This is a genomic window from Mycobacterium seoulense (genome assembly GCF_010731595.1).
GTDB lineage: Bacteria > Actinomycetota > Actinomycetes > Mycobacteriales > Mycobacteriaceae > Mycobacterium > Mycobacterium seoulense.
The window spans coordinates 1,088,896-1,145,558 of the sequence record NZ_AP022582.1; the positions used below are offsets into that span (position 1 = coordinate 1,088,896).

The window sequence follows — 56,663 nt, forward strand, 5'->3', positions numbered from 1 at the left end:
CCAACAACGGGGCAAAGAACGCCCCGGGCGGCTTCGCGCCGACCACCGAGAACCTGCTCAACCAACAAGGTTATTTCCCAACCTCAATAGGCGAAATGGACAACTGGGACAACGTCGACCCACGCAATATCCAGTCTGTGGCACCGTACAACGGGCGCCCGCCCGCGGGCAGCATCAAAGATCAGGTTGCGATGGAGTTCTGGCAAAGCCATGAGACAAAAGCCCTTTTCCCGAACTGCGGTATGCAGCAGATGGAAGTTGCCGTGTGGGAGAACGGCAACAAATGGGCCGCAGTGGCCTTGATGGCGACACCGGGTCCGACGCCGGGTCCGCTCCCACCGCAGAATCAGCCGCATTAGTCCGGACGGCGGGCGGCTGACGCCCGACGAGCCGCGCAAAAAACAGAACCTGCCTCCTGAAACGACCGCATCCTCAGGTCTTGCGAATATCCCGCCACTCACTGGTCGCAAACGAACTTGCCGACCGCGTCCCAGTTGCCGCTGTGGACATTTGAGTTGTTGGGGGGCCCGAAATCCTCGTAGCCGCCGCGCGCGCTGCCGTCGGGGTATATATGACCCGCATAGGTGCTGTTCCAGCCGTTGCTCCAGTTAACGCTGAAACCGATGTCGCTGCCGTTGATACCGCGGGACCGGCCGATCGTTCCCTTGACTTCGGGTCCACCGTGACCCTCGAAACTGGCCTGGCCGGTTAAGGACGTGTACGCGAACACCTTGTAACCGTTGTCCTCCGCGAGGATGAGTTCGTCGGTGACTCCGCGCCATTTCTGGCACGCGCCGCCGGTCACCGTGCGGGAGGCGGCGGCTTGGTTGTCGGCAGCCGCCTGATCGCGTACGTCGGGTGTCACGCAAACCGCGTCGCCAGGATAGGCGTTGCGCCAAACGAAGCCTGCTTTGCAGACGTTGCCATTGCCGGCCTGGACGTTTTGCGCCGCGGCGGCGTTTTGCTGTTCGGTCTTGTCCCTGATCTCTGGGGTGACGCAGACCGCGTCTCCCGGACGAGCGGCCCTCCAGACGTATCCAGGTTTGCACGCCGGAGCCGGCGGCTCGGCGGTTGCGGCCGGTACTGCAGCGAGCCCTGTCACGCCTGCAAGGGTGATCGTGCACAACGCCGCGCGCAGCATGGGTTTGGTTGACATGGCGGCCCTTTCGACTACGCACGGGTTCGACAGCGTTCGGTCCCACGCTAGGCGTAACCAGACAGAGGGTGATATCGGTAATTTCCCTATGCTGTGTTGTCGCGCGCGTGCGGGGCCTGGCCGCCGGGGGAGCCACTCCGGATAGCTGCGCCGCCGTAGTCTGCCAGAGGTAGCTGAGCCCTAAATGGTTGCGCGCATTGTGTACTCGCCTGCCTGCCGTGGCCAGTGCGGGGCATTAGTTCAACGGCGCTCAGAGACGCAGACTTCCGAATTTGTAGGGAAATCACTTATTTCGCTCCGACTCGGCCGGCCGTAGCGTCGATTCGTAGGAAGACGGAGAGGAGCCCCTTCTCGTGGCCAATCATACCTTCGCGCCCGTGGCGCGGTTTAGCGAGCGCCCTCGCTTACCCGTATTGCCTTTGTGCGCAGTCGCGCTCATCGTCCTGGGCGGGCTGAGCCTTCCACCGGTGGCCTCGGCAGATCAGGGCTGCATTCCCAATAACCAGGCCGGCATGGTGCCGCGCAACGCCCGACAGGGCGACAACGTCTGTGTGCCACCGAACATCGCCAAGACAGTCCAAGACGAAAACGCTGCCGCGGCCAAGGGTGTGGGCTACGTGCCCGGTGGCGGCGCCTATGGGCCTAAAACGTGTACCTCGGGTTTGGTGTGGCGCGAGGCATTCGATGGCGACGGGGTGTGCGTCAGTCCGCCACGGCGACAAGAAACCTGGCAGGAAAACGCCAACGCCGGTGTCGGCAACACCGGCGGGCTCAAGCCACAGCCCGGCTTCAACCCCGGCGGCGCCCCGGCAGCCCAGGGTAGCGGCGGGCCCGATGCGGCATTGCTTGCGGCGGTCAACGACGCCCGGGTGAACCCCGCCAAGTACCCGCCTGACCCCACGGATCCCAACACCGGCAAGCCATGGGACACCTCGGGCGCCTCAACGAAGGCTTGCCCGAAGCCTTTTGCCGACTCGGGGGCCTTGGATAACACGGCCGCGACGCACAACGGCTTCATCGCCACCATGGATGGGAGCTTGGTCAACCAAGACCACAACATGCACAAGACCGCGAGCGGTGGCCTGGCATACGATCAGGGCGGGCCCATCACGCAGGCCGGGTACGCGAACACCGGGGAGATTGTTGCCATCGGGCAATCGTCCGAAGCCGCCGCCTTGAAGTTCTGGATGCAAGACGACGGCGGCGCCAACAACTGGGGTCACCGCAACCTGATCTTGAACTGTGGTCTCACCGACGCCGGCGCGGCGCACTTCGTGGGCGGTCCCGACAGACACTACTGGACCGTCGACATGGGCTCCCACTAACCACACCAGCTTGGGGTGCGGCCGGCGACCCACGCGACACCGACGATGTGGGGCAACAAGGAGGATCCTGTGCAACAGCAAGACATCTCGGCAACCGCGACATCGAGGCCGCGTCCGATCGCGAACTTAGTCCGTGGTCCGGTCGCCTTCCTCGCCGTCGCGGCGGTATGGTCCGTCACCTCTGCGTGCGGATCCAACGCCACCACCGCGACCTCGAGTGGTCCAGGCGGATCGCAGTCGGCGGTCGCTGCCTCACCACACAATGGGAAGCGCATCGATGCCTGCTCGATGATTTCGCCGCAGGACGTCTCGTCGCTGCTCGGAGTCTCGGTGGCTGGAGTGTCGACGGGCAAGGAGCCCGACATGGGCGACTGTACGTGGACGAATACGTCGACCGAGGAATCGGTTTCACTGACCATCAGCAATCCCGGCACCGCCCTCAACAACAGGCTTCCGCCGCCCGCGCCCGGTTTCCCCGATCCGACGGTCCCCGGGCCGGACGGCATGCGCTACCTGGGCGGCGGCGGCGTGGAGTTTGCGGCCGGTGACCGCACGAACACCGTCCAAGTCGCCGTGCTAAGGCTATCCGCAGGCGAAGCCAATGCGGCGGCCGTGAACCTGGCGCGCAAAATCACTCCGCTGGTCCCACGGTAATCGCCGGCTACCGATCATCGACCGGATGCGATGCCGGCGATTGGTGGTTGTGAACGGCATTGCACAGCAACGGGTCAGGGTGATACCCACCCGACTGCGGCGCTGATCCGTTCCGGGGGAGCGCCGGCGTCGTGGCAGACCTGTGCAACAAGCTCGGCCGACTCGGCGGCAAAGACCCCGAACGCGTAATCGTCTGTTGGCACGGCCATCGCCGTCAGCAGCCGAACCTGTTTCCCATTACTGGCCAAGTCTGTGGCACGGCTGTTCAGACGATCGGCGGTCTCGCCGATCGAGGTAGCGCACGACTGCGAGCCGTACCACTCGACAAGAAACCGCTTTGCGTCTGCCTCGACGGCCACCATCGTGACCACGGTACAGCTGCGCGCGTTTGGCGACATCAGGGTTTTCCCTACTACATATCGGATTCAAATCTCCAGGCGTGGACTGTTCCTGATAGCTGCGTGCGGGAGCGGATGTTGAGTTTGCGGTAGACGCGGCTGAGGTTGACTTCGACTGTTTTGGGGCTGATGAACAGTGCTGCGGCGATGTCGCGGTTGGTCATGCCGGCAAGGGCCAGCTCGGCGACGCGTTGCTCGGAGGGGGTTAGTCCCTGGGCTCGGCGTCGGCCCGAGGTGCCTCGCGCCAGCTCGGCCTTGGCCCGATCGGCCCATAATGTGGTGCCGAGCCGTTCGAAGGTGGCCAGCGCTTCGCGAAATGTCGCCTGTGCGGCGTCGCGCCGGCGTTGACGACGTTGTAGCTGACCGAGCAGCAATAGGGTTCGGGCGCGTTCGAAGGGCATGGGCAGGCGCTCGTGTTCGGTCATGGCGCGCTCGGCGGCGTCGGTGGCCGCGGTCAGGTCACCGCGCGCGGCGAGCAGCATCGCGCGACAGCGCGCGCCCACGGCGAGCATCCAGGCGCGGTCGAGCCGACGGCCGTTGCGCTCCAGGGCATCGATCAACGGCTCGGCGTCATCGCAACGGTCAAGACCGATCAGCGCCTCGGCGGCATCGGGAATGAAAGAGGCGGCAACGATCTCGGACGAACCTGGGACCGCCTCAAAAGCCTCGAGCAACGGCTGCAGCGTGTCAAGCGCCGCTTTGGAATTGCCGAGCGACAGCTCCAGGAAGCCCAACGCGGTGATGGCCCACTGGGCCAGCCGGAACGTACCGCTGCGGCGGCTGGCTGCCAGCGCATCCGTGACGTCGCGTCGGGCCTCGGCCTCACGACCGGCATAAGCGCCGAGCCACCCCCGTGCGATCAGGGCGGATATGACCGCTAGATCGCGACCGACTTGCAGCCCAATCTCCATGGTGTCCTCGGCCGCTAGATTGGCCTCGGCGAAGTTGCCGCGCCAGCATTCGACGAGGACACGGTGAAAGGTAAGAATGCTCAATTCACCTTCATCGCCGTTTTCCATGGCATCCCGCCGGATTGACCGCATCTCCGCGCTAGCGCGTTCGAGCTGGCCGGTGAACGCCAACAGCAACGCGTTTTGAACTTTCGGCCGAAAAGGCATCGGCACGTAGAATTCGTTGTCGGCCAACTCAAGTGCGGTTTGCATGCTTTCTTCGTCGAAACCATCGCCGGCGAGGAAGTCCATCAACACACGCATGCTCAGCGCCTGGCTCAAGGGATGCGGCTCCCCAAGCTGGCGGGCGCACCCGACGGCGTCGTGGGCGGTAGCCACAGCTTCGTCGAGGCGACCCGCGTTGAACAGCGCCCACGACAACATGACTAACACGGGGACCCGCAAATTGAGTTCGTCGCCCACTTCGCTGAGCGCGCGTTGTAACAGATCAGCTGCCTCGAGGTAGCCTTCGTCGTACAGGCGGACGACCGCGAGCAAACTGACGGCTTCGGCCCGCAGACGTCCGGGCGCCAATTGTTGGATGCACTTTTCGAGCAGCTGGCGCGCGCGTTGATGATCGCCGGCGAAGAAATAGCTTTGGGCACAACTGATCCGGCGTTCAGGAGTATCTCCGCCCAGAGCGATTGCAAGTTCAAGCAGCTCGGCGGCAGCCGCGGGGGCGCCCCTACTACGGGCGGTTTCGGCGGCAGTGTCGAGGGCCTCCATGGTCTGCGGCTCGCCGCTGGTATCGGACAGGGCGAGGTGCCGCGCCCGTAGTTCCGGTTCGGTGACAACCTCGGCAAGGCGCCGGTGCATCGCTCTGCGGCGTCGCGGCGGTGCGCCGCTGTACACGCCGTGGGCGAGTACCGGGTGAGTGAACCGGAGGCGGTTGCCGTCGATAACTACGACCGACTGAGTTTCGGCCTCGCCGAGCAATTCGACGACGCGGTCCGGCGCGGTGTCAATCGCTTGGGCGACCATCTGCACCGTCGGATCGGGGAGGCTGGCCATCGCAAGCAGCGCGTCCCCGGCGGCTCCGCTCACCCGACCGATCCTCGAGCTCACCAGTTCGCCGAGGCTGCCGGGCAAGCTCAAGGCGGTGGTGCGACGATCGTTTTCGAGTTCGCGGGCCAGTTCTAATCCGAAAAACGGGTTCCCGCCGGAGATTTCGTGAATCCGTAACAACATCGGACGCGCTTGCGAGCTACCCAGCCGAAGCGTGAGGAGCTGGTGTAGTTCGCCGACTGTCAATGGCTGCAGCCGGATTCGGCGGGTCGCGTCCGGACCTTGGAGCTGTACCCGCGGCGCGGCCTCATCGGTTCGTAGCGTGCACAACAACGCCGCTCCCGGCGGAAGTCTGCGCGCTGCGAACGATATGACGTTGGCGCTGGAGGTATCCAGCCACTGCAGGTCGTCGATCGCGACAATGACCGGGCCCTGGGTGGCGAGCTGGTCGAGGACGGCCACGAAAGCCGCTGCCACCGCGCGCGCATCGGTGTCCTGAGTGTCGCGGCGACGCAAAAGGGCGGCGTCCAAGCCGTGTCGCTGTGGCTCTGGTCGCTCTGCCCATATGGCCGGATCGACATCGCTGAGCAGGTCGGCCAGCGTGGTGTAGGCCAGGACCGATTCGGCGGCGGCGGCGCGGCCCGTGAGGACACGGAAGGCGCGCTCGCGGGCCCGGTCTACAGCATCGAGCCAGAGGGTCGTCTTACCAATGCCGGGCTCGCCCTCGATGATCAAAGCGGACGGTGCGCGCAGCGCCGAGTCAAGGAAGTCGACGAGGGCCCGCTCCTCGGCCTGTCGGCCTACGATTCGTTCCACCGGTTCCTACTTTGTGGGTGATTCGTATTGGTTGGCGGGCGCCAGTGCGCGGTAGAGCTCCATGCGGGAGCGGATGTTGAGTTTGCGGTAGATGCGGCTGAGGTTGACTTCGACTGTTTTGGGGCTGATGAACAGTGCTGCGGCGATGTCGCGGTTGGTCATGCCGGCAAGGGCCAGCTCGGCGACGCGTTGCTCGGAGGGGGTTAGTCCCTGGGCTCGGCGTCGGCCCGAGGTGCCTCGCGCCAGCTCGGCCTTGGCCCGATCGGCCCATAATGTGGTGCCGAGCCGTTCGAAGGTGGCCAGCGCTTCGCGAAATGTCGCCTGTGCGGCGTCGCGCCGGCGTTGACGACGTTGTAGCTGACCGAGCAGCAATAGGGTTCGGGCGCGTTCGAAGGGCATGGGCAGGCGCTCGTGTTCGGTCATGGCGCGCTCGGCGGCGTCGGTGGCCGCGGTCAGGTCACCGCGCGCGGCGAGCAGCATCGCGCGACAGCGCGCGCCCACGGCGAGCATCCAGGCGCGGTCGAGCCGACGGCCGTTGCGCTCCAGGGCATCGATCAACGGCTCGGCGTCATCGCAACGGTCAAGACCGATCAGCGCCTCGGCGGCATCGGGAATGAAAGAGGCCGAAATGATCTCCGTGGCATCTGGGAAGATCTGCAACAGCCGCAACAGCGGTTCGAGAGTGTTGACCGCCGCTTGGTAGTCACCACATGACAGCTCTACGAAACCGCCCAGGGTGGCGGGCCATTCGGCCAACCGCATGGAGCCACACCGTTGCGCGGCCGCGATCGCGTCGCGGAGATCACGGCGGGCGTCGTCGACGCGGCCGCCGTAGGCGGCGGCGGCGGCCCGAATCGTCAGCGCGATGAACAGTGGGAAGTCACCGCCGAGTTGCGCCGCGCGCTCCGTCGTTTCGTCGGCTATCAGCGCCGCGCTTTTCAGGTCACCGCGCCAGATATCGATCAGCGCGAGCTGGAACGCGGTGAAGATCAGCTCGCCTTCCTCGCCTAGGGTGATACAGCGTTGGCTCACAGCCGCCATCTCTTCGCGGGCGGCTTCGAGCCCACCCGTCCACGCGCGCAGCAGCGTCATCTGCACGCTGGGGCGAAAGGCTAAGGGGACGTACCGGTCTCGCTCCTCCAAGTCGACGGCGCGTTGTAAGGCCCGCTCGTCGAAGCCGCGTCCTCCCATGAAATCCATCATCGCGCGCATTCCCAAGGCGGGGCTGAGTAGCGCGGCGATATTCAGGCGTTCGGCTTCGGCGACGGCCTGCTCGACGCGCTGGTACGCCTCATCGGGTCTTCCGGCGTTGAGCAACGCGAATGACAAGGTGATCAGGATGCGTACCCGCACCCCTGGATCGCCGGCGCTATCGAGCAACCCGGCTTCGAGTAGCTCTGCCGCATCCAGGAAGCTGTCGTCGTATAGGCGCACCAGCCCGAGCTGAAGCAAAGCCTCCGCGCGCATCGACCCGGCCGGCAGCTCTGCGACGACTTCGTCAAGGACCTGCCTGGCGTGCGCGGGATCACTTGCATCGAAATAGTATGTAGCACAACGAATTCGCCGATCTGGTTCGTCGGCACCGAGGCCTATGGCCAGCTCCAGCAGTTCGGCGGCGGCGGCGGGCGCTCCTCTGCCGCGCGCTATCTCCGCGGCGGCGTCCAGTGCTGCTATGGTCTGCTGCTCGCCGGTGGTATCCGATAACGCGAGGTGGCGTGCGCGCAGCTCGGGTTCGCTGACGAGTTCGGCCAGGCGCCGGTGCATGGCATGGCGGCGGCGCGGCGGGGCCCCGTTGTACACACCGTGCGCCAAGACTGGGTGGGTGAAACGGAGTCGGTTTCCGTCGATGGTCACCACCCCCTGCGTTTCGGCCTCGCCGAGCGCCTCTACCAGACGATCCGGCTTGGTCTTGGTCGCCTCGGCTACCAGCTGCACCGTCGGGTTGGGAAGGCTGGCCATCGCAAGCATCGCGTCTTTGGCTCCTGGGGCGAGTCGGCTGATCCGCGAACTCACCAGGTCGTCGAGGCTGCTCGGCAAGGTCAACTCGGTGGTGCGGGCATGGGCGCCGACTTCGCGCGCCAACTCCAACGCGAAAAATGGGTTGCCGCCTGATATTTCGTGAATGCGTAGCAGCGTAGGACGACCCAGCGAAAGCCCCAGACGCAGCAGGAGGACCTCGCGCAATTCACCGACTGTCAACGGCTGTACCCGGATTCGGCTGACGGCGTCGGGACTGGGCAAGTGCAATCGCGTTGCGGCGTCTTCGGTCCGTGTTGTGCACAACAACGCGGCACCAACCGGAAGCCTTCGCGCGGCGAACGCTATGCCGTTGGCACTGGAGGTGTCCAGCCACTGCAGATCGTCGATGGCGATCAGCACCGGACCGCCCGCAGCGAGCCGGTCGATGACGGCGAGAAAACCCGCCGCTACCGCCCTCGGGTCGGTGTCGTGCGGGCGGGCGTGGCGGCGCAACAGTGCGGCGTCCAAGCCCTGCCGCTGCGGGGTGGGCAGGTCCGCCCATACCGAGTCATCGACGTCGCTGAGCAGATCGGCCAACGCCGTGTAGGCCAGCACCGACTCGGCGGCGGTACTGCGGGTGGTGAGCACGCGGAAGCCGCGGTCGCGGGCCCGCATGACCACATCCAGCCACAGTGTCGTCTTGCCGATGCCCGGGTCGCCCTCCACGACCAGAGCACATGGCTGGCGGGGCGCGGAGTCGAGGAAGTCGACGAGGGCGTGCTGTTCCGCCTTTCGGCTAACGATTCGCTCTGACATCGTCGGTCCGCGTCCTTAGGCAGCAATGGGTCTCACGCGGAAGGCCGTGGCGCGGGGCGCCCGGCTTGCGTAGTAGCGCTTGAGGATTGTTGCCCACGTGCACGCGCGGGCGTCGCCGGTCAGCCGGTCGGCTGCGCGCTGCGTCCATGGATGCATGAACGCGACCGCTGGGCGGTGCGTACGCGGCTCGCCGGATTGGTAGCCGGCCGGACCGGCAAGGACGTGCTGCCGTCGCGGCTTATCGAGCCACAAGCGCCACCTGACCTGGCTTCCGCGCAGAGTGGGCACGGGTAAACGGTACACATACTGCCCGCGCCCGGCATGCTTCCGTAAGCGGACGGGCCAAACTCCTGCTGGCGCAACCTGGATGTCGGGCGGCGCCGCGATTTCGCCGACGAGATCGCGACGGCCGTCCGCCGGGTCAACACCATCGCGGCGCTGGCCGGGGCGCGGTAGGCGGCTTCCTGCCGGCGTAGCGTCCTATGGGTGGGCCTGGTAATAGAGGCGATGCCCGAGCTTGGCGTCACCCGGATTTCGCGGTGGGTCTTCAACTGCTACGTGATCCACAACAATGGCGACGCTATCGTCGTCGACGCCGGATTGCCCACTGCCGCAGCCGATGTGGCACCGGTGCTGGACCGGCTCGGCGGGCGTGTCCGCGCGATCGTGGCCACCCACGGCCACAGTGATCACGTGGCCGGAGCCGCCGGTGTTGCGGCTCAGTATGAGGCGCCGATTCACCTGCCGGCGGTGACGATGAAGTATCTCGAGGGGCAGCGGCCGCGCACGCCCAGCGCGGCCCGTGTCGCCCGCATCTGGCCCACACTGATCGACCAGCCGCCGGACCGGATCGGCGTGGCGGGGCTGCTTTCGGGTGCCCGCTCTGCCGGATACGGCACCGCCGCCGGGATGCGATGGTCCGGTCCAGCACCGGCCGGCGCGCTCGCCGATGCGAAACCATTGCCCGGCGCCCCCGAGTGGCTGATCCTGGCCACCCCCGGCCACACCGACGACAGCGTCGCGTTCTGGAACCCGCTGAGCCGCACCCTGATAGCGGGTGACGCCGTCCTGAGCGCCCGGGGGCGGGTGTGGCACACGCCCGAGACGGTGGACGACGCCGCCGCCCGGCGCACCCGTGAGCGGTTGGAGAAACTCCCCGTCGCGCACCTGCTGCCCGGCCACGGCCGGACGGTGCACGCAGGCACGACGGTGTGGGACGGGCAACGCCGGTAACCGTCGACAATCCCATTCCGCCGCAGGACTTGTGGGCGATCACCCCGCGCGCGTCTGTGAGCGGTGCTCGCGCGCTGCCTGACGGGCCCCGCGCCCCGAGGCCGGCGGCATAGAGTTGGTGGCATGCCACTTTCAGGGGAATACGCGCCGAGTCCATGGGATTGGGCCCGCGAGCAGGCGGAGAAGTACGAGCAGTCCGGCGGGACCGAAGCCACGGACATGAAGGGCAAGCCCATCATCGTGCTGACGACGGTGGGGGCCAAGACCGGCAAGCTCCGCAAGACCCCGCTGATGCGGGTCGAGCAGGACGGCGAGTACGCGATCGTCGCCTCCCTCGGCGGGGCCCCGAAGCATCCCGTCTGGTACCACAACGTCGTCAAGAACCCCCGGGTCGAGCTGCAGGACGGCGCCACCACCCGCGAATACGACGCCCGCGAGGTGTTCGGCGACGAGAAGGCGGTGTGGTGGGAGCGCGCGGTCGAAGCCTGGCCCGACTACGCCGAATACCAGAAGAAGACGGACCGGCAGATCCCGGTGTTCGTGCTGACCCCGGTCGGCTGAATTCCGGAGTTGGCGGCCGGGCATGGCACCATTGACCAGTGTCCGCCGAACTGAGCCAGAGCCCGAGCGTCTCGCCCCTTTCCGGGGCTGACATCGACGGCGCGGCCGAGCGGATCGCCGCGGTGGTCACGCCGACCCCGCTGCAATGGTGTGACCGGCTGTCGGCGATCACCGGCGCGAACGTCTACCTCAAGCGCGAAGACCTGCAGGTGGTGCGCTCCTACAAGCTGCGCGGGGCCTACAACCTGCTGGTGCAGTTGTCCGATGAGGAGCTGGCCGCGGGCGTGGTGTGCTCGTCGGCGGGCAACCACGCGCAGGGTTTCGCCTACGCGTGCCGGACGCTCGGGGTGCACGGCCGCGTGTATGTGCCCGCCAAGACGCCGCAGCAAAAGCGGGACCGCATCCGCTACCACGGCGGGGAGTTCATCGAACTGATCGTGGGCGGAACGACCTATGACCTGGCCGCCGAGGCCGCGCTGGCCGATGTCGAGCGCACCGGCGCCACGCTCGTGCCGCCGTATGACGATCTGCGCACCATCGCCGGTCAGGGCACCATCGCCGTCGAGGTGCTCGACCAACTGGATAACGAGCCGGACCTGGTGGTGGTCCCCGTGGGCGGGGGTGGGTGCATCGCCGGCATCACCACCTACCTGGCCGAGCGGACGACGAACACGTCGGTGCTGGGCGTCGAACCGGCCGGGGCCGCGGCGATGATGGCCGCGCTGGCCGCCGGCAAGCCGGTGACGCTGGACCACGTCGACCAGTTCGTCGACGGCGCCGCCGTGCGGCGCGCGGGCACGCTGACCTACGCCGCGCTGGCGGCCGCCGGTGACATGGTCTCGATCACCGCGACCGACGAGGGTGCGGTGTGCACCGCGATGCTGGACCTCTATCAGAACGAGGGCATCATCGCCGAGCCCGCGGGCGCGCTATCGGTCGCGGGGCTCCTGGAGGCCGACGTCGAGCCCGGCTCCACCGTGGTGTGCCTCATCTCCGGCGGCAACAACGACGTGTCGCGCTACGGCGAGGTGCTGGAGCGCTCGCTGGTCCACCTCGGTCTCAAGCACTACTTCTTGGTGGACTTCCCGCAGGAACCCGGTGCGCTGCGCCGGTTCCTCGACGAGGTGCTGGGTCCCGACGACGACATCACCTTGTTCGAGTACATCAAGCGCAACAACCGCGAGACCGGCGAGGCGCTGGTGGGCATCCAGTTGGCGTCGTCGGCCGATCTGGACGGCCTGCTGGCGCGGATGCGGGCGACCGAGCTGCACGTCGAACGCCTCGAGCCTGGCTCGCCGGCGTACCGCTACCTGCTGTTCTAGCCCGGGCCGCGAGGCATGGACCAGCAGTATGGGCCCGGTTCTGGCGGGTTCGGCCTGGTCGGCGCCGGCATCGTGGGTTCGCTCGCGCTGCTTGTATGCGCGGCGATTTGGGTTGCTCGGCGCCGAGCCGCGTTCGGGATGCTCCGAGAGAGGCTGTTCACCTCGGCTCTGATCGGCAAAACGCTGACCTGGCTGCGTGACCGGATCAGCGACAGGGGAGGGCCGCTGGCCCGCCGGTGGCCCGACAGCGAGGTCGCGGGTGTCGCATTGCTGCTCGGGCTGGTCGTGGTGGCGGCGCTGGCGGTCGGCTTCACCGAAGTGCTCGACGACGTGCTCGAGGGCGACGGCATCGCAGGCATCGACCACCCGGTGACTCAGTGGCTTGCGGCCCACCGTGAGCTGTGGCTGACCGCGGCTCTGCGGGCGGTCACTCTCGCGGGCGGACCCGTTTTTCTGGCTGCACTGGCCTTCCCGGTTTCCGTTGCTGCCGGTTACCGGTGCAGGTCATGGCGGCCCGTGGTGCTTGCTCTGGTTGGTGGCGGTGCGGTTCCGCTCGTGCTCTTCATCGCCAAAGCCTTGGTAGGTCGAAAACGACCGCCCCTGCCGTTCGCGCTCGTCGACGCCGACGGGTACTCGTTCCCCTCCGGACACGCAACCGGCACCGCCGCGATCATGGTCATCTCTGCGTGGATGCTGACCCGCTGGCTGATCCCCTGGTGGGCCGGGCGGGTGATGGTCTGGACCATCGCGATCGGCTCGGCGTTCCTGATCGGCTTCTCCCGCGTGTACTTGGGAGTCCATTACGTCAGCGATGTGCTCTCCGGCTGGATGCTGGGCATGGCCTGGGCGGGCACCGTCATGCTCGTCGGAACCTGGTGGGACAACACCGGGCGCGCACGCGGCCGGTCGCTTGCTCGACGGCCGGAGGCATGAGCGCCCCGCGGCTCAGCGGCGAGGCTCGCGCAGATAGGTCGGCAAAGGAGTGCCGGAAGCCAGATCTGCGGCCGGCACCGGCGCCCCGGCCGCGACGCTCACCGGCACCACGCCCGCCCAGTGTGGCAGCGCGCAATCCTCCGGATCGTCCGCCGGCCCGCCGGTGCGCACCTTCGCCGACACCTCCACCAGGTCGAGCGCGAGGACGCCGGTGGCGGCCAGCTCGCGCGGGTTGGGGGGCCGGCAGTCGGCGGCCCGGCCGGGCGCCAGGTGATCGAGCAGGCCGGCGAGCGCCCGCAGTTTCTCCGCCACGTCGTCGACCACGCGCGCGTCCCCCAGCACGACCACCGAGCGAAAGTTCACCGAATGGTGCATCGCGGCGCGCGCCAGCACCAGCCCGTCGACCAGGGTGACGGTGACACATACCGGCAGGCCCGACGGCGCCGCCCCGGCCGCGAGCAGGGGACCGCTGCCGGTGGAACCGTGCAGATAGAGCGTTTCGCCGAGGCGGGCGTGCGTGGTGGGCAGCACCACCGGACGGCCGGCGCTGACGTAGCCCAGGTGGCAGATCAGCGACGCGTCCAGGATCTGATGGACGGTCTCGCGGTCGTAGCGTGCGCGCTCCCGGTAGCGCGTCGGCGTCGTGCGCGCAGTCGGCGGGTATCCGGTTTCCATGGCATGATCTTTCGTTCTAGTACATAATCAGTGACGTGCCAGTACAAAGCAGCATAACCGGGACGGGCGCGGAGTCCATAGCCGCCAGCATCGAAGAGGCCATCTCGGCCGGCTCCCTGGCGCCCGGGGACGCGCTGCCGCCCGTCCGGGAGCTGGCCGCACGGCTCGGCGTGAACGCCAACACCGCCGCCGCGGCCTACCGCCTGCTGCGCCACCGCGGCGCCGTGGAAACCGCGGGCCGCCGAGGCACCCGCGTGCGGCACCGCCCCGCGACCACGCCCCGGTCCCTCCTCGCGCTCGACATCCCCGCCGGGGTGCGCGACCTGTCGACCGGCAATCCGGACCCGGCCCTGCTGCCCCTCGCGGGTGCCACGCTGCCCGGTCCGGTGACGGGCCGCCCGGTGCTGTACGGGGAACCGGCCATGTCGTCGGCCTTGGCCGAGTTCGCCCGGGCGGCGCTGTCCGTTGACGGGATCCCGGCCGATCACCTCGCGGTCACGAGCGGAGCGCTCGATGGCATCGAGCGCGTCCTGAACGCGCATCTTCGTCCCGGTGACCGCGTCGCCGTGGAGGACCCGGGTTGGGCCAACCTGCTCGATTTGCTTGCCGCCCTTGGCCTTTCGGTTGAGCCGGTCCGGGTCGACGACGACGGGCCGGTGCCTGCCGACCTGGCGCGGGCGCTGGGCCGCGGGGTGCGCGGGCTCATCGTCACCAATCGTGCTCAAAACCCGACGGGCGCCGCACTATCGGCTGAACGCGCCGAGGCGCTGCGGCGGCTGCTGGCGCCCCGCGCCGACGACCTGCTCCTCGTCGAAGACGATCACTGCGCGGGCATTTCCGGCGCATCCCTGCATACCCTGGCCGGTGCGACCCGGCATTGGGCGTTCGTGCGGTCGGCGTCGAAGGCCTACGGCCCCGACCTGCGCGTGGCCGTGCTCGCCGGCGACCAACGCACCGTCGAGCGCGTGCACGGCCGCCTGCGACTCGGCCCGGGCTGGGTGAGCCACCTGCTGCAGGACCTGGCCGTCAGCCTGTGGTCGGACCAGGCGGCCGCGCGGCTGGTCGGGACGGCCGAGCGGCAGTACGGCGAAACCCGCCGCCGGCTGTCCGCCGCCCTGGCCGATCGCGCCGTCGCCGCGCACGCGCGCTCCGGGCTCAACGTGTGGATTCCGGTGCCGGACGAGACGGTCGCGATCACCCGGTTACTGCGCGCGGGCTGGGCCGTGGCGCCCGGCACGCGGTACCGGATCGGCACCCCGCCGGGCATCCGCGTCACCGTCGCCGACGTGACGGCCGACGAAATCGACCCCCTGGCCGACGCGATCGCCGCGGCGGTGCACGGCCCGGGCCGCCTCAGCGTCTAAACGCCGTCGGTGCGATCGTTTCCCAGGCCGGGGCCCGTCCACAACAGCACCACGCTGCGGTCCGGCGGCGCCTCCTCGGGCTCGGCGGGCGGAGCCACCAGCGGCTCCCTTCTCCTCAGCAAGCCGATACACCGGCCGAATGCGGATCGATTCATGGGCGAATCATCGGCGGTTGCCCGCGCGGCCGCTCACCGTTATCCACAGCCCCGGATGTGGCGCGAGGTTACGGCTGCCCGCGCACCGACAGGATGGCGAACGACTGGCCCTCCAGCACCGTGTGGCCGGCGTCGACCGCGGGCTCACCCCAGGCCAGGACCACGTCACCGGCGACCGGCACCTTCACCGGCTCGGCGCCGAGGTTGCACACGATGCGCAACCGGCCGCGCGACACGCTGATCCAGCGTTGCTCCTCGTCGTAGTCGACGGCGAGGTGCTCCAGCCACGGGTCCGCCAGGTCGGGGTCGCCGTGCCGCAACGCGATCAGGTCGCGGTAGAGCCGGTGCACTCGGCCGTGTTCGCCGGAGTCGACCTCGTCCCACTTGAGTTTCGAGCGCTGGAAGGTCTGCGGGTCCTGCGGGTCGGGGATCTCGTCGGCATCCCACCCGTGTTCGGCGAACTCGGCCTTGCGCCCCTCCGCGGTGGCCTTGGCCAGCTCCGGCTCGGGATGCGAGCTGAAGAACTGGAACGGAGTCGACGCCGCATACTCCTCACCCATGAAAAGCATTGCGGTGAAGGGTGTCCCGAGCGCGAGCGCGGCCTTGATCGCCAGTTGGCCGCCGGTCAGGTTCTGCGAGGGGCGGTCCCCGAGGGCGCGGTTGCCGACCTGGTCGTGAGTGCAGGTGTACGCGACCAGGCGGGTGCCGGGGATCCCCAAGCCCGCTCTGGTGTCCAGCGGCCGCCCGTGGCGGCGGCGCCGGAACGACGAATACGTGGCCGCGTGAAAGTAACCGTGGCGCAGCGTCTGCGCCAGCGCTGCCAGCGAACCGAAGTCCGCGTAGTAACCCTGGCGCTCGCCGGACACCGCCGTGTGGATGGCGTGGTGGATGTCGTCGGCCCATTGCGCCGTGAGCCCGTAGCCGCCGCGCTCGCGCGGGGTGATGAGCCGCGGGTCGTTCAGATCGCTCTCGGCGATCAGCGACAGCGGGCGGCCCAGCCGCTCCGACAGCCAATCCGTTTCGGTCGCGAGCTCCTCGAGGATGTGGATGGCGGTCGTGTCCACCAGGGCGTGGACGGCGTCCAGGCGCAGCCCGTCGGCGTGGAAGTCGCGCATCCAGCGCAGCGCGCACCCGATGATGTAGCGGCGCACCTCGTCGGAGTCGGCGTCGGCGATGTTGATGCCTTCCCCCCAAGGATTGCTCGCCGACGACAGGTAGGGACCGAACTTGGGCAGGTAATTGCCCGACGGGCCGAGGTGGTTGAACACCGCGTCGATCAGCACACCCAGCCCCCGCGCGTGGCAGGCGTCGACGAACCGGACCAAGCCGTCGGGGCCGCCGTAGGGTTCGTGGACGCTGTACCAGAGCACGCCGTCGTATCCCCAACCATGTGTTCCCGCAAAGGAATTCACGGGCATCAGTTCGACGAAGTCGACCCCGAGGTCCACCAGGTAGTCCAGCTTGTCGATCGCGGAGTCGAAGGTGCCGGCGTCGGTGAAGGTGCCCAGGTGCATCTCGTAGATCACCGCGCCCTCCACCGGCCGGCCCCGCCAGTCGCCGTCGGTCCACGTCGCGCGGGCCGGGTCCCACAGCTGCGAGCGGGCGTGCACGCCGTCGGGCTGCCGGGGTGAGCGCGGGTCGGGCAGCACGGTGGGATCGTCGTCGAGCAAGAACCCGTACCGGGCGTCCGGCGCCGCGTCGGCGGTCGCGTGCCACCAGCCGTCATCGGACCGCGTCATCGCGTGCACGCGGCCCTCGACGTCGAGCCGGACCGACTCCGGTTCGGGTGCCCAGACCCGGAATTCAGTCATGGTGGCGCTCCAGCAGCACGACGGGCAGGTCGGAGAACAACTGGGCGGTCGAGGTCGGCCCGTCGGCGATGGCCCCGGTGAGGGCGTCCTTCCAGGTGCCCTCCGGCAGCGCCAGCACCGTGTTGCCCCAGCCGGTTTGGGCCAGCCGCACGGTCCAGCGGGTCACCGCGACCACGACGTCGTCGCCCCGGCGGAAGGCCAGCACGTGGTCGCTGGCGTCGCCGCTGGCCAGTACGGGAAAATAGTCCCCGCGCAGGAAGCTGTCCGGGCGCGAGCGACGCACCCGAAGCGCCGTCGTGACGACCCGAATCTTGGGGTGCTGCAAGGCCTTCAGCGCCTCACGCCGGGCCGCGTAATCGACGGGCCTGCGGTTGTCCGGATCGACGAGACTGTCGTCCCACAGTTCCGTGCCCTGGTAGACGTCCGGTATCCCGGGCACCGTCAGGGCCAGCAGCTTCTGGCCCAGTGCGTCGCTGGACGCGTGCGGGTTGAGCTGGGCGACCAGTTCCGTCAGCTGGCCCGCCACCGGGCCGTCGAACACCTTGTCCAGCCACCGGTGTACCGCATCCTCGAATTCGGCGTCCGGATCGTTCCACGAGGTGCGCCAGGCCGCTTCCCGGATGGCTTTCTCGGCGTAATTGTGCAGCCGTTCGCGCAGCTCGGCGCCGACCTCACCGCTGACCGGCCACACGCCGAAGATGTTCTGCCAGAGGAACTGTCCGGTCGCCGGGTCGGGCGAGGGTGCGTCGGCCTCCCAGCGGCCGACGAACTCGGCCCACAGCGACGGGACCTGCGAGAGCACCCCGATCCGGGCCCGCACGTCCTCGCCGCGCTTGGTGTCGTGCGTGGTCAGCGTCGTCATGGTCTGCGGCCACAGCCGGGCGCGCGCGGCGGCACTGTGATGGAACTCCGCCGCGCCGACACCGAAACGGTGCGGTTCGCCGCCCACCTCGTTGAGCGACACCAGCCGGGCATCACGGTAGAAGTAGCAGTCCTCGACGGATTTGGCGGTGACGGCGCCGCAGAGCTGCTGCAGCCGGGTTGCCGGCTCGCCGCCCCGGGCCAGCGCCGCGGCGATCACCTGCAGGGCGGGCCCCAATTCCGGTGACTGTGACTGGGTTTCGGCCAGCGCCGTCGGCATGATCGACGACAGGCCCGGATAGTCGCAGCGGTAGACGCCGATATGGGTGAGCAGCGCGGCCACCGCGTCGGGCAACTGTGGGTGATCGGCACCGGCCGCCGCCACGATGCTGCGGCGCAGCCGGCGCAGTTCGCTTGCCAACGTGTCGGTGGCCGCGCGGACCTTGAGTTCCGCCAACATCTCCGGTGTCGCGCCGTGGTCCAGCCCCGCCGACCGCACGAGCTCGGTGAGCGCGGGTGCGCCGCTCGGGTCGACGAAGACCCCGCCGATCTCGCGCAGTACGTCGTAGCCGGTCGTGCCGCCGATGGGCAGGGTGGGTTCGAGCGCCTCGTCGACCGCGAGGATCTTCTCGATCACGATCCAGGTTTGCGGCCCAACCGATTCGCGCAGCCACGCCAGGTAGCCGCACGGGTCGGACAACCCGTCGGGGTGGTCGATGCGTACGCCGTCGACGAGTCCCTCGGCGGCCCAGCGGGCGACCTCGGCGTGGGTGGCGTCGAACACCGCGCGGTCCTCCTGGCGCAGCCCGGCCAGGGAGGTGATGGAGAAGAACCGGCGGTAGCCGCACACGCCGTTGCGCCAGCCCACCAGCCGGTAGTGCTGGCGGTCGTGCACCTCGGGTCCGGAGCCCCCGGCGGTACCGGGCGCGATGGGCAGGGCCAGGTCGCCCAACCGCAGCAGCTGCCCGTCCACCTTGAGGTCGGCGGCGTCGTCGTCGGAGCCCAGGATGGGCAGCACGATGCGGCCGTCGTCGTCGAGCTCCCAGTCGATATCGAAATACGTTGCGTAGTCCGAGGATCGGCCGTGCGCCAGCACGTCCCACCACCACGCATTCTGCTGGGGCTGGTCGATCCCCACGTGATTGGGCACGATGTCGACGATCAGGCCGATGCCGCGTTCCCGCGCCGCCGCCGACAGCCGCGCCAGCCCCTCGCGGCCGCCGAGCTCGGGGGAGACCGTCGTCGGGTCGGTGACGTCGTAGCCGTGGTTGGACCCGGTGGCCGCGGTCATGATCGGGGACAGGTACAGGTGCGACACCCCGAGTTCGTCCAGGTAGTCCAGCAGGTTTTCCGCGTCGGCGAAGGTGAACGCGAACCCGCTGGCCTCACCACGCAGCTGCAGCCGGTAGGTCGACAGTATGGGAAAAGCCATGCGTCACATGGTCTTACGTAAGACCAGGAGCGAGCGTGACGGCACCACGATCTGCTCTTCGGCGTTCATCACCTGGTCGGCATCGTCCTTGGCGCCCACCGGATCGTTGGTGTCGAGTTCCACGGTCCACTCCTGCGCATATTCGCTGTTCGGCAGCACGAACTCCACCGGTTCTTCGCCGGCGTTGAAGCACAACAGGAATGAGTCATCGACCACCCGTTCACCGCGTGCATTGGGTGCGGTGATGGCTTCGCCGTTGAGGAACACCGCCACACACTTGTGAATGCTTTCGCCCCAGTCCTCGTGCGTCATCTCGCGGCTGCTTGGATTCAGCCAGGCGATGTCGCGCGCTTCGTCGCCGCTGCGGATCGGCTCACCCTCGAAGAACCGGCGCCGGCGGAACACCGGATGGTTCTTGCGCAGCGCGGTCACCTTGCGCGCGAACGCCAGCAGGTCCGAATTCTTGTCGACCAATGACCAATCCATCCAGGACAATTCGGAGTCCTGGCAGTACACGTTGTTGTTGCCGTTCTGGGTGCGGCCCAGCTCGTCGCCGTGCGCGATCATCGGTGTGCCCTGACTGAGCATCAGGGTCGCCCAGAAGTTGCGCATCTGGCGACGGCGCAGCGCCATGATCTCCGGGTCGTCGGTCGGGCCCTCGACGCCGCAGTTCCACGAGCGGTTGTGGCTTTCGCCGTCCCGGTTGTCTTCGCCGTTGGCCAGGTTGTGCTTGTCGTTGTAGGAGACCAAGTCGTTGAGCGTGAACCCGTCGTGCGCGGTGACGAAGTTGATGCTGGCGCTGGGGCGTCGCCCGGTCGCCTCATAGAGGTCCGACGACCCGGTCAGCCGGGACGCGAACTCGCCGAGGGTTGCGGGCTCGCCCCGCCAGTAGTCACGCACAGTATCGCGATACTTCCCGTTCCACTCCGTCCACAAACCCGGGAAATTTCCGACCTGGTAGCCGCCCTCGCCGACATCCCATGGTTCGGCGATCAATTTGACCTGGCTGACGATCGGATCTTGCTGCACCAGATCGAAGAATGCGCTCAATCGATCGACGTCGTGCAGCTCGCGGGCGAGCGTGGCGGCCAGGTCGAAGCGGAACCCGTCGACGTGCATCTCGGTCACCCAGTAGCGCAGCGAGTCCATGATCAGCTGCAGCACGTGCGGGTGACGGGCGTTGAGGCTGTTGCCCGTGCCGGTGTAGTCCTTGTACAGGCGCAGATCCTCGTCGGCGAGGCGGTAGTAGGCGGCGTTGTCGATGCCGCGGAAGTTGATCGTCGGGCCGAGGTGGTTGCCCTCGGCGGTGTGGTTGTACACCACGTCGAGGATGACCTCGATGCCCGCTTCGTGGAGGGCGCGCACCATGGACTTGAACTCGGCGACGCTGGCGTTGCGGTTGGCCGCGTATTGGTTGTGCGGCGCGAAGAACCCGAACGTGTTGTAGCCCCAGTAGTTTCGCAAGCCCAGATCCAGCAGCCGCGAGTCGTGCATGAACTGGTGCACCGGCATCAGCTCCAGCGCGGTGACATTCAGCGACTTGAGGTAGTCGATGACCACCGGGTGGGCCAGGCCGGCGTAGGTGCCGCGAAGCTCGGCGGGGATGCCCGGGTGGGTCTGGGTCATGCCCTTCACGTGGGCCTCGTAGATCACCGTTTCGTGGTACGGGGTGAGCGGGGAACGGTCCGATCCCCAGTCGAAGAAGGGATTGCTCACCACACTGGTCATGGTGTGGCCCAGCGAGTCGACCATCGGGGGGGTCCCGGGGTCGGCGTCGTCGCCCTCGGGGTGGACGGCCTTCATGTCGTAGGAGAACAGCGCCTGGCCGAAGGTGAAGTCGCCGTGGAAGGCCTTCCCGTACGGGTCGAGCAGGAGCTTGCTCGGGTCGCACCGGTGACCGGCCGCCGGATCGAACGACCCGTACACCCGGAAGCCGTAGCGCTGGCCCGGGGTGATGTTCGGCAGATAGGCATGCCAGACAAAGCCGTCGACCTCGTCGAGCGGGATACGCGTCTCCGCTCCGGCGTCGTCGATCAGGCACAACTCGACGCTCTCGGCGATCTCGGAGAACACCGAGAAGTTGGTTCCCGCGCCGTCATAGGACGCACCGAGTGGATACGGGTTCCCGGGCCACACGGTGGCCAGCTTCGGCTGTTGATTACTTGTAACGCCTGCGGCTGAAGCGTGATTGTCGGTCGGCACCTCTCGACTTTAGTCGCGGCCGGTGGCGTGGGGCGCGTTCACCACCAACCGGTGTTGGCGGCGATCTGGCGGCCCAATTCGCCCGCCATGGTCCGAACATATGTGGGGGTGAGGTGATGGGCGCCGTGGTAGATCAGCACGTTCCCCTCGACCGGCCGGCACACGTCGGCGCGGCAGATCGCGTCGGACATGTCGAGCACCTTGAGCAGCGGGAACTGGCCGACGAAGTCGAGGGTTTGGTTGCGGTCGGACAACACGTCGGAACGCTTGATGGCGCACGACTGCGGGCTGCCGCCCTTCTTGGCCAGGCAGTCCGCCGGGTCGAACGGCTGGCCGTTCTTCACCAGCCACGGGGTGTCGCGCATGCCCAGGATCGGAATGTTGTTGTCGGAGAACCTCTGCCAGATTCCGATATACGTGGCCGGCATCACGTCGCCGGGCTTGATGTTCCACGGCCGGGTCGTCGTGGTGAACACGTAGTCGGGACGGTCGGCGATGACTCTGGACATGGTCTGCTCCACCCAGTCCCGGCACTGCGGGTAGGCGGCGTTGTTGCCCATGATCAACGGAACTTCCTCGGTGGACAGCGGGCAGCCCATCTTGAGGTAGGTCACGACCTTGAAGTGGTGCATCGTGCCGAGCAGGCTCAGCGCGGGCAGCCAGTGCTCGGCGTGGGAGCCGCCGGCCAGCGCGATCGTGCGCTCGGCGGCCACGTCGCCGTAGGTGCAGACCACCACCGCCGGGTTGACGAAGTCACTGATGCAACCGTCGCGGGTGGAGGCCGGCAGGTCCTCCTTGACCTCCAGCACACTGGGCCGCATCGGCAGTGCGGGCACCCGCACGCGTTCGGTCAGGGCCCGCGCGCCGGGGTAGTCCTGCGGGTTGAGCACGCTGAGCTCCTTGCCCGCGGCCCGCAGGACGGTGACGTGCTGGCGCCACGTGAACGACGTCGCGGTCAGCGTCACGCCGAGCAGCACGATCGCCGCCCCCACCGCCATCGTGGGCCGGGGCAGGCGCGCCAGCCAGGCCGGTGTGGGCGCCGGCGACCGCCCGGCGGTGCGGTAGCGCAGGGGATCCTCGACGATCCGGGTGGTCAGGTATGCCAGCAGCCCCGAGACCAGCAGCACCGCGATGCCTTCGACGAAGCCGGCGTGCCGGTGTCCGGTGAAGGACAGCCAGAAGATCAGCAGCGGCCAGTGCCACAGATAGAGCGAATACGCCATCGCCCCGAGCGCGACCAGCGGCCCGGCCGCCAGCAGTCGATTCGGAAGGGGCAGCCGGTCGCCGTAGGCGGGATCGCCCCGCAGGTTGGCTCCCGCCAGGATCATCAGCATCGTGGCCCCGACGGGCACCAGGGCCCACGGCCCGGGAAACTCCTTCACGCCGTCGATCAGGGCGCCGCAGGACACGATCGCGGCCAGCGCGACCGTGGCCGACAGCGTTCGCAACCACATGGGCCAGCGGATGAACGGCACCAGCGCACCGACCAGCGCGCCGAGTAACAGCTCCCACCCGCGCGCGAAGCTGTTGTAGTAGGCCGCCGCCTGGTTGCCCTGATGCGCCACGATCGCGTAGACGAACGACGCCACGGTCAGCGCCGTCAGCAGCACCAGGAACAGGGTGCGCAGGCGGGTGCCCAAGGGGCGCCGGAACACGTACGCGCAGCCGGCGATCAACAGCAGGAAGCCCACGTAGAACTGGCCCTGCACCGACATGGACCAGATGTGCTGCAGCGGGCTGACGGCTTCGCCGGCGCGCAGGTAGTCCGCGGCGGTGTTGGCCAGCTCCCAGTTCTGGTAGTAGCCGAGGCTGGCCAGGCTTTGGTCGGCGAACGTCTCCCAGCGGGTCTCGGGCTGCACGAGGATCGTCAGCACCGCGCACCCGGCCAGCACCACGACCAGGGCGGGGACCAGGCGGCGGACGAGCCGGACCACCTCCGCTACCGGCGACAGGGTGACGGCCGGGTTGAGCGCCGCGCGAATGATCTTGCCGCCGAAGAAGAATCCGGACAGCGCCAGGAACACGTCGACGCCGCCGGAGACGCGTCCGAACCAGATGTGGAACACGGCGACGAGGGCGATCGCGATGCCGCGCAAGCCGTCCAGGTCGTAGCGGTAGGACCCCGCATTGCGCGCTCCCGAAGCGACCGGTTCCGCGGTCGCGACCGGTCGGGGAGGCGGGGACAGGGTCGACATGATCGACCGCTAATTTACCGAAAACCGCCACCCGCTCCCGGTCAGGAGCAGGTGGCGGTGTTGGGGAAGGCCCGGAAGCGCCGGGGAACTAGCGTGCGGCGCCGGCCGCCGGGGGCAGGAACGGAGATTGCTGGGGCGGCACCAGCTGCACCGGGGCCTGCTGCGGCGAAGCTTGCTGCGTCGGCAGTTGCTGCACCGGCGCTTGCTGCACCGGCGCCTGCTGCACCGGGCGTTGCTGCAGGGGCGCCGGCTGCAACGGGGCCTGCGCCGACTGCTGCTGAAGCGGCGCCTGCTGCACCGGCGCCTGCTGCACCGGCGCCTGCTGCACCGGGGCCTGCTGCGCGGGAGCCTGCTGCGTCGGCAGTTGCTGCACGGGGGACTGCTGCAGCGGCGCTTGCTGCGCGGGCGCTTGCTGCACCGGGGCCTGCTGGGTGGGCAGTTGCTGCACCGGCGGCTGTTGCAGCGGGGCTTGCTGCGCCGGCGCCTGCGTCGGTGCCTGCTGGGGCAGCTGCTGGACCGGCGCCGACGGGACCCCGAGGACCCGAACCAGGTAGGGAGCCATGCCGTTGGCGCGCACCGGCGAAACCTGGACGACGTCGCCGACCTCGAGCATCTGGTTGTTACCCAGGTACATCGCGACGCTCTGGGTGCCTTCCGGCCCGTAGAAGATCATGTCGCCCTTGTGCGCTTGTTGCGGCAGCACCTTCTGGCCGACCTTGTAGATCGCCCCGGACGAACGGGGCAGCTTGATGCCCGCGCCGGCGTAGGCGTACTGCATCAGGCCCGAGGCGTCGAATCCCACGGTGTTGATGCCCGTTCCCGTGCCGCGGGTGGGGCCGTTGATGCCGCCGCCGGCCCAGGAGAACGGCACGCCGCGCTGCGACAGCCCGCGCGCGATCACCACGTCGGCGGCCTGCTGGTAGTCCATCGGCCGGGTGCCCGGATCGGCGGATGCCACCACCGGGGCGACCATGGGGGCCGCCAGCATCGCCAAACCGATCGCGAAGGCGTAGATGCGTTTCATTTCCTTGGCCTCTCAGGGGCTCTCTGGCCTCGGCGCGGTGACTTCGCGCGTCCGCCGCGGTTCCATGACCTGGGCGAGGACCTCCACGTCGGGGCCGACACCGCTGCATGACATCTGCGGATGTGAGCAGCGGCTCCGGCCGCTTTCACATCAGTCACTGTAGCCACTTTGACAACAAAAGTTGTTAGCCGCCAGGTCCCAGCGGATTTTTTGTCGTACCGTGACCGGAAGGTGACTGGGCGGGCCGAATCCCGTATGCGCAGTTGTGATTTCGGTCTCAGTCGGACGCCGCAGCGCGCCGGCGGCCGAACCGCGGCGGCCGGGCGCCTACGCCCAGTAGCGTTCGCTGAAGGTGGTCAGGATGGAGCCGGCGACGGAGCTGACCATGATCAGCGTGAGCGCGAGCACCGGCCAGAAGGACATGTACCAGCCCTTCAGTATGGAAACGAGCGGACCGACCACGGCGGCCGCGATCGCCGCACCGATACCGCCCCACACCAGCGGCCGGATGTAGTAGTCGACGCCGAACGGCACCGGCCCGCACGTCTCGTCCGCGCACACGTGCTCGAGGAAGCCGAACAGGCGGGTCGGCCACGTCGTCGCGGTGGCCAGGACGATGAGGACGGCCAACAGCGCGACGGTGGAGATGACGTCCCACGCGGCCAGCCGCACCCGGATGACCCGTGGCGCCTCGTCGTCGTAGTCGACCAGCGGGGAATCGGCGCCCGCGGTCGGGTGGGGGCCCGTTGCGGGGTTACCGGGCGGATGCGACGTAGCCATCGCATCCCATGGTCCCCGATGGGCGGACTTTGTGCGACTCGGCTGCTTTACCCTCGATCACTATGCCTGCGGCGAGGGCCGGGTTGACGCCCGAGCAGATCAGCGCGATCGACGCCGCGCACCTGTGGCACCCGTACAGCACCATCGGCGGCGAGGTCGTCGCGCCGGTGGTGGCGGTCGCCGCCCGGGGCGCGTGGCTGACCCTGATCCGTGACGGCAGGCCGATCGAGGCGCTGGACGCGATGAGCTCCTGGTGGACCGCGATTCACGGGCACGGCCACCCGGTGTTGGACGCGGCGCTGACCGCGCAGCTGGGCGTGATGAACCACGTCATGTTCGGTGGCCTCACCCACGAGCCGGCCGCACGGCTGGCCCAGCTGCTGGTGGACATCACCCCCGCGGGGCTCGACACCGTCTTCTTCAGCGACTCCGGGTCGGTGTCGGTCGAGGTCGCCGTCAAGATGGCGCTGCAGTACTGGCGCAGCCGCGGCCGCCGCGGGAAGCACCGGTTGATGACGTGGCGGGGCGGCTACCACGGGGACACCTTCACGCCGATGAGTGTGTGCGATCCCGACGGCGGCATGCACTCGCTGTGGACCGACATCCTGGCCCGCCAGGTGTTCGCCCCGCAGGTGCCCCGCGCCTACGACCCCGGCTACATCGCGGCGTTCGAGCGGCAACTCGCAGAGCACGCGGGCGAACTGGCGGCCGTCGTCGTCGAGCCCGTGGTGCAGGGCGCGGGCGGGATGCGCTTCCACGATCACCGTTACCTGCGCGACCTGCGCGACCTGTGCCGGCGGCACGACGTGCTGCTGATCTTCGACGAGATCGCCACCGGCTTCGGCCGCACCGGCGAGCTCTTCGCGGCCGACCACGCCGGGGTGAGCCCGGACATCATGTGCGTCGGCAAGGCGTTGACCGGCGGGTATGTCACCCTGGCGGCCACGCTGTGCAGCACCGACATCGCGCATACCATCAGCTCCGGCGAGGCCGGCGCGCTGATGCACGGGCCCACCTTCATGGCCAATCCGCTGGCCTGCGCCGTGTCGGCGGCCAGCGTCGAGCTGCTGCTCGAGCAGGACTGGCGCGCGCGGGTCGCCGAGATATCCGCCGGGCTGGCGGCCGGCCTCGAACCCGCCCGCGCGCTGCCGGGCGTGACCGACGTGCGGGTGTGCGGCGCGATCGGCGTCATCGAGTGCGCCGGCCCGGTCGACCTGGCCGTCGCCACCCCGGCGGCGATGGATCGCGGCGTCTGGCTGCGCCCGTTCCGCAACCTCGTCTACGCGATGCCGCCCTACATCTGCACACCCGGCGAGATCGCCCAGATCACCTCGGCGATGGTCGAGGTCGCGCGCCTCGTTGGCTCTCGTAGTCTTTAGGGCGATGAGGGCACCGATCGAGACGTCACCGCTGGCCTGGCTGGACGCGGTGGAGCGGCAGCGCCGCGAGGCCGGGCTGCGCCGCTCGCTGCGGCCGCGCCCCCCGGTTGCCACCGAGCTGGACCTGGCGTCGAACGACTACCTCGGGCTGTCACAGCACCCCGACGTGATCGAGGGCGGCGTCGCGGCGCTGCGCATGTGGGGCGCCGGGGCCACCGGTTCCCGCCTGGTCACCGGCGACACCGAACTGCACCAGCAGTTCGAGTCCGAGCTCGCCGAGTACGTCGGCACGGCGGCGGGCCTGTTGTTCTCGTCGGGATACGCGGCCAATCTCGGCGCGGTCGTCGGCCTCTCGGGCCGGGGCGCGCTGCTGGTGTCCGACGCCCTTTCGCACGCCTCCCTGGTCGACGCCTGCCGGCTGTCGCGGGCCCGGGTGGTCGTGACGCCCCACCGCGACGTCGACGCGGTCGAGGCGGCCCTCGCCTCGCGCGACGAGGAGCGCGCCGTCGTCATCACGGAGTCGGTGTTCAGCCCCGACGGCGCCTTGGCGCCGCTGCGGGAGCTGCACGAGGTCTGTCGCCGCCACGGCGCGTTGCTGATCGTCGACGAGGCCCACGGCCTGGGCGTGCGGGGTGGGGGGCGCGGGCTGCTGTACGAGCTCGGGCTGGCGGGCGCGCCCGACGTGGTGATGACCACGACGCTGTCCAAGGCGCTGGGCAGCCAGGGCGGCGTGGTGCTCGCACCGGCGGCGGTGCGGGCCCACCTGATCGATGCGGCGCGGACGTTCATCTTCGACACCGGCCTGGCGCCCGCGGCGGTGGGCGCCGCGCGGGCCGCGCTGAGCGTGCTGCGCGCCGAACCGTGGCGACCCGAGGCCGTGGTGCGCCACGCCCGCACCCTGGCCGAGGCGTGCGACGTTCCCGACGTCCCGCAGTCGGCGGTGGTGTCGGTGATCCTGGGCGACCCGGAGGTGGCCCTGGCCGCCGCGACCGCCTGCCTGGACGCCGGCGTGAAGGTGGGCTGCTTCCGGCCCCCGACCGTGCCGGCCGGGACGTCCCGCCTGCGACTGACCGCACGCGCGTCGCTGGACGCGGCCGAGCTCGAGCTCGCCCGGCGGGTACTCACCGACGTCCTCGCTGTGACGCGCCGTTGACCGTCCTGGTTGTCACGGGCACGGGCACCGGCGTCGGCAAGACCGTTGTCACCGCGGCGCTGGCCTGTCACGCCCGGCAGGCCGGCCTCGACGTGGCCGTGTGCAAACCCGTCCAGACCGGTACCGACTCCGGCGACGACGACCTCGCCGAGGTCGCCCGGCTGTCCGGCGTGGCCGAGCTGGCCGGACTGGCCCGCTACCCGCAACCCCTGGCGCCGGTCGCCGCGGCCGAGCACGCCGGCGCGGCGCTGCCCACCGGCGACGACGTGGTGCGGCTGATCACCGGCCTGGACCGCCCGGGGCGGTTGACGCTGGTCGAGGGGGCGGGCGGGCTGCTGGTCGAGCTCGCCGCCGCGGGCGTCACCCTGCGCGACCTGGCCGTCGAGTTGGGGGCCGCGGCGCTGGTCGCGGTCACCGCCGGGCTGGGCACCCTGAACCACACCGCGCTGACACTGGAAGCGCTTGCCGTGCATCGGGTTACGTGCGCCGGCCTGGTGATCGGCAGCTGGCCGGCACGGCCCGGGCCGGTGGAGAGCTCGAATCGCTCCGCCCTGGACCGGCTGGCTCCCGTGCGGGCGGCGCTGCCCGCCGGGGCCGGATCGATGGACGCCGCGGAGTTCGCGGACATGAGCGCGGCCGCGTTCGACCGCGACTGGGTCACCGCGCAGGTCCGCTGATGGTCCATTCCATCGAGCTGCTCTTCGACGGCGAGACCGAGTCGACGATCCGTGGGCTCTGGGATGCGCTGGCGGGCGCCGGGATCCCCAGCCAGGCGCCCGCCGGGCGGCCCCACGTCACGCTCGCGGTGGCCGACCGCATCGCCGAGGACGCCGACGCCGCGCTGCGGCCGCTGATCCAGCGGCTGCCGCTGGGCTGCGCCGTCGGCGCGTCGCTGCTGCTCGGGCGGTCCAATGCGATCCTGGCCCGGCTCATCGTGCCCTCGGCGGCGTTGATCGATTTCCACTCGGAGGTGCACCGGCTGTGCGGTGAGCACCTGGCCCCCGCGCCGGCCCCCACCTGCCTGCCCGGTCAGTGGACCCCGCATGTCACGCTCGCCCGCCGCGTCGGTGGACCGGCGCTGGGCCGGGCGCTGCGCATCGCGGGTCGACCCCCGCTGGTCGAGGGCAGCTTCGCCGGCCTGCGCCACTGGAACGGCGAGAAGAAGGTCGACCACCTGGTCCGCTAGCCGCCGAACAGCAGATACAGGCCGGTGAACGTGTAGGCGACCATGACCAGCATCATCGTCAGCTGGCCGGTCAGTTGGTGACCGCTGGGCAGCAGCCGCAGCGCCTTGTCGTGGGCCGCGATCACCGCGAGGATGTGGCCGGTCACCACGCACGCCACCTTGATCCCGGCCAGCACCGGCGGGTGGGTGGACAACACGTAGGCCACCTGCTGGTGCGCCAGGCCGAGCAGGTTCCAGCCGCGGCCGAACGGGTCGGCCAGCGCCAAGACAGCCTGCTGCCCGCGCTCGACGAGGTAGGTCAGGTAGTGGGCGAAGATGTAGCCCACCACGATCGGGATCAGCGAATGCGCCATCTGCCCGGGCAGGGCCCGGCGGTGCCGCGAGTCCACGCCGCCCGTCGCGCGTGCGGCGAGCGAAAAGCTCACCGCCACAACCGAAATGAAGACGATCAGGCCGACGGTTCGCAGCAGCGACGACGAGAGCGTCGGACTCAGGCCGATGCCGCGGGAGAGCCCGTCGGCGAAGCCGCGCCACGTCGGGGACGACGAGAAACTGTCGAACGCCGTCGACCCCAGCAACACCGCGAGCAACACCACCACGCCGGGCCGCACGGGCAGCGACGGCAAATGGTCGAGGGGGTTTCCGACGACGATCTTCCAGTTCTCCGGGTTGCGGCGAAAGGGCGACAGGCGGGACACCGCCATGCTGTACACCCCGAATGGGTCGGCGCGGGCCAGCCAGCGCTGGCCGCACAACCAGGCGCCCACCAGCATGGTCACGGCATAGACGGCCAGCCACGCCCGCACCCACGGCAGCGATGCCGGGTTGGGGCTGGCCAGTTCCATCCAGACGAACGCGAACAGGCCGAGCGCGGCCGGGCGGTAGCCCCAGCCCTCGGGATAGGACAGCCGCGGCCGGTGCAGGCGCTCGGGCGTGCCGAGCCGCAGCAACAAATACACCGTGCGCATCGGCGAGACGACCCGCCAGACGGGCCCGAACAGCAGCGACAGCGCGACCAGCCCGACCCACAGCAGCACGTAGAACACGCCGAGCAGGGCATTGGTCTCCGACTGCGGGCCCCACAGCCCGGCCGCCACCGCCCACGCCGCGAACATCAGCGCCAGCGCGGCGGCCGTCCACCGCGTCGCCCGCGCGTCGACCGCAGCGGTCACCGCCGCCGGCAGCGGGCGGCCCGGCTTGAGCGGGTCGAACCGCGGCCGGCGCCACGCGAAGGCGACCAGCGCGAAGGTGAACGTCAGCGCCCACGCCGCGCCGACCATCGCATACAGATAGGGCACCGGCAGGTCGCCGGAGCCGCCGAGACCGTGCGCGAGCACCACCGTCGCGCTCCGGGCGCTCACGGCTGGATCTGGATGGTCGCGATCGTGCGGTCCAGGTGGTGCAGCTCCACCTCGACGGTGCCGGGTACGTCGACGGCGAACTGGAAGGTTTGGTTCGGCGCCGCGGCCACCGGGAACTTGTGGTCGGGCGTCGAGTGCACGTGCAGCTCGTCGGTGGCGTCACTCGTCACGCGCAGGGTGATCTGCTGCTTGACCCTGGCCTGCAGGCTGGCGTTGGTCGGGGTGACCTGGCCGTTGGCGATGGTGACGTTGATATCGGGGCCGGCCGCCGGCGGCGGCGTCTTACCGCCGCAGGCGACCAGGGCGCACGCCAGCGCCACCACCCATGCCGGAGCCAGGGCCCTACGCATCCCCATCGATCACGCCGCCCTGGGCGCACCGGGCACGGCGTGCTTTTCTTCCTCCGGCCGCTTCGGCAGGCTGTCGAAGTTGTTGATCCGGCCGGCGCCCCAGGTCAGGGCGGTGATCACCATCAGCGTCAGGAACAGCACGACGATCCCACCGGCGGTGAACAGCCAGGCCGGCGCGCTCTGGTCGCGTTCGCGCTGCAGGATCGTGACCTCCAGGACGAACGGCCGCGTGCTGGTCGCGAGCGCGGGGACCTCGGGCGCCGGGATGGCGTCGTCGGCGGGCTCGTAGATCGGCACGGCCGTCATCGTGCGGCCGTCCTGCACCCGCAACAGCGTCTTCCAGTCTCCCCACACCGGGACCGGCTGGGTGGACCGGTAGTGCCCCGGCCCGACCTTGGCGAGCTTGTCGATCATCAGGCCCCGGTCGTTCTGCATCCGCCCCTGCCAGGACAGGATCGTCAGCCAGTCCGGGTGGTCACTGACCATGGTGGTCGGGGAGATCATCACGTCGGCCGACACCATGCGTTGCCCCGCAGGGCTGGGGAGATCCGTCAGCGTCACGGTGGCCGTATTCTTGCCCGGCACGAGAATGTGCAAGCCGTTGGCCACCGCGACGCCGATCACCAACACCGCCGCCGCCACCACCGAAATGCCGACCCCGCGGCTTGGCAGGCGCTGGCCGGTGAGGACCAGGCCGAACAGCGCTCCGCATATCCCGGTCAATGCCGCGACGGGCACCGACATCGCCAGCGCCTCGCCCCACATGCTCGTCGGCCACGGGTAGTGGTACACCGCGCCGATCCACAGCGATTCCAGCCACAGCCCCACCGTGGCCACCGCGAGGCCGGAGACGGCGCCGAAGGCCACCGGACGCTTGATCAACGGGGTCAGCGCCACCAGCTCGACGACGAGGGCGGGACCCAGGTACAGCGGGAACCAGTTGATCGGCGCGCCCAGGATGGGTCCGACCACCACCGCGACCGCGCCCCGCAGCGCGATCGCGAACACCGCCGCGATGATCGCGGCGCCGCGCCCCATCGTCACACGGGCGGCAACGGCCGCCAGCGCCGACGCCGCGGCGATCAGCATCGGCTGAAACACCAGCCGGAACTGCGGGACCCCGAAGTCGAACTCGATCTGGTAGACGGACAGGCCGATGAACAACCCGCCGAAGGACAGGTAACGCAGGAAGGTGATGAACGCGCCGTGCGTCACCTCGTCGGCGTCGTGCGCCTCTCCTTCACGCTCCAGCATCAGCACCGAGAACAGCGAAAAACACGCCCCGCCGATCATCATCAAATGTGTTGGGCCCCAGAGGGTTACGTCTTGCCCAAAGATCCGGTGCCAGATGTCGTCCAGCGGGAACCCGATCATCGCGTACATCCCGCAGCCCGCCATCAGGAGGCCGCCGACGGGCGCGTACCAGTTGCGCGTGATGCGCACCGCCGCGGGACCCGGTTTGTCGAACGGCAGCACGACCGCGACCATGCCGCCGACGAAGATTCCGAACAGGCCGATGATGATGAAGTAGTGCGCGGGGTTGGCCAGGGGGCCGGAGTCGCGTCCGTTGCCGATGTGCCAGCTGACGTCCCAGATGAACCCGAACAGGGCGCAGATGATGAATGTGGTGAAGATGAGGACCGGTAGCGCCACCCAGTTGGGCCGGTGGAACTTCTCGCCCAGCTTGTCGGCGATCCGGGTCAACCACTCGATGCGATGAGTGCGGTGGGCATGACCGACCCACAGCATGATGGCCGCGATCACGACCGCCGCGACCGACAGCCCGATCACCTGGTTGAGGCCGGCGCCGCGCGCCGGCGCCTCGGCAACGAAAGTGAGTTCCGCCGATTTCATCGTCAAACCCTCCCAACAGCGCCCGCCCGCGTGGCGAGCTGTGATCCAGCTCGCACGAAGCGGAATGCCCAAATCAAGGGCCGGTCAATCACCGATTTTCGTCGTTGCGCTGCCCGGCGTCCTCCGGCTCGCCGGGGGAACGGCGGTCCTTCAGCGCGGCGTACAAGACCACGGCGACGACGACCACCGCCGGCAGAAACGCCGGAATCGCCAGCAGGAGCATGTGGTGGGCTACGTACGCGACGTGCGGATCGGTCATTGTGGTCGGATACCCCGGCGGAGGCCATCTCCTGTGGCCGTTACCCTACTTTGAACACTTTTTATTCGCAGCTGCCACCGGGTGGCAGGGGTGGCCGCGCGCTCGGCCAACGAAGATGCAGGGGAGTACTGGTGACTCAAGCGGCCACTCGACCGGCGACCGGCGCCCACGACGCGGACATCCTGGCGGTTGCCCGCGACCAGGTGCTCGAGCGCGGTGAGGGGCTGAGCCGGGAGCAGGTGTTGCGGGTGCTGCAGCTGCCCGACGAGCGGCTCGACGACCTGCTGGCGCTGGCCCACGAGGTGCGCATGCGCTGGTGCGGGCCCGAGGTCGAGGTGGAGGGCATCATCAGCCTGAAGACCGGCGGCTGCCCGGAGGATTGTCATTTCTGCTCGCAGTCGGGGTTGTTCGCCTCCCCGGTGCGCAGCGCCCGGCTGGACATTCCCAGCCTGGTCGAGGCCGCCAAGCAGACGGCCAAGTCGGGCGCCACCGAGTTCTGCATCGTGGCCGCCGTGCGCGGGCCCGACGAGCGGCTGATGACCCAGGTGGCGGCCGGCATCGAGGCGATCCGCAACGAGGTCGAGATCAACATCGCCTGCTCGCTGGGCATGCTGACCGCCGAGCAGGTCGAGCAGCTCTCGGCGATGGGTGTGCACCGCTACAACCACAACCTCGAGACCGCCCGCTCGTTCTTCACCAACGTCGTGACGACCCACACCTGGGAAGAGCGCTGGCAGACGCTGTCGATGGTGCGCGACGCCGGCATGGAGGTGTGCTGCGGCGGCATCCTGGGCATGGGCGAGACGCTCGAGCAGCGCGCGGAGTTCGCCGCCGAGCTGGCCGAGCTGGGGCCCGACGAGGTGCCGTTGAACTTCCTCAACCCGCGTCCCGGCACACCGTTCGGCGACCTGGAGGTGCTGCCGGTGGCCGAGGCGCTCAAGTCGGTGGCCGCCTTCCGCCTCGCGTTGCCGCGGGCCATGCTGCGGTTCGCCGGGGGCCGCGAGATCACCCTGGGCGACCTCGGCGCCAAGCAGGGCATCCTGGGCGGCATCAACGCCGTGATCGTCGGCAACTACCTGACCACACTCGGCCGCCCGGCCGAAGCCGATCTGGAATTGCTCGACGACCTGCAGATGCCGATCAAGGCGCTCAACGCCACGCTGTAAGAGACTTGGCGACAGTGGTTCGGGATCTGGGCGCTCCGGTCAGCGCCGGCGTGTACAACGTCTACACCGGGGAATTGGGGGGCACCGCGGTGCCGACAGCGGCGCAGTTGGGCCTCGAGCCGCCCCGGTTCTGTGCGGAGTGCGGACGCCGGATGGTGGTGCAGGTTCGTCCCGACGGCTGGCGGGCGCAGTGCTCGCGGCACGGTCAGGTCGACTCCGCCGACCTGGAGGCGCAGAGGTGACCGGTTCCATGCAGGGTCCCGAACATCCGCCGGCCGCAACCGTCCCGCGCAGGTCGCGGGCCCGCGCCATCGCCGTCGCCGGACTGGGATCGTCAGTGATCGGCGTGCTGATCGGCGCGTTGTGGGCGTGGATCGCCCGCCGATCCACGCCGTGGTGGCGCTCACCCGAGCAGGTGAACGGGTGCACGACTATCTGGGCACCGAGTCCGAGCACTTCTTCGACGCCCCGTGCCTGATGTTGGGCCTGCTGACCGTGCTGGCCGTGGTGGGGCCGGTGCTGGCGTGGCAGTGGCGTGAGCACCGCGGGCCGGGGATGGTCGTCGCGCTGTCGTCGGGCATGCTGACCGCGGCGGCGGCCGCGACGGCAATCGCGGCGGCGCTGGTGAGGATCCGTTACGGCGCACTGAACTTCGACGCGGTGCCGCTGTCCAAAGCCCCATCGGTGGCGTACGTCATCCAGGCGCCCCCGGTGTTCTTCGCGCACCACCCGCTGCGGGCGGCGCTGACCCTGCTGTGGCCCGCCGCCATCGCCGCGCTGGTTTATGCGGTGCTTGCCGCCGCAGACGCGCGCGACGACCTGGGCGCCGTGCCGCCGGGCGACCGGCCTTCCGACGCGCTGCCGGTGGGAGCCGGGGGCGCCTCGGAAGCGCCCGTCTCATAGCGGGCGGCGGTGAATCCTCCGGCCGAAGATGACTTTGGCCGCGATCTTGGTCAGCCGGGCCATCCCGACGTAGGTCATCGGGTGAAACATCGTCGGCCAGGTGGTCCGGATCAGGTGCTCGGTCAGCGGCCGGCGGTCGAACCGGTCCGTGAGCCAGCGCAGCGTCATCGGAGCGGACAACGGGTGTAGCAGCATGTGCTCGTTGAACGCATCCCGGTGGTAGGTGACCTTGGCGCCGCCGGCCGAATAGGCGTCGGCGAGCACGTCGATGTCTTTGACGTCGATGAGGTAGTCGTGGACGGCCTGCACGATCAGCACGGGCGGCGTCGGCACGGCCACGCCCAGCTTGATGTTCTCGAAGACGTGGGTGACCTCGGGCGTCGACAGGATGTTCTCGAGCGGCTCGTCGAGGTAGTCGCCCATGTTCTTGCCGGCCATCCGGATGACCGCCTCCACGGTCGTCATCTTCTCGAGCGACTCGAGCAGGGCGCGCCCCTCCTCGTTGCTGTGCTCTTTGATCACCCTGTCCAGCTCGGGGTAGATATGGGCGAGCGCGGCCACCACCAGGGCGGGCAGCCCCGACAAGAAACTGCCGTTGAGCCTGCGGAAGGTGTTGCCCAGGTCCCCGACGGGTGATCCCAGCACCGCCCCGACGATGTCGAGTTCGGGTGCGTAATCGGCGCACACCTCGGCCGCCCAGGCGCTGGCCAGGCCGCCGCCGGAGTACCCCCACAGGCCGATGGGCGCCGACGCAGACAGCCCGAGCCGTTCCGAACCCAGGGCCGCCCGGATGCCGTCCAGGACGCGATAGCCGGGCTCGTAGGGCGCGCCCCACAGCCCGTGCAGGCCCTCGTGGTCGGGCACCGAGACGGCCCAGCCCTCGGCGACGGCGGCGGTGATCAGCAAGAGTTCGAGCTGCCCGATCGACCCCAGGGCCTTCGCCCGGCGCCGCAGCGCATACGACGGGAAGCAGCGGGACGACACGGCGTCGATCGCGCACTGGTAGGACAGCAGCGGGCAGGGACGCTCCGGGGCGAGCTCGGCCGGGACGATCACCGTCGTCGCCGTGGCCTCGGGCTCGCCGTTCATGTCCATGGTCCGGTAGAGCAACTGGACGGCCTTGACGGGCTGCGGGATCAGGCCAAGGAACGCCAGCTCGACGTCGCGCGAGCGCAGCACCGTTCCGGGCTCGGCATGCTGGAAGCCGAGTGGCGGCTGGTAGAACGGGTCGTCCGAGGGCAGCAGCGGGCGCACTTTGCGCTGCAGTTCCTCATGCGGTGGCCGGGCGATCCACTCCGCGCCACGTGTGCCTGCCAGATTGCCGAGCTCAGCCATTGAGGCTCCCTTCTAGGCCACCCGGCATTCTTGCCCATGAACGGCAGGTAACCAAAACGCAATCGCCGCGTTGTGGGCGACTTCTCGGCAGGGGATGCAGGTCAGACGCGCCACAGCTATCGATCTCATGAATGTCCCCCGATGGCGCGTCGGGCAAACGCGGCCGGGCAAACGCGGCAGGGCCGGAGGTCAGACCTGAACCGGCTGTCCGGGGGGCCGCAGCGCGGCGAATTCATCGGTGACCCGCAGCCGGGAGTCGGTGAAGTGGTAGAGGGCGGCCGGCCGGCCCCCGCTGCGACCGGACTGCGCGATGGTGCCGGTCTGGCTGATCACGCCGCGACGGACCAGCACCCGCTGCAGATTCGTCGCGTCGACCTGGTAGCCCAGCGCGGCGCCGTAGATGTCGCGCAGCGTGGAGAGCGCGAATTCCTTTGGCGCCAAGGCGAAACCGAGGTTGGTGTAGGACAGCTTGGCGACCAGCCGGGCGTGGGCGTGCGTCACCATCGGGCCGTGATCGAAGGCCATCGGCGGCAGGCAGCTCACCGGGTGCCAGCGGGTGTCCGGCGGCAGCTCGGGGGTGGCGGGGGAGGGCACCAGTCCCAGGAAGGTGGACGCGATGACCCGGGCGCCCGGCACCCGGTCCGGGTCGGAGAACACCGCCAGCTGTTCGAGGTGGGCGACCTCTTTGAGGTCCACCTTCTCGGCGAGTTGGCGGCGGACCGAGGTGGTCATGTCCTCGTCGGTGCGCAGCCGCCCGCCGGGCAGCGACCAGGCGCCGCGCTGCGGTTCCTTGGCGCGCTGCCATAACAGCACGTTCAGCTGCGGTTTTTGTGTTCGCGGGCCGGCCGTTACCTGCCGAACCTGAAACACCACCGCGAGCACCTCGTGTTCAGTGCTAGTATGGCCCATGTTTTCGATTATAAGTCGAAAACCTCGTGGGCTGAAAGGAGCCGCCGTGACGGTTATGAATCGCATGGACACGCTCGCCGAAGACATGATGGCCGACGTCACCAACTCGCCCACCGGTTACGCCGGGGTGGACGGCGACGGGCGGTGGGCCGCCGAGATCCGCCGCCTGGCCAAGCTGCGCGGCGCCACGGTGCTCGCGCACAACTACCAGCTGCCCGCGATCCAGGACGTCGCCGACCACGTGGGGGACTCGCTGGCCCTGTCGCGGATCGCCGCCGAGGCGCCCGAGGACACCATCGTGTTCTGCGGGGTCCACTTCATGGCCGAGACCGCCAAGATCCTCAGCCCGGAGAAGACGGTCCTCATCCCGGACCAGCGGGCCGGCTGCTCGCTGGCCGACTCGATCACCGCCGACGAGCTGCGCGCCTGGAAGGACGAGCACCCCGGCGCCGTCGTCGTCTCCTACGTCAACACCACCGCCGCGGTGAAGGCGCTCACCGACATCTGCTGCACGTCGTCCAATGCGGTCGACGTGGTGAACTCCATCGACCCCGACCGCGAGGTCCTGTTCTGCCCGGACCAATTCCTCGGGGCCCACGTGCGCCGGGTGACCGGCCGCACGAACATGCACGTGTGGGCCGGCGAATGCCACGTCCACGCCGGGATCAACGGCGACGAGCTGTCCGAGCAGGCCCGCGCGAACCCCGACGCCGAGTTGTATGTGCATCCCGAATGTGGTTGTGCCACTTCAGCGTTGTACCTCGCCGGCGAGGGCGCCTTCCCGGCGGACCGGGTGAAGATCCTGTCCACGGGCGGCATGCTGGACGCCGCGCACGAGACCCGGGCCCGCAAGGTGCTGGTGGCCACCGAGGTCGGCATGCTGCATCAGCTGCGCCGGGCGGCCCCGCAAGTCGACTTCCGGGCCGTCAACGACCGGGCGTCCTGCAAGTACATGAAGATGATCACGCCCGCGGCCCTGCTGCGCTGCCTGGTGGACGGGGCCGACGAAGTCGACGTCGACCCCGAGACCGCGGCGGCGGGCCGCCGCAGCGTGCAGCGAATGATCGCGATCGGCCAGCCGGGCGGTGGCGAATGATCGTCCGGCCGGCCTGGAGGGACAGCGCCGACGTCGTCGTCATCGGTACCGGTGTCGCGGGACTGGCCGCGGCCCTGGCCGCCCGTCGCGCCGGGCGCAGCGTCGTCGTGCTGAGCAAGGCCGACCAGGCGCGCATGACGGCGACCCACTACGCCCAGGGCGGCATCGCGGTGGTCTTGCCCGACGGCGACGACTCCGTGGAGGCCCACGTGGCCGACACCGTGGCCGCGGGCGCCGGGCTGTGTGATCCCGACGCGGTGGCATCGATCGTCGCCGACGGCTTCCGGGCGGTGTCCGAATTGGTCGGTGCCGGAGCGCGATTCGATGAGGCCGCCCCGGGACGCTGGGACGTGACGCGCGAAGGTGGACACTCGCGGCGGCGGATCGTGCACGCCGGCGGCGACGCCACCGGCGCCGAGGTGCAGCGCGCGCTCGACCACGCCGCCCGGCTGCTGGACATCCGCACCAGCCACGTCGCGCTGCGTGTGCTGCACGACGGCACGGCCGTGACCGGCGTGTCCGTCGGCAACCCGGACGGCTACGGGATCATCAGCGCGCCCGCGGTGATCCTGGCCTCCGGCGGGCTCGGTCACCTCTACGGCGCGACCACCAATCCCGAGGGCTCCACCGGCGACGGCATCGCGTTGGCGCTGTGGGCCGGTGTCGCGGTCAGCGACCTCGAGTTCATCCAGTTCCACCCGACGATGCTCTTCGGTGGCGGCGGCGGCCGGCGTCCGCTGATCACCGAGGCCATCCGCGGTGAGGGCGCGATACTGCTTGACCGGCAAGGTAATTCGGTCACCGCCGGCGTTCATCCGATGGGCGACCTGGCGCCGCGTGACGTCGTCGCCGCCGCCATCGACACGCGTCTGAAGGCGACCGGCGACCCGTGCGTCTTCCTCGACGCGCGCGGCATCGAGGGCTTCGCCACCCGGTTCCCGACCGTGACCGCCGCGTGCCGCGCCGCCGGCATCGACCCCGTCCGCCAACCCATCCCGGTGGTGCCGGGCGCGCACTACAGCTGCGGGGGCGTCGTCACCGACGTGCACGGGCAGACCGAGCTGCCGGGGCTCTTCGCCGCCGGCGAGGTGGCGCGTACCGGCATGCACGGCGCCAACCGGCTGGCGTCCAACAGCCTGCTGGAGGGCCTGGTGGTCGGGGGCCGCGCCGGTAAGGCCGCGGCCGCGCACGCGGCGGCGGCGGGCCGCGTCGTGGCGTCGGAGTGCGAGCCGTCCGCCCACACCGCCCCGGAGCGCGGCCGGTTGCAGGCCGCGATGAGCCGCGACGCCTCGGTGGTGCGCGACTCCGCCGGGCTCAGCCGGTTGTCCGACACGCTGTCGGGGGCGCCGGTGCGCGCCATCGCCGGCCGTCGCGATTTCGAGGACGTCGCGTTGGCCATGGCCGCCCGCGCGGTGACGGCCGCGGCCCTGGCCCGCGACGAGAGCCGGGGCTGCCACCACCGGGCCGAATACCCCGACCCCGCGCCGGAGCAGGCGCGCAGCAGCGTGCTGCGGCTGGCCGACGACCGCAACTCGGTGGCGGTGGAGGCGCTGGCGGCGGTGGGCTGATGATGCTGCCCGACGAACGCAGCGCCGCTCAGGACACCATCCGGCGCGCTCTGGAAGAGGACCTGCGGTACGGGCCCGACGTCACCACGCTCGCGACGGTGCCCGCCGGCGCGGTGGCCACGGCATCGATGGTGCCCCGCGAGGCCGGCGTGATCGCCGGCGTCGAGGTGGCGCTGCTGGTCCTCGACGCCGTCCTCGCCGGTGGCTACGAGGTGGTGCACAGCGTCGAGGACGGCGCGCGGCTGCAGCCCGGCGAGCCGGTGCTGACCGTGCGCGCGGACACCCGCGGCCTGCTGACCGCCGAGCGGACGATGCTCAACCTGGTCTGCCACCTGTCGGGCATCGCCACCACGACGGCGGCCTGGGTCGACGCCGTGCACGGCACCAAGGCCAAGGTCCGCGACACCCGCAAAACCCTGCCCGGGCTGCGCGCGCTGCAGAAATACGCGGTGCGGGTCGGCGGGGGCGTCAACCACCGGATGGGCCTGGGGGACGCGGCGCTGATCAAGGACAACCACGTGGTGGCCGCCGGATCGGTGGTGGACGCGCTGCGGGCGGTGCGCGACGCGGCGCCGGATCTGCCCTGCGAGGTGGAGGTGGACTCCCTCGAGCAGCTCGACGAGGTGCTGGCCGAAAAGCCCGAACTGGTGCTGCTCGACAACTTCCCGGTATGGCAGACGCAGATGGCCGTGCAGCGCCGGGACGCGCGCGCGCCCGCCGTCCTGCTCGAGTCCTCCGGCGGACTCAGCCTGGACAACGCCGCCACCTACGCGGCGACCGGGGTGGACTACCTCGCCGTGGGCGCGTTGACGCACTCCGTGCGCGCGCTCGACGTCGGCCTGGACATGTAGGGCCGTCAGCCGCGCAGCAGCCTGCGTGCGGCGGGCTTGGCGGCGGCGAGCGCGCCAGCGTCACCGGAGATCCGGGACAGGATCAGCGCGCCCTCGATCAACGAGATCACCGCAAGCGCAACCTGTTCCGCCGCATCGGCCGACCAGCCGTCGGAGCGCAACCGTCCCTCGACCGCCGCACACCAGCCCTTGAAGGCGCGGGCGGAGGCCTCGCGCATCAGCGGGCTCGCGTCCACCGACTCGGTGGCGATCGGCTCGATCGGGCAACCGTCGCGCGGGTCGCCGGCCAGCCCGGCCTCCAGGAGGTCGATCCAGCGGTCGACGACATCGGCCACGGGCCGTTCGGTCGCCAGGAACCGGCGCAGCAGTTGCTCGATGGCGGACCCGGTCGCGTCGACGACCGCGGCGGCCAGTTCCTGCTTGCCCCGCGGGAAGTGGTGATACAGCGATCCGGGCTTGACGCCGGCCTCGTCGAGGATCTGGTTGAGCCCGGTGGCCGCAAAACCCTGGCGCCGGAACAGGGTGGCGGCGGCGTCGATCAGCGCTGCGCGGCTGCGGTCTGGGCGGGGCATGCTATTGACTTTACTTGAGTGATCACTCAAGAATGCAGAGATGAGGCAGTTGACGTTCGAAGAGGCCGGGCGCTACTCGTGGCGCGAGGTGCCCGACCCGGCGATCACCGCGCCCGCACAGGCGCTGGTCCGGCCGGTGGCGGTGGCCTGCTGCGACCTGGACGTCGGCGTCAGCCAGGGCTGGCTGCCGGTGCCGCCGGGGCACGCGGTCGGTCACGAGGGCATCGCCGAGGTCGTCGCCGTCGGCGACGACGTGCGCGGCGTCCGGGTGGGCGATCGGGTGGTGGTGCCCTTCCAGATCAGCTGCGGAAGCTGCGCCGCATGCCGCCGCGGCGTCACCGGTTCGTGCGCCTCGGTGCCGTTGATGGCGACCTACGGGATGGCCTCGATCTCCGGGCTGGACGGCGGGGGCTTCATGTCGGATCTGGTGCTGGTGCCCTATGCCGACGCGATGCTGATCCCGCTCCCCGCGGGCGTCGACCCGGTCACCATCGCGTCGCTCTCGGACAACATCCCCGACGCCTGGCGGGCCGTCGGGCCCTATGCGCCCGAATTGGCGGCGCTCGATCCGGCCGAGCGCCGCGTCCTGGTGGTCGGGCGGCTGTCGATCGGGCTGTATGCGGCGGCCTTGGCGGTGGCGCTCGGAGCCCGCGTCGACTACCTCGACACCGATCAACAGCGCCTGGCGGCCGCCGAAAAGCTCGGTGCCGCCGCGCACGACCGGGTCAAGCCGGACAAGTCATGGGATCCCTACCCCGTCACCGCGCACACCTCGGCCGATCCCGCGGTCCTTGCCGCCACGCTGCGCGCGACCTGGCCGGACGGGGTCTGCACCGACACCGGGATCTACTTCCAACCCACCGTCGAGATGCCGCTGCTATCGATGTACACCCGCGGCGTGCGCTTCGTCACGGGGCGGGTGAACGCGCGTGTGGTCATCCCGCAGGTGCTCGAGCTGCTGACCGGCGGGTGCGACCTGTCACCGGCCGTGGACCGCGTCGTGCCGTGGGAGGACGCGCCTTCGGTCTGGCCGGCGATGACCGGTAAGACCGTCTTCACTCGCGCCTAGGCCGGCGCCCAGGCCTCCTCTAGGAAATGTCGCCGACGAAGACGCCTATCCGGCGCAGCTGCATGCGGGCCATCCGGGGCAGGCGCTCGGCCTCGGGGCCGTCCGAGCCGGCCGGCAGGATCCGCGGGTTGGTGATGTGCACCACGCGATTGCGGCTGAACTGGACGTCGGCCTCGCCGGCCGCCAGGACGTTCTTGACCCAGTTCGTCTTGCCGTGGCCGAGCGCGATCGCCAGCACGTTCCCCTTGCGGTAGGGGGTGATGATGGTCTCGTACGATGTGCCGGAGGTGCGGCCACGGTGCTTGATGGTCGCGGTCCCGGGCAGAAACCGGGCGATCGGCTTCACCGCCGGGTTGAAATACTTGATCTGGAAGCGCTCGAACCAGGGCGGGAACACCATCGGGACGCCCGGGGCGTTATTGGGGTGATCCTTCGCGGACATGACGGCTCCTGAGTTGGATGGGCCTTTGAACGGCACTGTACCGGCCGGATATCCACTTGAGTTCCTCTGGGACAATGGAGGCGATGAGTACCGCTTCAGCACCCGTGATGGCCCGCATCGACCTGCGGGGCGCGGCGCTGACGGCTGCCCGGCTGCGGTCGGCGCTGCCGCGCGGCGGCGCCGATGTGGAGAGCGTGCTGCCCAAGGTGCGCCCGATCGTGGACGCCGTCGCCGAGCGGGGCGCCGATGCGGCGCTGGAGTACGGGGAGGCGTTCGACGGCGTGCGTCCCGCGGCCGTCCGGGTGCCCGGCGCGGCACTCGAGGCGGCGCTGGCCGGGCTGGATCGCGACGTCGTCGAGGCCCTGCGCGTGATGATCGAACGTGCCCGCGCGGTGCACGCCGACCAGCGCCGCGCCGACGTCACCACGACGCTGGGCCCGGGCGCGACGGTCACCGAGCGGTGGGTGCCTGTCGAGCGGGTGGGCCTGTACGTGCCCGGCGGCAACGCGGTGTACCCGTCGAGCGTGGTGATGAACGTGGTGCCGGCGCAGACCGCGGGCGTCGACTCACTGGTGGTGGCCAGCCCCCCGCAGGCTCGCTTTGACGGTCTGCCGCATCCGACGATCCTGGCCGCGGCCCGGTTGCTCGGGATCGACGAGGTGTGGGCCGTCGGCGGCGCGCAGGCGGTGGCGCTGCTGGCCTACGGCGGCACCGACACCGATGGTCGCGAACTCATGCCCGTCGACCTGATCACCGGGCCCGGCAACATCTACGTCACCGCCGCCAAGCGGCTGTGCCGCTCCCGGGTGGGCATCGACGCCGAAGCCGGGCCCACCGAGATCGCCATCCTCGCCGACCACACCGCCGACCCCGCGCACGTGGCCGCCGACCTGATCAGCCAGGCCGAACACGACGAGATGGCGGGCAGCGTGCTGGTGACCGCGAGCGAGGAGCTGGCCGCCGCCACCGAGACAGAGGTGGCCGCCCAGCTGCGCACGACGGTGCACCGCGACCGGGTGACAGCCGCCCTGTCCGGCCGACAATCGGCCATCATCCTGGTCGACGACCTGGACGCCGGGATCAAGGTGGTCAACGCCTACGCCGCCGAACACCTGGAGATCCAGACCGCCGACGCCCCGCAGGTCGCCGCGCGAATCCGTTCGGCCGGAGCCATTTTCGTCGGCCCCTACTCGCCGGTGAGCCTCGGCGACTACTGCGCCGGATCCAACCACGTCCTGCCGACCGCGGGTTCCGCCCGCCATTCCAGCGGCCTGTCGGTGCAGACCTTCCTGCGCGGCATCCACGTCGTCGACTACACCGAGGCCGCCCTCAAGGACGTCTCGGGACACGTGGTCACGCTGGCCAAGGCCGAAGACCTGCCGGCGCACGGCGAGGCGATCCGGCGGAGGTTCGAGCGATGACCGGTCCGGAGAACCCCACGCTGGACGACCTGCCACTGCGCGACGACCTGCGCGGCAAATCACCCTACGGCGCACCGCAACTGGCGGTCCCGGTGCGGCTGAACACCAACGAGAACCCGCACCCGCCCAGCCGCGCGCTGGTGGACGACGTCGTCCGGTCGGTGGCCGAGGCGGCCGCCGACCTGCACCGCTATCCCGACCGGGACGCGGTGGACCTGCGCCGCGACCTGGCGGCCTACCTCACCGCGCAGACCGGGGCGCGGCTCGGGGTGGAAAACGTCTGGGCGGCAAACGGTTCCAACGAGATCCTGCAACAGCTGCTGCAGGCGTTCGGCGGCCCCGGGCGCACCGCGATCGGGTTCGTCCCGTCCTACTCGATGCACCCGATCATCTCCGACGCGACGCGCACGGAATGGCTTGAGGGCGTCCGCGCCGACGACTTCAGCCTCGACGTCGAGGCCGCGGTCGCCGCGATCGCGGACCGCCGGCCCGACGTGGTCTTCGTCGCCAGCCCGAACAACCCGTCCGGGCAGAGCGTTGCGCTGCCCGCCCTGCGGCGGCTGCTCGACGCGGTGCCGGGCATCCTGATCGTCGACGAGGCCTACGGCGAGTTCTCCTCCGAGCCCAGCGCGGTCGGGCTGGTGCGCGAGTATCCGACCAAGCTGATCGTCACCCGCACGATGAGCAAGGCGTTCGCCTTCGCCGGTGGGCGGCTCGGATACCTGATCGCCACGCCCGCGGTGATCGACGCGATGCTGCTGGTGCGGCTGCCGTACCACCTGTCGTCGATCACCCAGGCCGCGGCCCGGGCCGCGCTGCGGCACGCCGACGACACCCTGAGCAGCGTCGCCACGCTGATCGACGAACGTGAGCGTGTCTCAAAGGCGTTGAGCGCCATGGGTTTCCGGGTGATCCCGAGTGACGCGAACTTCGTGCTGTTCGGCCAGTTCACCGACGCACCGGCCACCTGGCGACGCTACCTGGATGCCGGCGTCTTGATCCGCGACGTCGGGATTCCCGGTTACCTGCGCGCGACGACGGGACTCGCCGAGGAGAACGACGCATTCTTGCGGGCCAGCGCGCAGATCGCCGCCACCGAACTGGCACCAGCCACCCCAGTAGGAGCCCCGTGACCGCCACAGGACAAGCGACCCGGCGCGCGCGTATCGAACGCCGCACCAAGGAATCCGACATCGTCGTCGAGCTGGACCTCGACGGCACCGGCCAGGTGCACGTCGACACCGGTGTGCCGTTCTACGACCACATGCTGACGGCGCTGGGCAGCCACGCGAGCTTCGACCTGACCGTCCGCACCAAGGGCGACGTCGAGATCGAGGGCCATCACACCATCGAGGACACCGCGATCGTCCTGGGGCAGGCGCTCGGCCAGGCCCTGGGCGACAAGCGGGGCATCCGCCGGTTCGGTGACGCCTTCATCCCGATGGACGAGACGCTGGCCCACGCTGTCGTCGACGTGTCCGGCCGGCCCTACTGCGTACACACCGGGGAGCCGGATCACCTGCGGCACACCACCATCGCCGGCAGCTCGGTGCCGTACCACACCGTCATCAACCGGCACGTGTTCGAGTCGCTGGCCATGAACGCCCGCATCGCGCTGCACGTGCGCGTCCTCTACGGCCGCGACCCGCACCACATCACCGAAGCGCAGTACAAGGCGGTGGCCCGTGCGTTGCGTCAGGCCGTCGAGCCCGACCCCCGGGTGTCCGATGTGCCGTCCACCAAAGGCGTTCTGTGACAACACCATCCGTCGTCGTCCTGGATTACGGCTCGGGCAACCTACGGTCGGCCCAGCGCGCTCTGCAGCGGGCCGGCGCGTCGGTCGAGGTGACCGACGACCCCGATGCGGCCGCCGCCGCCGACGGGCTGGTGGTCCCCGGCGTCGGGGCGTTCGAGGCGTGCATGACCGGCCTGCGCAAAGTTCACGGCGACCGCATCATCGCCGACCGGGTCGCCGCCGGGCGGCCGGTGCTGGGGGTCTGCGTCGGGATGCAGATCCTGTTCGCCAGCGGTGTCGAATTCGGCGTGCAGACAACGGGTTGCGGGCAGTGGCCGGGGGAGGTCACCCGGCTGGACGCCCCGGTGATCCCGCACATGGGCTGGAACGTCGTCGAAGCCGGGGCCGGCACCACCCTGTTCAAGGGGCTGGACGCCGACACCCGGTTCTACTTCGTGCACTCCTACGCCGCGCAGCAATGGGAGGGCTCGCCCGAGGCCGTGCTCACCTGGGCCACCCACCGGGTGCCCTTCCTGGCCGCCGTCGAGCAAGGGCCGCTGTCGGCCACCCAGTTCCACCCCGAGAAGAGCGGGGATGCCGGTGCGGCGGTGTTGCGCAATTGGATCGAGGCGCTGTGACGAACGGCTTGGAGGGAATGTGTTGATCTTGTTGCCCGCGGTCGACGTGGTCGACGGCCGCGCCGTGCGGCTGGTCCAGGGCAAGGCGGGCAGCGAAACGGAGTACGGCTCGGCGCTGGACGCGGCGCTGGGCTGGCAGCGCGACGGCGCGGAATGGATCCACCTGGTCGACTTGGACGCGGCCTTCGGGCGCGGCTCGAACCGCGAACTGCTCGCCGAGGTGGTCGGCAAGCTCGACGTGCAGGTGGAGCTGTCCGGCGGGATCCGGGACGACGAGTCCCTGGCCGCGGCGCTGGCCACCGGCTGCGCCCGGGTCAACCTGGGCACGGCGGCCCTGGAGAATCCGCAGTGGTGCGCGCGCGCGATCGGCGAGCACGGCGAGAAGGTCGCCGTCGGGCTGGACGTGCAGATCGACAAAACCAACCCAGCGGGGCGGCACCGGTTGCGCGGGCGTGGCTGGGAAACCGACGGCGGCGACCTGTGGGACGTGCTGGAACGCCTGGACGGCGAAGGCTGTTCGCGCTTCGTCGTCACCGACGTCAGCAAGGACGGCACGCTGGGCGGACCCAACCTCGAGCTGCTGGCCGCCGTCGCCGAGCGGACCGACGCGCCGGTGATCGCCTCCGGCGGCGTGTCGAGCCTGGATGACCTCCGCGCGATCGCCACCCTGACCGACCGCGGCGTCGAGGGAGCCATCGTCGGGAAAGCCCTCTACGCCGGGCGGTTCACCCTGCCGCAGGCGCTGGCCGCGGTCGCGGGGTAGGGCCGCGATGGACCTGGACGCGTTGGTCAAGAAGGCGTCGGCGATCCTCGACGACGCCACCGACCCGTTCCTTGCCGGCCACCGCGCCGATTCGGCGGTCCAGAAGAAGGGCAACGACTTCGCCACCGACGTGGACCTCGCGATCGAGCGGCAGGTGGTCGACGCGCTGACCGAGGCCACCGGAATCGGCGTGCATGGCGAGGAATTCGGCGGCAGCGACGTCGACTCGGAATGGGTGTGGGTGCTCGACCCGGTCGACGGCACGTTCAACTATGCGGCGGGATCGCCGATGGCGGGAATCCTGCTGGGGTTGCTGCACCACGGCGACCCGGTGGCCGGGCTGACGTGGCTGCCCTTCGTCGACCAGCGCTACACCGCGGTGGTGGACGGTCCGTTGATGAAAAACGGTGTCGCCCAGCCGTCGCTGGCCCCCGTCGACCTGACCGACGCCCTGATCGGTGCCGGCTCGTTCAGCGCCGACGCGCGGGGCCGGTTCCCGGGGCGCTACCGGATGGCGGTGCTGGAGAACCTCAGCCGGGTGTCGTCGCGCCTGCGGATGCACGGCTCCACGGGGCTCGACCTCGCCTACGTCGCCGACGGCGTCCTCGGTGGCTCGATCAGTTTCGGGGGCCACGTGTGGGACCACGCCGCGGGCGTGGCGCTGGTGCGTGCGGCGGGCGGCGTCGTCACCGACGTCCACGGTGAACCGTGGACCCCCGCGTCGGATTCCGCGCTGGCCGCGGGGCCACACGCGCACGCGGAGCTTCTCGAGATCCTGCGCAGCACCGGCCGACCGGAGGACTTCTGAGATGTCGTCGGGCAATGGCCTTGCGGTGCGGGTGATTCCGTGCCTGGACGTCGACGCGGGGCGGGTGGTCAAGGGAGTCAACTTCGAAAACCTGCGCGACGCGGGCGATCCCGTCGAGCTCGCCGCCGCCTACGACGCCGAGGGCGCCGACGAACTCACGTTCCTCGACGTCACCGCCTCGTCGTCGGGACGGGCCACCATGCTGGACGTGGTGCGCCGCACGGCCGAACAGGTGTTCATTCCGCTGACCGTCGGCGGCGGGGTGCGCACGGTCGCCGACGTCGACGTCTTGCTGCGCGCGGGCGCCGACAAGGTGTCGATCAACACCGCGGCGATCGCCCGGCCCGACCTGCTGGAGGAAATGGCGAGGCAGTTCGGCTCGCAATGCATCGTGCTGTCGGTCGACGCCCGCACGGTGCCGCCGGGTTCGGTGCCCACGCCGTCGGGCTGGGAGGTCACCACCCACGGCGGGCGCCGCGGGACGGGGATCGACGCGGTCGAATGGGCCTCCCGCGGCGCCGATCTGGGCGTGGGGGAGATCCTGCTGAACTCCATGGACGCCGACGGCACCAAGGCCGGCTTCGACTTGCCGATGCTGCGGGCGGTGCGCTCGGCGGTCACGGTGCCGGTGATCGCCAGCGGCGGCGCCGGCGCGGCCGAGCACTTCGCGCCCGCTGTCGCCGCCGGCGCCGATGCGGTGCTGGCGGCCAGCGTTTTTCACTTCCGGGAGTTGACCATCGGCCAGGTGAAGGCGGCCATGGCGGCCGAAGGGATCACCGTGCGATGACGCTCGACCCGCAGATCGCCGCGCGCCTGAAGCGCAACGCCGACGGCCTGTTCACCGCCGTCGTGCAGGAGCGCGGAACCGGCGACGTGCTGATGGTCGCCTGGATGGACGACGCGGCGCTGGCCCGCACGCTCGAAACCCGTGAGGCGACGTACTTTTCGCGCTCCCGCGGCCAGCAGTGGGTCAAGGGCGCGACTTCGGGGCACACCCAATTCGTGCACTCGGTGCGGCTGGACTGCGACGGCGATGCCGTGCTGTTGACGGTCGACCAGGTGGGCGGCGCCTGCCACACCGGCGACCACAGCTGCTTCGACGCCGACGTGCTGCTGCAACCGGAGTGCTAGGTGCGCTGCGGCCCCCGCGGCACTAATTCGCGGTGCGACGCTGGCGCTGGGTCGCGGCCAGGAAGTCGACCCAGGACACCACCTCGGAGTGCTGCCTGAGCAGGGCACGCCGCTGGCGTTCGGTCATCCCGCCCCAGACGCCCCATTCGACCCGGTTGTCGAGGGCATCGGCGCCGCACTCCAGGATTACCGGGCAGTGCCGGCAGATGGTTGCGGCTTTTCGCTGGGCGGCGCCGCGGACGAACAATCCGTCCGGGTCGCCGGTCCGACAGAGGGCTTGAGAAACCCAGTCAGCGCGATCCTCGTGCTTGACACTGCGGAGATGGTTGTGCAGTGGGCTCTCGGCGCCACTTTGTGCGGTGATTCGGGTAGCTAACACCGCTCCCCCCTTCACTCCGGCCGCTGAGGACCGGTTTCGATATTTTCCGTGCTATCCCTCCGGCTGAGCCCGTACAAACCTGAGGCCAATGTTGCGACGGTATGAAACGCCGCCGGGCAAACGTAGGGGCTTTGGTCGCAAGCATCCGGGGACTTTGGTTCATGGACCTCGCGGCATCGGTGCCGGCGCGGGCCCGCGCTTCGGGATCGCGGTCGATCGGGGAGAAGTCGCCCGATCGGGCGCCGTCGATGACAATGGCGGTCGATGTTGAGACGGGTGTCGTGGACCGCGGTCGTGCCGTTGCTTGCCGTCGGCGTGCTGGCGGTGATCTGGGGCGAGCCGCTCGGGCCGGCATTGGCCGCGCTGGCGGCGGCATTTCTCATCGGCGCCGTGCTGGCCGCGGTGCATCACGCGGAGGTGGTCGCTGCCCGGGTCGGCGAGCCATTCGGGTCGCTGGTACTCGCGGCCGCGGTGACGGTGATCGAGGTGGCCCTGATCGTCGAGCTGATGGCGTCGGGAGGCAACGAGGCCGCGACGCTGGCCCGGGACACCGTTTTCGCCGCGGTGATGATCACCACCAACGGCATAGCCGGTCTGTCGCTGCTGCTGGGTTCCCGGCGCTACGGCGTCACGCTGTTCAACGCCGAGGGCACGGGCGCCGCGCTGGCGACCCTCACCACCCTGGCGACGCTGAGCCTGGTGCTGCCCGCGTTCACGACCAGCGGCCTGGGCAAGGAGTTCTCGCCCGGACAGCTCGCCTTCGCGGCGGTCGCCTCGCTGCTGCTCTACCTGGTCTTCGTCTTCACGCAGACGGTGCGGCACCGCGACTTCTTCCTGCCGGTCGCGCAGAAGGGCCAGAAGCGGCTGTTCGAGGACGAGAGCCATGCGGAGCCGCCGAGTCGCGGCGCGGCGCTGGGCAGCCTGGGACTGCTGCTGGTCGCCCTGCTCGCGGTGGTGGGGCTTGCCGAGGAGGAGTCGCCGGCCGTCGAGAGCGCGGTGACGGCGGCGGGATTCCCGCAGTCCTTCGTCGGCGTCGTCATCGCCTCGCTGGTGCTGCTGCCGGAAACCCTCGCTGCGGTCCGTGCGTCGCGGCAGGGCCGCATCCAGATCAGCCTGAACCTGGCCTACGGCTCGGCGCTGGCGAGCATCGGGCTGACCATCCCCGCGATCGCGCTGGCGTCGATCTGGCTGAAGGGACCGCTGGCGCTCGGCCTGGGCGCCATCCAATTGGTGCTACTGGCGCTGACCGTCGTGATCAGCATGCTGACGGTGGTGCCCGGCCGGGCCACCCGGCTGCAAGGCGAACTGCACCTGGTGCTGCTCGCCGCCTACGTGTTCCTGGCGATCAGCCCCTGACGCTCAGCGGGCCCGCAGGGTCTCCAGCGCCTTGTCCGCGTGGGTGTCCATGTTGAACTCGCTGGAAATCACGTCGAGCACCGTGCGATCGGTGTCGATGACGAAGGTGGTGCGCTTGACCGGTATCAGCTTGCCGAGCAGGCCGCGCTTGACGCCGAATTGCGCGGCGACGGCGCCGTCGGTGTCCGACAGCAGGGGATAGTCGAACTTCTGCATGTCGGCGAACTTGGCCTGCTTCTGCACGGGATCGGCGCTGATACCGACCCGGTTGGCGCCCACGGCGGCGAATTCCGCGGCCAGGTCCCGGAAGTGGCAGGCCTCCTTGGTGCAGCCCGGCGTCATCGCGGCGGGGTAGAAGAACAGCACCACGGGTCCGCCGGCGAGCAGGCCGCTGAGTCTGCGTGGCGTGCCCGTCTGATCGGGAAGTTCGAAGTCCGCGACGGTGTCACCAGGTTTCATGGTCGACACGCTACGCCCGGGCTGATCAGCCCGTCTGCGAGGATGGTTCGGTGCACGCCCACCTCGCCGCGACGACCTCACGAGAGGACTTCCGCCAGCTCGCAGCCGAGCACCGCGTGGTTCCGGTGACCCGTAAGGTGCTGGCCGACAGCGAGACGCCGCTGTCGGCCTACCGCAAGCTCGCCGCCAATCGCCCGGGCACCTTCCTGCTGGAATCCGCCGAGCACGGCCGATCCTGGTCGCGGTGGTCGTTCATCGGCGCGGGCGCGCCGTCGGCCCTGACCGTCCGCGACGGCGAAGCGGTCTGGCTGGGGGCGGTTCCGCAGGACGCGCCCACCGGCGGCGACCCGCTGCACGCGCTGCGGGCCACCCTCGAGCTGCTGGCCACCGGCACCCTGCCCGGGCTGCCGCCGCTGTCCGGCGGCATGGTCGGCTTGTTCGCCTACGACATGGTGCGGCGCTTGGAACGCCTACCCGAGCTGGCCGTCGACGACCTGCACCTGCCGGACATGCTGCTGCTGCTGGCCACCGACGTGGCCGCGGTCGACCACCACGAGGGCACCATCACGCTGATCGCCAACGCGGTGAACTGGAACGGCACCGACGAGCGGGTCGACGAGGCCTACGACGACGCGGTCGCCCGCCTGGACGTGATGACCTCGGCGCTCGGCCAGCCGCTGCCGTCCACGGTCGCCACGTTCGACCGGCCCGAACCGCGGTACCGCGCGCAGCGCACCGTCGAGGAGTACGGGAAGATCGTCGACTACCTCGTCGACCAGATCGCCGCCGGCGAGGCCTTCCAGGTCGTGCCCTCCCAGCGCTTCGAGATGGACACCGATGTCGATCCGATCGACGTGTACCGGATGCTGCGGGTCACCAACCCGAGCCCCTACATGTACCTGCTGCATGTCCCGAACGACAGTGGGGGAACCGACTTTTCGGTCGTCGGATCCAGCCCGGAGGCGTTGGTCACCGTCCACGACGGCTGGGCGACGACGCACCCGATCGCCGGCACCCGGTGGCGTGGGCAGACCGACGAAGAGGATCAGCTGCTCGAGAAGGAACTGCTGGCCGACGAGAAGGAGCGGGCCGAGCACCTGATGCTGGTCGACCTGGGCCGCAACGACCTGGGCCGGGTCTGCGCGCCGGGCACCGTGCGGGTCGAGGATTACAGCCACATCGAGCGCTACAGCCACGTCATGCATTTGGTGTCGACGGTGACCGGGATGCTCGCCGAGGGCCGCACCGCCCTGGACGCGGTGACGGCCTGCTTCCCGGCCGGGACGCTGTCGGGCGCGCCGAAGGTGCGGGCCATGGAGCTGATCGAGGAGGTCGAGAAGACGCGGCGCGGCCTCTACGGCGGCGTCGTCGGCTACCTCGACTTCGCCGGCAACGCCGATTTCGCGATCGCCATCCGGACCGCGCTGATGCGCGACGGCACCGCCTATGTGCAGGCCGGCGGCGGGGTGGTGGCCGACTCCAACGGTCCCTACGAGTACACCGAGGCTTCCAACAAGGCGCGCGCGGTGCTCAACGCGATCGCCGCCGCCGAGACGCTGACCGCCCCCGAGGCCGACCGCCATGACTGAGACCCGGCCCGGCCGGCGGGCCCGGTTGGCCGTCGGGGTGGCCCAGGTGTTGCTGGTGGCATCCGCGGCGGCGCTGTGGGCGGCGTCCCGGCTGCCGTGGGTGGTGATCCGGTCGTTCGACGGGCTGGGTCCGCCGCGGGAGGTGACGCTGTCCGGCGCGTCGTGGTCCACGGCGCTGCTGCCGTTGGCGGTGCTCATGCTGGCGACGGCCGTGGCGGCGATCGCGGTGCGCGGCTGGCCGTTGCGCGCGCTGGCCGGGTTGCTCGCGGTGGCCAGCCTGGCCGTCGGATACCTCGGTGTCAGCCTGTGGGTGCTCCCGGACGTCGCCGTGCGCGGGGCCGACCTGGCGCACGTCGCGGTGATGACGCTGGTAGGCAGCGAACGGCGCTACGTCGGCGCCGGCATCGCGGTCGGCGCGGCGGCGTGCACCCTGGTCGCGGCCATCCTGTTGCTGCGGTCGGCCGGCGATTCGGGGTCGGCGCGGCTGAGCGCGGAAAAGTACGCGGCGCCCGCGACGCGCCGCTCGAATGCCCTACGCGACGACGCCGATGGCGCGATGCTGGAGAAGCCGGAGACGCCGGAAATGTCGGAGCGGATGATCTGGGACGCGCTTGACGAGGGCAGTGATCCAACGCGGGACCCGACCGATCGGCCCCGCGACTCGGACACCGAGGGTCGGTGACGGGCCGCGAGCCGAGGGCCGCTACCCTTCATTCACGTCGTCGCGATCGGCTCGGGTCTGTCAGGTTGGCCGTGGGATGACGATGTGTGACAGCGTGAAGGGAAGCAACAGGCATGAGTCCGGCTACCGTGCTTGACTCCATCCTCGAGGGAGTCCGGGCCGACGTTGCCGCGCGCGAAGCCCTCATCAGCTTGTCCGAAATCAAGGCCGCCGCCGCCGCCGCGCCGCCGCCGCGTGACGTGATGGCCGCCCTGCGCGAACCCGGCATCGGCGTCATCGCCGAAGTCAAGCGCGCCAGCCCGTCGGCGGGTTCCCTGGCCACCATTGCGGATCCGGCGAAACTGGCCCGGGCGTACGAGGACGGTGGGGCCCGGATCATCAGCGTCCTGACCGAGGAGCGGCGGTTTCACGGCTCGCTCGACGACCTCGACGCGGTCCGCGCCGCGGTCTCGATACCGGTGTTGCGCAAAGACTTTGTCGTGCAGCCCTATCAGATCCACGAAGCCCGCGCGCACGGCGCCGACATGCTGCTGCTCATCGTCGCCGCGCTGGACCAGTCGGCCCTGGTGTCGATGCTGGACCGCACCGAATCACTGGGGATGACGGCCCTGGTCGAGGTGCACACCGAGCAGGAGGCCGACCGGGCGCTGAAGGCGGGGGCCAACGTAATCGGTGTCAACGCACGCGATCTCGCCACCCTGGAGGTCGACCGGGATTGCTTCGCGCGCATCGCTCCCGGGCTGCCCAGCAACGTGATCAGGATCGCCGAGTCCGGTGTCCGTGGCACCGGGGATCTGCTGGCGTATGCCGGCGCCGGTGCGGACGCCGTGTTGGTCGGCGAGGGTCTGGTCAAAAGCGGTGACCCGCGCGCCGCGGTCGCGGACCTGGTCACCGCGGGCACCCACCCGTCCTGTCCGAAACCGTCCCGCTAGTCGCGACGTCACGTGAAGAGCCCCGGCGCCGAAACGTTGAACCTCATGAGCCATCCCCGCGTAGAGCCTTGGTGATGGTCAACATATCCCGCCCGGACCTTCCCCTTCCGAGTGCAGCCGTCGCCGAACCCACCCGCCACGAACCCGATGCGGGTGGCCATTTCGGCGTATACGGCGGGCGCTACGTCGCGGAGGCGTTGATGGCGGTGATCGAAGAGGTCACCGCCGCCTACGAGAAGGAACGCATCAACCCCGATTTCCTGGACACCCTCGACGACCTGCAGGCCAACTACGCCGGCCGCCCGTCGCCGCTGTACGAGGCCACCCGGCTGTCCGGGCATGCCGGCTCGGCGCGGATCTTTCTCAAGCGAGAAGACCTGAACCACACCGGTTCTCACAAGATCAACAATGTCCTCGGTCAGGCGTTGCTGGCGAAGAGAATGGGCAAGACCCGGGTCATCGCCGAGACGGGTGCCGGCCAGCACGGCGTCGCCACGGCCACCGCGTGCGCCCTGCTCGGACTGGAGTGTGTCATCTACATGGGCGCGGTGGACACCGCGCGCCAGGCGCTCAATGTGGCGCGGATGCGGCTGCTCGGCGCCGAGGTGGTGTCTGTCCAGAGCGGCTCGAAAACGCTCAAAGACGCCATCAACGAGGCGTTTCGCGACTGGGTTACCAACGCCGAGCGCACCTACTACTGCTTCGGCACCGCGGCGGGCCCGCATCCCTTTCCGGCGATGGTGCGCGATTTCCAGCGCATCATCGGGTTGGAGGCGCGCGTGCAGATCCAGGCCCAGGCGGGCCGGTTGCCCGACGCGGTCGTGGCCTGTGTCGGTGGTGGATCCAACGCCATCGGCATCTTCCACCCGTTCATCGACGATCCGGGGGTGCGCCTGGTCGGCTTCGAGGCGGCCGGCGACGGCGTCGAAACCGGAAGGCACGCCGCGACATTCGCCGGCGGCTCACCCGGTGCCTTTCAGGGGTCGTTCTCTTACCTGCTGCAGGACGAGGACGGGCAGACCATCGAATCGCATTCGATCTCAGCGGGTTTGGACTATCCGGGGGTGGGCCCCGAGCACGCGTATCTGAAGGAGATCGGGCGTGCCGAATACCGGCCGATCACCGACGCCGAGGCGATGGACGCGTTCGCGCTGCTCTGCCGCACCGAGGGCATCATCCCGGCCATCGAGTCGGCGCACGCGGTGGCGGGTGCGGTCAAGCTGGGCCAGGAGATGGGGCAGGGCGCCATCATCGTGGTGAACCTGTCGGGCCGGGGTGACAAGGACGTCGAGACGGCCGCGAAATGGTTCGGCCTGATGGGGCCCGGCGAGCGATGACGGTGGAACAGAGGCAAGCCAGCAGGCTCGGACCGGTCTTCGACGCGTGCCGCAAGGAGAATCGCGCGGCGCTGATCGGCTACCTGCCCACCGGCTACCCCGACGTGCCCGTATCGGTCGACGGAATGCTGGCCCTCGTCGAATCCGGTTGCGACATCATCGAAGTCGGTGTGCCCTATTCGGATCCGGGCATGGACGGGCCGACCATCGCCCGGGCCACCGAGGTCGCGCTGCACGGGGGAGTACGAGTCCGGGACACGCTCGCCGCCGTTGAGGCGATCGGCGCGGCCGGCGGGCGTGCGGTGGTGATGACGTACTGGAACCCGGTGCTGCGGTACGGGGTCGACGCGTTC

At 69.7% G+C, this 56,663-nt stretch carries 52 protein-coding genes and 2 pseudogenes (2 of these 54 only partly in view); 33 read left to right on the forward strand and 21 right to left on the reverse strand.

The window, feature by feature from the left end:
- Window positions 1-359, forward strand: partial view of a hypothetical protein gene (locus tag G6N37_RS05135; protein ID WP_163676821.1) — the 3' portion only. 208 nt of this gene lie to the left of the window's left edge; only the last 359 of its 567 coding nucleotides appear in the window; the start codon falls outside the window, past its left edge; the stop codon is at window positions 357-359.
- A 98-nt stretch (window positions 360-457) separates the two neighbouring features.
- Here the strand turns inward: G6N37_RS05135 and G6N37_RS05140 are convergent, their stop codons facing one another.
- Window positions 458-1,156 (reverse strand): hypothetical protein, encoded by a 699-nt coding sequence (locus tag G6N37_RS05140; protein WP_163676824.1) that lies wholly within the window; start codon window positions 1,154-1,156, stop codon window positions 458-460.
- Window positions 1,157-1,509: 353 nt separating this feature from the next.
- Here G6N37_RS05140 and G6N37_RS05145 point away from each other — a divergent pair, with 353 nt between their 5' ends.
- Together G6N37_RS05145 and G6N37_RS05150 are read left to right on the forward strand one after the other, a co-directional pair.
- Entirely contained in the window at window positions 1,510-2,481 is a 972-nt protein-coding gene (locus G6N37_RS05145) for a CAP domain-containing protein (RefSeq protein WP_163676826.1), read from the forward strand.
- 69 nt (window positions 2,482-2,550) lie between these two features.
- Window positions 2,551-3,135 (forward strand): hypothetical protein, encoded by a 585-nt coding sequence (locus G6N37_RS05150; protein WP_163676829.1) that lies wholly within the window; start codon window positions 2,551-2,553, stop codon window positions 3,133-3,135.
- 74 nt (window positions 3,136-3,209) lie between these two features.
- Here the strand turns inward: G6N37_RS05150 and G6N37_RS05155 are convergent, their stop codons facing one another.
- The 3 genes from G6N37_RS05155 to G6N37_RS05165 are packed head-to-tail and all read right to left on the reverse strand — an operon-like array spanning window position 3,210 to window position 9,079.
- The gene (locus G6N37_RS05155) at window positions 3,210-3,497 is read right to left on the reverse strand and encodes a hypothetical protein (protein WP_163676830.1); all 288 of its coding nucleotides are present in this window, start codon (window positions 3,495-3,497) and stop codon (window positions 3,210-3,212) included.
- A 50-nt stretch (window positions 3,498-3,547) separates the two neighbouring features.
- Window positions 3,548-6,304 carry a helix-turn-helix transcriptional regulator gene (locus G6N37_RS05160; protein WP_163676833.1) on the reverse strand — a complete coding sequence of 919 codons (2,757 nt, stop codon included), beginning with the start codon at window positions 6,302-6,304 and terminating at the stop codon, window positions 3,548-3,550.
- A gap of 6 nt (window positions 6,305-6,310) precedes the next feature.
- A complete protein-coding gene (locus G6N37_RS05165) occupies window positions 6,311-9,079 on the reverse strand; it encodes a helix-turn-helix transcriptional regulator (RefSeq protein WP_163676836.1) in 2,769 nt (922 codons plus the stop codon).
- 486 nt (window positions 9,080-9,565) lie between these two features.
- Between G6N37_RS05165 and G6N37_RS05170 the strand changes: the two genes are divergently transcribed.
- The 4 genes from G6N37_RS05170 to G6N37_RS05185 all read left to right on the forward strand — a co-directional run bounded on the left by G6N37_RS05170 (window position 9,566) and on the right by G6N37_RS05185 (window position 13,128).
- Window positions 9,566-10,312 (forward strand): MBL fold metallo-hydrolase, encoded by a 747-nt coding sequence (locus G6N37_RS05170; protein WP_232075293.1) that lies wholly within the window; start codon window positions 9,566-9,568, stop codon window positions 10,310-10,312.
- Between the two features lie 123 nt (window positions 10,313-10,435).
- Window positions 10,436-10,873, forward strand: coding sequence for a nitroreductase family deazaflavin-dependent oxidoreductase (locus tag G6N37_RS05175; RefSeq protein WP_163676838.1), 438 nt, complete (start codon window positions 10,436-10,438; stop codon window positions 10,871-10,873).
- Window positions 10,874-10,911: 38 nt separating this feature from the next.
- A complete protein-coding gene (ilvA, locus tag G6N37_RS05180; RefSeq protein WP_163676841.1) occupies window positions 10,912-12,195 on the forward strand; it encodes a threonine ammonia-lyase in 1,284 nt (427 codons plus the stop codon).
- 15 nt (window positions 12,196-12,210) lie between these two features.
- Window positions 12,211-13,128, forward strand: a complete 918-nt coding sequence (locus G6N37_RS05185; protein WP_163676843.1) for a phosphatase PAP2 family protein — start codon at window positions 12,211-12,213, stop codon at window positions 13,126-13,128.
- Between the two features lie 12 nt (window positions 13,129-13,140).
- Here G6N37_RS05185 and G6N37_RS05190 read toward each other — a convergent pair whose 3' ends face one another.
- Window positions 13,141-13,803: a pyridoxamine 5'-phosphate oxidase family protein gene (locus tag G6N37_RS05190; RefSeq protein ID WP_163676846.1), complete on the reverse strand. Its 663-nt coding sequence runs from the start codon at window positions 13,801-13,803 to the stop codon at window positions 13,141-13,143.
- 35 nt (window positions 13,804-13,838) lie between these two features.
- Here G6N37_RS05190 and G6N37_RS05195 point away from each other — a divergent pair, with 35 nt between their 5' ends.
- Window positions 13,839-15,167, forward strand: a complete 1,329-nt coding sequence (locus G6N37_RS05195) for an aminotransferase class I/II-fold pyridoxal phosphate-dependent enzyme (RefSeq protein ID WP_163676849.1) — start codon at window positions 13,839-13,841, stop codon at window positions 15,165-15,167.
- Between the two features lie 223 nt (window positions 15,168-15,390).
- Here the strand turns inward: G6N37_RS05195 and treZ are convergent, their stop codons facing one another.
- From treZ to G6N37_RS05225, 6 genes and pseudogenes are all read right to left on the reverse strand, one after another.
- Window positions 15,391-17,133: a malto-oligosyltrehalose trehalohydrolase gene (treZ, locus tag G6N37_RS05200; RefSeq protein WP_163676851.1), complete on the reverse strand. Its 1,743-nt coding sequence runs from the start codon at window positions 17,131-17,133 to the stop codon at window positions 15,391-15,393.
- Complete coding sequence (gene treY / locus G6N37_RS05205) at window positions 17,126-19,426, reverse strand: malto-oligosyltrehalose synthase (protein ID WP_163676855.1); 2,301 nt, start codon at window positions 19,424-19,426, stop codon at window positions 17,126-17,128. Before treY ends, treZ begins: the two co-directional genes overlap by 8 nt.
- Window positions 19,427-19,429: 3 nt before the next feature.
- Complete coding sequence (glgX, locus tag G6N37_RS05210) at window positions 19,430-21,628, reverse strand: glycogen debranching protein GlgX (protein WP_163676857.1); 2,199 nt, start codon at window positions 21,626-21,628, stop codon at window positions 19,430-19,432.
- Window positions 21,629-21,666: 38 nt separating this feature from the next.
- Window positions 21,667-23,823 (reverse strand): acyltransferase family protein, encoded by a 2,157-nt coding sequence (locus tag G6N37_RS05215; protein ID WP_163676860.1) that lies wholly within the window; start codon window positions 23,821-23,823, stop codon window positions 21,667-21,669.
- 337 nt (window positions 23,824-24,160) lie between these two features.
- Window positions 24,161-24,847 (reverse strand): annotated as a pseudogene (gene ripD, locus G6N37_RS05220) (NlpC/P60 family peptidoglycan-binding protein RipD); the annotation flags it as partial.
- A 327-nt stretch (window positions 24,848-25,174) separates the two neighbouring features.
- Window positions 25,175-25,627 carry a hypothetical protein gene (locus G6N37_RS05225; protein WP_232075295.1) on the reverse strand — a complete coding sequence of 151 codons (453 nt, stop codon included), beginning with the start codon at window positions 25,625-25,627 and terminating at the stop codon, window positions 25,175-25,177.
- Window positions 25,628-25,689: 62 nt separating this feature from the next.
- On the opposite strand from G6N37_RS05225, the gene G6N37_RS05230 reads away from it, so the two are divergent.
- Genes G6N37_RS05230 through G6N37_RS05245 form a run of 4 tightly spaced genes read left to right on the forward strand, consistent with a single transcriptional unit; the run spans window position 25,690 to window position 29,345 of the window.
- A complete protein-coding gene (locus G6N37_RS05230; protein ID WP_163676867.1) occupies window positions 25,690-27,006 on the forward strand; it encodes an adenosylmethionine--8-amino-7-oxononanoate transaminase in 1,317 nt (438 codons plus the stop codon).
- A gap of 4 nt (window positions 27,007-27,010) precedes the next feature.
- Window positions 27,011-28,159, forward strand: a complete 1,149-nt coding sequence (locus G6N37_RS05235) for an 8-amino-7-oxononanoate synthase (protein ID WP_163676870.1) — start codon at window positions 27,011-27,013, stop codon at window positions 28,157-28,159.
- Window positions 28,156-28,836 (forward strand): dethiobiotin synthase, encoded by a 681-nt coding sequence (bioD, locus tag G6N37_RS05240; protein ID WP_163676873.1) that lies wholly within the window; start codon window positions 28,156-28,158, stop codon window positions 28,834-28,836. Before G6N37_RS05235 ends, bioD begins: the two co-directional genes overlap by 4 nt.
- Window positions 28,836-29,345 carry a 2'-5' RNA ligase family protein gene (locus G6N37_RS05245; RefSeq protein WP_163676875.1) on the forward strand — a complete coding sequence of 170 codons (510 nt, stop codon included), beginning with the start codon at window positions 28,836-28,838 and terminating at the stop codon, window positions 29,343-29,345. Before bioD ends, G6N37_RS05245 begins: the two co-directional genes overlap by 1 nt.
- Here the strand turns inward: G6N37_RS05245 and G6N37_RS05250 are convergent.
- From G6N37_RS05250 to G6N37_RS25815, 4 genes are all read right to left on the reverse strand, one after another.
- Window positions 29,342-30,706 carry a hypothetical protein gene (locus G6N37_RS05250; RefSeq protein WP_163676879.1) on the reverse strand — a complete coding sequence of 455 codons (1,365 nt, stop codon included), beginning with the start codon at window positions 30,704-30,706 and terminating at the stop codon, window positions 29,342-29,344. The two genes, G6N37_RS05245 and G6N37_RS05250, sit on opposite strands and share 4 nt — an antisense overlap.
- Window positions 30,703-31,056 carry a hypothetical protein gene (locus G6N37_RS05255; protein WP_372514651.1) on the reverse strand — a complete coding sequence of 118 codons (354 nt, stop codon included), beginning with the start codon at window positions 31,054-31,056 and terminating at the stop codon, window positions 30,703-30,705. Before G6N37_RS05255 ends, G6N37_RS05250 begins: the two co-directional genes overlap by 4 nt.
- 9 nt (window positions 31,057-31,065) lie before the next feature.
- Complete coding sequence (locus tag G6N37_RS05260; RefSeq protein WP_163676886.1) at window positions 31,066-32,910, reverse strand: hypothetical protein; 1,845 nt, start codon at window positions 32,908-32,910, stop codon at window positions 31,066-31,068.
- Window positions 32,911-32,998: 88 nt separating this feature from the next.
- Window positions 32,999-33,169: a hypothetical protein gene (locus G6N37_RS25815; protein WP_167527362.1), complete on the reverse strand. Its 171-nt coding sequence runs from the start codon at window positions 33,167-33,169 to the stop codon at window positions 32,999-33,001.
- Window positions 33,170-33,300: 131 nt separating this feature from the next.
- On the opposite strand from G6N37_RS25815, the gene bioB reads away from it, so the two are divergent.
- The 3 genes and pseudogenes from bioB (at window position 33,301) to G6N37_RS05275 (ending at window position 35,238) form a co-directional block, all read left to right on the forward strand.
- Entirely contained in the window at window positions 33,301-34,335 is a 1,035-nt protein-coding gene (gene bioB, locus G6N37_RS05265; RefSeq protein ID WP_163676889.1) for a biotin synthase BioB, read from the forward strand.
- A gap of 14 nt (window positions 34,336-34,349) precedes the next feature.
- Entirely contained in the window at window positions 34,350-34,577 is a 228-nt protein-coding gene (bsaP, locus tag G6N37_RS05270) for a biotin synthase auxiliary protein BsaP (protein WP_163676892.1), read from the forward strand.
- Between the two features lie 8 nt (window positions 34,578-34,585).
- Window positions 34,586-35,238, forward strand: a pseudogene (locus tag G6N37_RS05275) (DUF2567 domain-containing protein).
- Here the strand turns inward: G6N37_RS05275 and G6N37_RS05280 are convergent.
- Entirely contained in the window at window positions 35,233-36,573 is a 1,341-nt protein-coding gene (locus tag G6N37_RS05280; RefSeq protein WP_163676895.1) for a lipase family protein, read from the reverse strand. The pseudogene G6N37_RS05275 and the gene G6N37_RS05280 overlap by 6 nt on opposite strands.
- Window positions 36,574-36,762: 189 nt before the next feature.
- Window positions 36,763-37,482 carry an NUDIX hydrolase gene (locus tag G6N37_RS05285; RefSeq protein ID WP_163676898.1) on the reverse strand — a complete coding sequence of 240 codons (720 nt, stop codon included), beginning with the start codon at window positions 37,480-37,482 and terminating at the stop codon, window positions 36,763-36,765.
- Window positions 37,483-37,528: 46 nt separating this feature from the next.
- Here G6N37_RS05285 and nadA point away from each other — a divergent pair, with 46 nt between their 5' ends.
- From nadA to nadC, 3 genes are read left to right on the forward strand one after another with little or no spacing between them, the layout of a single operon-like run.
- Window positions 37,529-38,578, forward strand: a complete 1,050-nt coding sequence (gene nadA / locus G6N37_RS05290; RefSeq protein ID WP_163676901.1) for a quinolinate synthase NadA — start codon at window positions 37,529-37,531, stop codon at window positions 38,576-38,578.
- Window positions 38,575-40,146 (forward strand): L-aspartate oxidase, encoded by a 1,572-nt coding sequence (locus G6N37_RS05295; RefSeq protein ID WP_163676904.1) that lies wholly within the window; start codon window positions 38,575-38,577, stop codon window positions 40,144-40,146. Before nadA ends, G6N37_RS05295 begins: the two co-directional genes overlap by 4 nt.
- Window positions 40,146-40,997 carry a carboxylating nicotinate-nucleotide diphosphorylase gene (gene nadC, locus G6N37_RS05300; RefSeq protein ID WP_068054769.1) on the forward strand — a complete coding sequence of 284 codons (852 nt, stop codon included), beginning with the start codon at window positions 40,146-40,148 and terminating at the stop codon, window positions 40,995-40,997. The genes G6N37_RS05295 and nadC overlap by 1 nt, the downstream gene beginning before the upstream one ends.
- Before the next feature lie 5 nt (window positions 40,998-41,002).
- On the opposite strand, the gene G6N37_RS05305 is transcribed toward nadC, so the two are convergent.
- Complete coding sequence (locus G6N37_RS05305) at window positions 41,003-41,569, reverse strand: TetR/AcrR family transcriptional regulator (protein WP_163676907.1); 567 nt, start codon at window positions 41,567-41,569, stop codon at window positions 41,003-41,005.
- 40 nt (window positions 41,570-41,609) lie between these two features.
- On the opposite strand from G6N37_RS05305, the gene G6N37_RS05310 reads away from it, so the two are divergent.
- The gene (locus tag G6N37_RS05310; RefSeq protein ID WP_163676910.1) at window positions 41,610-42,638 is read left to right on the forward strand and encodes an alcohol dehydrogenase catalytic domain-containing protein; all 1,029 of its coding nucleotides are present in this window, start codon (window positions 41,610-41,612) and stop codon (window positions 42,636-42,638) included.
- Between the two features lie 19 nt (window positions 42,639-42,657).
- Here G6N37_RS05310 and G6N37_RS05315 read toward each other — a convergent pair whose 3' ends face one another.
- Window positions 42,658-43,080 (reverse strand): nitroreductase family deazaflavin-dependent oxidoreductase, encoded by a 423-nt coding sequence (locus G6N37_RS05315; RefSeq protein ID WP_163676913.1) that lies wholly within the window; start codon window positions 43,078-43,080, stop codon window positions 42,658-42,660.
- A gap of 104 nt (window positions 43,081-43,184) precedes the next feature.
- On the opposite strand from G6N37_RS05315, the gene hisD reads away from it, so the two are divergent.
- The 8 genes from hisD to hisI are packed head-to-tail and all read left to right on the forward strand — an operon-like array spanning window position 43,185 to window position 49,576.
- Window positions 43,185-44,501, forward strand: coding sequence for a histidinol dehydrogenase (gene hisD / locus G6N37_RS05320; protein ID WP_163684638.1), 1,317 nt, complete (start codon window positions 43,185-43,187; stop codon window positions 44,499-44,501).
- A complete protein-coding gene (locus G6N37_RS05325) occupies window positions 44,498-45,634 on the forward strand; it encodes a histidinol-phosphate transaminase (RefSeq protein WP_163676916.1) in 1,137 nt (378 codons plus the stop codon). The genes hisD and G6N37_RS05325 overlap by 4 nt, the downstream gene beginning before the upstream one ends.
- Window positions 45,631-46,257, forward strand: coding sequence for an imidazoleglycerol-phosphate dehydratase HisB (gene hisB, locus G6N37_RS05330; RefSeq protein ID WP_163676919.1), 627 nt, complete (start codon window positions 45,631-45,633; stop codon window positions 46,255-46,257). Before G6N37_RS05325 ends, hisB begins: the two co-directional genes overlap by 4 nt.
- Window positions 46,254-46,874, forward strand: a complete 621-nt coding sequence (hisH, locus tag G6N37_RS05335) for an imidazole glycerol phosphate synthase subunit HisH (protein ID WP_163676921.1) — start codon at window positions 46,254-46,256, stop codon at window positions 46,872-46,874. Before hisB ends, hisH begins: the two co-directional genes overlap by 4 nt.
- Window positions 46,875-46,893: 19 nt before the next feature.
- Window positions 46,894-47,637, forward strand: a complete 744-nt coding sequence (gene priA / locus G6N37_RS05340; protein WP_163676925.1) for a bifunctional 1-(5-phosphoribosyl)-5-((5-phosphoribosylamino)methylideneamino)imidazole-4-carboxamide isomerase/phosphoribosylanthranilate isomerase PriA — start codon at window positions 46,894-46,896, stop codon at window positions 47,635-47,637.
- A gap of 7 nt (window positions 47,638-47,644) precedes the next feature.
- A complete protein-coding gene (locus tag G6N37_RS05345) occupies window positions 47,645-48,445 on the forward strand; it encodes an inositol monophosphatase family protein (protein WP_163676941.1) in 801 nt (266 codons plus the stop codon).
- Window position 48,446: 1 nt separating this feature from the next.
- On the forward strand, window positions 48,447-49,232 hold the full coding sequence (gene hisF, locus G6N37_RS05350; RefSeq protein WP_163676945.1) for an imidazole glycerol phosphate synthase subunit HisF: 786 nt from the start codon (window positions 48,447-48,449) through the stop codon (window positions 49,230-49,232).
- Window positions 49,229-49,576, forward strand: a complete 348-nt coding sequence (gene hisI, locus G6N37_RS05355) for a phosphoribosyl-AMP cyclohydrolase (RefSeq protein WP_163676948.1) — start codon at window positions 49,229-49,231, stop codon at window positions 49,574-49,576. The genes hisF and hisI overlap by 4 nt, the downstream gene beginning before the upstream one ends.
- A gap of 22 nt (window positions 49,577-49,598) precedes the next feature.
- On the opposite strand, the gene G6N37_RS05360 is transcribed toward hisI, so the two are convergent.
- Window positions 49,599-49,910: a WhiB family transcriptional regulator gene (locus G6N37_RS05360; protein WP_232075475.1), complete on the reverse strand. Its 312-nt coding sequence runs from the start codon at window positions 49,908-49,910 to the stop codon at window positions 49,599-49,601.
- A 309-nt stretch (window positions 49,911-50,219) separates the two neighbouring features.
- Here G6N37_RS05360 and G6N37_RS05365 point away from each other — a divergent pair, with 309 nt between their 5' ends.
- On the forward strand, window positions 50,220-51,311 hold the full coding sequence (locus G6N37_RS05365) for a calcium:proton antiporter (RefSeq protein ID WP_083171905.1): 1,092 nt from the start codon (window positions 50,220-50,222) through the stop codon (window positions 51,309-51,311).
- Window positions 51,312-51,314: 3 nt separating this feature from the next.
- Here the strand turns inward: G6N37_RS05365 and G6N37_RS05370 are convergent, their stop codons facing one another.
- Entirely contained in the window at window positions 51,315-51,770 is a 456-nt protein-coding gene (locus G6N37_RS05370) for a peroxiredoxin (protein WP_163676951.1), read from the reverse strand.
- Between the two features lie 50 nt (window positions 51,771-51,820).
- Here G6N37_RS05370 and G6N37_RS05375 point away from each other — a divergent pair, with 50 nt between their 5' ends.
- From G6N37_RS05375 to trpA, 5 genes are all read left to right on the forward strand, one after another.
- Entirely contained in the window at window positions 51,821-53,359 is a 1,539-nt protein-coding gene (locus G6N37_RS05375) for an anthranilate synthase component I (protein WP_163676954.1), read from the forward strand.
- Window positions 53,352-54,041, forward strand: a complete 690-nt coding sequence (locus G6N37_RS05380) for a TIGR02234 family membrane protein (protein WP_163676957.1) — start codon at window positions 53,352-53,354, stop codon at window positions 54,039-54,041. Before G6N37_RS05375 ends, G6N37_RS05380 begins: the two co-directional genes overlap by 8 nt.
- A gap of 113 nt (window positions 54,042-54,154) precedes the next feature.
- Window positions 54,155-54,973 carry an indole-3-glycerol phosphate synthase TrpC gene (trpC, locus tag G6N37_RS05385; protein WP_163676960.1) on the forward strand — a complete coding sequence of 273 codons (819 nt, stop codon included), beginning with the start codon at window positions 54,155-54,157 and terminating at the stop codon, window positions 54,971-54,973.
- Window positions 54,974-55,047: 74 nt separating this feature from the next.
- Window positions 55,048-56,310, forward strand: coding sequence for a tryptophan synthase subunit beta (gene trpB / locus G6N37_RS05390; RefSeq protein WP_163676962.1), 1,263 nt, complete (start codon window positions 55,048-55,050; stop codon window positions 56,308-56,310).
- On the forward strand, window positions 56,307-56,663 hold the beginning of the coding sequence (gene trpA, locus G6N37_RS05395; RefSeq protein WP_163676965.1) for a tryptophan synthase subunit alpha. Its footprint extends 456 nt past the window's final position; the window shows 357 of its 813 coding nt (coding positions 1-357); the start codon lies at window positions 56,307-56,309; its stop codon lies off the right edge, out of view. Before trpB ends, trpA begins: the two co-directional genes overlap by 4 nt.

Bases quoted from the DNA above. Each gene is read 5' to 3' on its own strand.
- G6N37_RS05140 (WP_163676824.1), bottom strand. From the start codon at position 1,156: ATGTCAACCAAACCCATGCTGCGCGCGGCGTTGTGCACGATCACCCTT.
- G6N37_RS05165 (WP_163676836.1), bottom strand. From the start codon at position 9,079: ATGTCAGAGCGAATCGTTAGCCGAAAGGCGGAACAGCACGCCCTCGTC.
- trpB (WP_163676962.1), top strand. From the start codon at position 55,048: ATGGTCAACATATCCCGCCCGGACCTTCCCCTTCCGAGTGCAGCCGTC.
- G6N37_RS05315 (WP_163676913.1), bottom strand. From the start codon at position 43,080: ATGTCCGCGAAGGATCACCCCAATAACGCCCCGGGCGTCCCGATGGTG.
- G6N37_RS05255 (WP_372514651.1), bottom strand. From the start codon at position 31,056: ATGCGTAGGGCCCTGGCTCCGGCATGGGTGGTGGCGCTGGCGTGCGCC.
- treY (WP_163676855.1), bottom strand. From the start codon at position 19,426: ATGGCTTTTCCCATACTGTCGACCTACCGGCTGCAGCTGCGTGGTGAG.
- G6N37_RS05260 (WP_163676886.1), bottom strand. From the start codon at position 32,910: ATGAAATCGGCGGAACTCACTTTCGTTGCCGAGGCGCCGGCGCGCGGC.
- G6N37_RS05345 (WP_163676941.1), top strand. From the start codon at position 47,645: ATGGACCTGGACGCGTTGGTCAAGAAGGCGTCGGCGATCCTCGACGAC.
- G6N37_RS05155 (WP_163676830.1), bottom strand. From the start codon at position 3,497: ATGGTGGCCGTCGAGGCAGACGCAAAGCGGTTTCTTGTCGAGTGGTAC.
- hisI (WP_163676948.1), top strand. From the start codon at position 49,229: ATGACGCTCGACCCGCAGATCGCCGCGCGCCTGAAGCGCAACGCCGAC.
- G6N37_RS05365 (WP_083171905.1), top strand. From the start codon at position 50,220: ATGTTGAGACGGGTGTCGTGGACCGCGGTCGTGCCGTTGCTTGCCGTC.
- trpC (WP_163676960.1), top strand. From the start codon at position 54,155: ATGAGTCCGGCTACCGTGCTTGACTCCATCCTCGAGGGAGTCCGGGCC.
- G6N37_RS05295 (WP_163676904.1), top strand. From the start codon at position 38,575: ATGATCGTCCGGCCGGCCTGGAGGGACAGCGCCGACGTCGTCGTCATC.
- G6N37_RS05185 (WP_163676843.1), top strand. From the start codon at position 12,211: ATGGACCAGCAGTATGGGCCCGGTTCTGGCGGGTTCGGCCTGGTCGGC.
- G6N37_RS05380 (WP_163676957.1), top strand. From the start codon at position 53,352: ATGACTGAGACCCGGCCCGGCCGGCGGGCCCGGTTGGCCGTCGGGGTG.
- G6N37_RS05225 (WP_232075295.1), bottom strand. From the start codon at position 25,627: ATGGCTACGTCGCATCCGCCCGGTAACCCCGCAACGGGCCCCCACCCG.
- G6N37_RS05245 (WP_163676875.1), top strand. From the start codon at position 28,836: ATGGTCCATTCCATCGAGCTGCTCTTCGACGGCGAGACCGAGTCGACG.
- G6N37_RS05215 (WP_163676860.1), bottom strand. From the start codon at position 23,823: ATGTCGACCCTGTCCCCGCCTCCCCGACCGGTCGCGACCGCGGAACCG.
- hisF (WP_163676945.1), top strand. From the start codon at position 48,447: ATGTCGTCGGGCAATGGCCTTGCGGTGCGGGTGATTCCGTGCCTGGAC.
- G6N37_RS05175 (WP_163676838.1), top strand. From the start codon at position 10,436: ATGCCACTTTCAGGGGAATACGCGCCGAGTCCATGGGATTGGGCCCGC.
- G6N37_RS05305 (WP_163676907.1), bottom strand. From the start codon at position 41,569: ATGCCCCGCCCAGACCGCAGCCGCGCAGCGCTGATCGACGCCGCCGCC.
- G6N37_RS05235 (WP_163676870.1), top strand. From the start codon at position 27,011: ATGAGGGCACCGATCGAGACGTCACCGCTGGCCTGGCTGGACGCGGTG.
- G6N37_RS05325 (WP_163676916.1), top strand. From the start codon at position 44,498: ATGACCGGTCCGGAGAACCCCACGCTGGACGACCTGCCACTGCGCGAC.
- G6N37_RS25815 (WP_167527362.1), bottom strand. From the start codon at position 33,169: ATGACCGATCCGCACGTCGCGTACGTAGCCCACCACATGCTCCTGCTG.
- G6N37_RS05285 (WP_163676898.1), bottom strand. From the start codon at position 37,482: ATGGGCCATACTAGCACTGAACACGAGGTGCTCGCGGTGGTGTTTCAG.
- G6N37_RS05190 (WP_163676846.1), bottom strand. From the start codon at position 13,803: ATGGAAACCGGATACCCGCCGACTGCGCGCACGACGCCGACGCGCTAC.
- G6N37_RS05370 (WP_163676951.1), bottom strand. From the start codon at position 51,770: ATGAAACCTGGTGACACCGTCGCGGACTTCGAACTTCCCGATCAGACG.
- G6N37_RS05310 (WP_163676910.1), top strand. From the start codon at position 41,610: ATGAGGCAGTTGACGTTCGAAGAGGCCGGGCGCTACTCGTGGCGCGAG.
- G6N37_RS05230 (WP_163676867.1), top strand. From the start codon at position 25,690: ATGCCTGCGGCGAGGGCCGGGTTGACGCCCGAGCAGATCAGCGCGATC.
- G6N37_RS05280 (WP_163676895.1), bottom strand. From the start codon at position 36,573: ATGGCTGAGCTCGGCAATCTGGCAGGCACACGTGGCGCGGAGTGGATC.
- treZ (WP_163676851.1), bottom strand. From the start codon at position 17,133: ATGACTGAATTCCGGGTCTGGGCACCCGAACCGGAGTCGGTCCGGCTC.
- nadC (WP_068054769.1), top strand. From the start codon at position 40,146: ATGATGCTGCCCGACGAACGCAGCGCCGCTCAGGACACCATCCGGCGC.